Below are 50,281 nucleotides of genomic sequence, written 5' to 3'. Positions count from 1 at the left end.
GGGAATTCACTCTTGCAAAAAACACCCTCTTCTTCCATTAGAAACGAAATCAATCACAGCAGAATCGATGAAATCCTTGAAATATGCAACATATCGGGGATCGTCTATGCTGTTATTGTGCTTCTTATATATCTTCAACTCATCTTCTAAAGAGATTCGATTCTCCGCATCCTTTGAAATGAAGCCACACATGTCGCAATAGTGATATTTAAGATGAAATTTCTGGTGAAGAATCTCCCGAGTGTTGGAACCACATATTCCGCACTTACCCCTCATAACTCGATCATTCCATATACCTCCCGCGTTCATTTTTGATTATACATTTGAAAGTGAACTGATTTCCATGCTTTGAAGTTCAATTCGATTACTAGGCTATCTTCAGGTTCAATTGAATATCAACTCCATATTCTCAAAACACAAAAACAGTATTTCGATTCATTTGGCGGCTTATTGAGACAATATTCTTATCGAATTCTACAGTTTCTTCCCATAAGAACTTCCTGATTCCGTCCAATTCACTATTTAACTGATCAATAAAACAAATACTTATCCCTATAGAAGAAATAATTATAGTAATTGAAGATATTTTTATTTATGTGCTTGACTTTTCATTATTTTATGTGATATATTATGAATGTAGAACCAGAGTTTAATAAAAGGAGGTGTAGAAATGAGAAAAGTTAAGGATCCAGCTTCCATCGAAAGAGCCGTTCGAAAGTTCAAAGAGAAAGTAGCGAGAGAGTCCTTCCCACATTACCTATGAAGGAGGTGAGGAAGATGAAAGGAAGAGAGAAGAAGATTCACTACAGGGAAAGAGAGATCTACTCGAACATTGTTAAAGATTCACTAAGAAAAATTGATGAACATCAGATAAGAGAGGAGGAGATTGGATGAAATTCAGAGAGAAGAGAAACTTGAAGGCCATAGACAGATTGATCGAGAGTGAAAGAGACAGCGTATACAGCAATTTGCTGATCAACCCGAGATTCTAATAAGGGAAAGATAAGAGGAGGAACGAAGATGAAAAAGAGAAGCATGAAGGAAATAGACAGGATGGTTTCACAGTTAAGAGAGAGTACATACAGTTCTTTGATGACAAGCCCCAGGTTTTAACTCCAGAGATAAGGAGGTGAGATCATGAAAAAGAGAAGAGGAAATCTAGCAGATGTGGATAGATATATAGAGAAGATGAAGAGCGACGCTTTGAAGAGATACATGGCCTCTATCCACAACTGAAAAGAAGGAGAGGCGATCAAATTTGTTTTGGCAACTAGGAAATACAGTGCACGCCAAATAGCTGAAGACCCGTTCCATAACTTTCCAAAGGGTCTTCAGTTTTTTATTGCAGACTCTGTGGAAAGTGATGGCCGTTTCTCTGCTACGGCAGATTAGTCTCACTGAGAGCAGGGCTGAAAAACCGTTAGCCGTTACCGGTCCGCCGCTCTCCGAGAAGACCTGGAAGAACGAGATACCATACAGGGCAGTACGGATGACAATGTCAGACGATGCTGCGATTCTTCTGTAGGGGCGAACGGCTGTTCGCCCGAAAAGGAAGCCTTCTCAGAGCCACAAGGCCCGCTTCGCGGGGAACAAAGTATCGGGTGAAAAGAACGGGTTAAGAAGTACGGGTTAATAACACCGGGTGGAAGGAGCGTGTATGGATCCGGGGATGTGGTCTTATCGGCAACGGAGAACAGCTTCTCTGGCTCTTTCCTACCGGTAAGTAGCCTGCAACCCCCTACAACGTTTCTCAAATGCCCAGTTCCCGAAATAAATTCGGGATGATGAAGTAAGGAACTCCGTATGTCTATACCATCTGGCAAGCGTTTGGTTATTCCAAAAATGTCACATCTTGTCATCTGAAGGATAAATCCTCCTTGGTCCTTCGTTGTTTGTTAGAATAAGAGAGGCAGGGGATGCAAGATAAGCCAAGTCCTTCGAAAGATCAAGGACCAGATCCCGGATCGACCGGGATGAGTTCCTCGGGAACGCTGGCAACAGCGAATTGGTCAATCGCGTCTGTTTGCTAAATCCTACACTCTATACACTCATCTTAATCCAGTCATCCGAACTTGATTCAGCATCTCTTTACTTACATAAGACAAGTCGAGAGCTTCGCTACAAGAAAAAGAGAAAGAAGAAGCCAGTCTGCTGACGTAGGCCAGTTCCGACTACGTCGGCCAAAGAAGCAGCTTGCAATTGATCGCTGCTAAAACCACGTTGACGATCAACGATCCGCCGCTGATTTTTCAGAGCCGCTTTTGTTCGCCAGACCCTAGACCCAAGACCCGATCATAATTCCGCTGTCATGCTGAACTTGATTCAGCATCTCGGTCCAAAGAACCGCTGTACGCTTAAAAACAAAAACCCGCTGAACGCTGCTGAGAAACCGTCCTTCGTCTATCTTCCCAAATCATGAACCTGTTCTTCGTTCCAGAGCAAAAATCACTTTTTCTTTCTTGGTCAGACCATTAATTCAGAGAGTAGAGAGAACGGGAAAACAAAGAGGGCAAGTAAGGATCTGGGATCTTGAAAAGCCTTGAAGAGCTCTTTTATCCGCTTTCGAGACGGAATTTTAGTCTTTTTGCCAGAGCTTGCAACTGCTCTTTCGAAGGACGTATTCATGGTTTTGGACGAAGGACCAAGGACGGCTCTTCACAGCGCGCAGCGTTTCCTAAGAAGCGGATCTCCAGCGTTAAGCGTCTCTTAGCAAGCGACCTTCGGATTCTTTTGGAGAACCATCAACGGAGAACCAGTTTCTGTTTGCCCCTGCCAGCTATCACGACCTATTCATTTTGCTCTTAGATTGCCCAGATCACTCCTAATAGATGTAATAATTGAGTCATGAAGGGAGATGAAGTGAATGGAACTGGAAAGGGTTCTTGTTGTTGATCCAGTAGATGGGGAATACACTGCAAATATCAGAATATCTGGAAGCAAAATTGAATCAGTTGCAAAGACGGGCGGAGAATTCAGCTCAATAGCTATGCCTGGCTTTGTCGATACACATTCGCATGGTGCAGTTGGAATTAACTGTATGACAATGAATACAGGAGATCTTGAAAGGTGGGAGGAATTCGTTGAGACTCACGGTGTAACTTCTCTAATTCCCACGACAGTCTCCGCCGACTCAAATGAAATGAAGAGAGTGGCTGACCTTGTCTCAAACTATGTGAGTGAAAGACCCAGAACGGCCGTTCGTGGAGTGCACTACGAGGGACCATATATTAACCCTAAGAAGAAAGGGGCTCAGAATCCCTCAGTAATCAGACCAGCAACAATCAAGGAGCTCAGATCAGTGCTTTCCGATATCGTCGTACTGATAACAATGGCTCCAGAGATCGAGGGCTTTCTAGAGGTCCTTCCCGAAATATTCAAGAATGAGATTTTTGTCTCAATTGGACACACAGATGCTACTTATTCTCAAATCAAAGAAGCTTATGAGTCTGGTTGTGGTAGGATGACTCACTTTCCTAACGGTATGAATGTTCTTCACCACAGAGAGATAGGTTGTGTTGGGGCAGGTTTCTTATTACCTATGAAGCTGGAGATGATAGTAGATGGAATTCACACTGCGCCGGAGTTTGTCCAGATGGCCCACAAAATACGTGGCAGTGAAGCAATTATCTTGGTTACTGACTCTCTTGACGCAACCGGTCTCAATGATGGAATCTATGATCTCGGGGGGCTTAAAGTGAAAGTCAAAGGCAATGTGGCAACACTTGAAGATGGAACTCTTGCAGGAAGCACTCTCACTATGGAAAAGGCCGCCAATAACTTTCACAGTTGGACTGGCTGTAGTCTTCAAGAACTGGCTAAAGTGACCTCATATAACGCTCTTCAAAATCTTGGAATACACAACAGAGGCAGATTCAAAGAGGGATTCGTTGCTGATCTTGTACTACTTAACAGAGAACTGGAAGTAGAGGAAACGATTCTGGCAGGACAGTCAGTCTTTAGAGCAAGAGAAGGTTGAGGATAATTCTGAACTTCTTGATAATAAAAGCGCATTAACAGGCTAAAAAGTCCTGCAAGCAGGTTCACAAGGTGAATTAGCATCTGCAAATTTCCAAAGAGAATCTTTGTTGATTCAGAAAGGAGAGCCAAAATACTTCTCGATGTAGAGACATACTTAACTGACTAAGGATAAGGGCTCGGCGGACTTGAGAAGGAACACTTGAACCGGTGTTTGATGAAGTTGACTTAGTCTAGAAGTAACGACTATTTACCGTCTTAAGAGATGATTCCCCACTATGACTGGAGTAAGGAATTTTCAATTCCTAATGCTATGCTGTAGAATGAAGATTGTGAAGGAGGTGCGTCTATGGAACTTCATTCATCAAGAATTGTTTACTCGCTGAACAGGAAGCTAGACTACTTCCTCTCGCTCCCTAGGCAGTACGCCTCAGAAGAAGCCGACTGGCCTCTGATACTTTTTCTTCATGGCGCTGGCGAGAGAGGCGACAATCTGCAACTGCTTAGAAAACATGGAATCCCCAGGATTGTGAGTGAGATGGCTGATTTTCCATTCATTACGATCTCACCACAATGTCCGGAGAATGACTGGTGGCTTAACAGACTTCAAGATCTGAAATTCCTGCTGGATACTGTCGTAAAACAGTATAGAGTCGACACTTCTAAGATGTACCTCACAGGACTTTCAATGGGAGGGTTTGGAACCTGGCACATGGCTGTGGAGTATCCGGATCTCTTTGCGGCAATAGCACCGGTTTGCGGGGGTGGCCTGGGAATCCTGGGCTTCCCGGAGAGAGTGCTAGAAATCAAGGATTTACCTATTTGGGCCTTCCATGGCGGAAAGGACAACATAGTTTCAGTCGAAGAAAGCAGGACACTTATTAGAACACTGAAAGATGCCGGAGGAAAGCCTATGCTCAAGATATATCCTGAAGCCGGTCACGATTCTTGGACAGAAACTTACTCGGATCCCGAACTGTATGAATGGTTTATGAGCAATCGGAAGTCAGGTTGATTTCATTCTTATGGGACTAACCTGAGATCTATTGAAAATCATTCCCGCTGGCTTCAGGTTTCTGCTTCTGAAACCGCTTTGGTTCTTCCTGATTTGTTTACGAGCCTCCATATAGGCCTTCAGGGAGAGAATCCAAATTGCTCCTACCAGAACCCAGAAGGCTATCAATATTACTAAGAGCCATCCAAAACCGCTAAGTCTGTCTCCAGCACCAAAAAAAGCCGCAATTCCGTAAATCGACGCAGGTGTTACTATTGCAAAGAGAACCGATGCTCTTATGAAGTTGTTTCTAATGTGTCCTATTCTGGGCCTTTTGCTTCTCCTAACAGCAAAACCCATAAAATCACCACCTCAAGTTACTGATGTTCTGTGTACAATAATTATACACTTCTTGTCTTGCCTCGCCTTTAATTGCGCACTGATGGGGTTGAACTTTAATGTAACGCATTTATCAGGACCGGAAAGCATTGCATACGAGATAGCAAAAAATGTTTAGCTCGAAAAGAGGCTCTCAAGTTGAAGTTGAACTAAATTCAAGGAGTCGCAATATGATTCGATTCCTCTGTTTTCTTGTGTAACATTTAGATCCAGGAGATCTCTATTGTGTTTGATTAAGAAGATAGAAAGCTCAGATCTGAGAGAGTTCATTGAGTACTGCCGGGTGTTCGGCCCCTAACACGATGATTCATATCTTGCATCTGCTGAGTTTGTCGCAGATGAGGATCAACCTCCTGTAATACTTTCGAGGGAAGACGGAAGTCTCTCGGAGCAGCTTCACTAATACTTGAAGAGCACTAAAGAAAGGCGAGAAGGGGAAGATTCATGATCTTTCATTCTGTAACTTCACATGTGGAAGCCTACAGATCTCTACTAGGAGCCATGAAAGATATGATATCCGAAATCGATGAGGTCTATCTCTTCGTCTCACCTGAGCAACCTATTCAAAGAATCCTTGAGGAAATCGGTTTCTCTTTAGAATGGTACTCTTTTATCTTGAAGAGAAAACGAGAGAAACTCTCTCTAGAAATTCCCTAGGAAATCCATTTCATAGATTTCGATCCTGAGACTGGGACTCACGGGGAAATCTACTGCAATATAATCAACTCGGCTTTCGCTTAAATAGCCGGTCATCTAGATATCGATCAAGAGTGGTTGAGAAGATTTATCTTGAGAAGTAACATCCCGAGCTCGGGTATACAACTTCTGATCAAAGTTAACAAGCCAATTGGTATGTTCTTCTCGCAAATGAGTGAGGATGGACTTCTCGAGATAGGCCCTTTGGCAGTATAACCTAGTTTTCAGAGGCAGGGCTATGGAAGACTCTTGTTAAGAAAGGTATTACTTCTTTCTCTTGACTTGGGCCTCGAAAGTGTCCTTTCAGTAAACTCAAAAAACGAAAAGGCCCTTTCTCTCTATATTGAAGAGGGATTTGAGAAAGCGCAGACAAAGGTATTCTATGAATTTGCTCTCTAAGTTACTTCAGATTGCTGATGAATTCAAGGACCTCTTCTGCGTGACCTTTCGCCTTGACACCTCTGTACTCTTTGATTAGAATTCCCTTCTCATCAATAATGAATGTGGATCTCTCAGTTCCCAAGTATTCACGGCCATACATCTTTTTCGGCTTAATTACATCGAACATCTGATGAATCTCTCCGTTCTTATCGCTCAGTATAGAAAAGTTCAGATCAAGCTTAAGTGAGAAGCCTGCATGCGATTTCTGAGTATCTTTGCTAACTCCAATGATAACTGTGTTCTTATCTGCAAACTCGTCCTTCAGATCCCTAAAACCTTCTGCCTCAAGAGTGCACCCGGAGGTATTATCCTTGGGATAGAAATACAGCACGACTCGTTTGCCGGAAAACTTTGATAAAGACACTTCTTTCCCATTTTGGTCGAGCAACGAGAAATCCGGAACAGTCTTGTTTAAAGCGACTTCAGCCATCATTGCACCCCCTGAACTAAGAGATTATTGATCAACCCTTCGCACGATCGACCACAAAAAACCATCACCATAACTCAGATTATATGGCAAAGAGTTCATGTTTCTTAGTTTATAATTCTCCTTCATTTCCTACTCCGAATTGATGGTTGAACTGTTATGGTTTTTATGGTCCGGTTTCTGGGTACGGGAAAGGATAATAAATCAAATTTGACATTGGAAATTCTGTGAAGCTTACAATAAGGATTGTACAGAACTGTTCGAAAGGAAAAAAGATACATCAGGTCATTTTGGCATAGATTTGCTCCACACTATTCAATGGAGAAAATTCCACCCCTTATATCTCAAAAGAATAGCGGCCTCGAAGAAGAGGCCGCCTTTTTTCTAAATCTCTCCTGCTGCTATAATCGACTTGAGTCAGATTAGAATGGGCATGGGAGGGGTAGACATGGAGTTTCTGGCAGCACAGCTTCCGGAAAGGATTAGCTATTTCGAATCAACTGGAGACTACAAGGGCGCTTTAGAGGAGATTGAGCATCAACTCGGAGACTATCTTCCCTCATTAGTGGAAAAAAGACTCTTGTGGGAGAAAGAGAGAATTCTCAGGCTTAAAGACAATTACCCGTACACATCAGAGAAGGCTTTTGATGTTCTCTCAGACATTTTCGTAGACTTCTCAAGAGAGGAGTTTGATTCCCTGAGTGATGAGAAGAAGCTTGACTCAATTGTCTTCGATGGTGAAGAACGTTTCGAAAGAAGATTCGACAAAAACCTTCTCTTTGTAATGCACGAATACGAAAACAGATTGAAAAAGAAAGATACTGACAGGGAAGAAACCAGAGCCTCTCTTCACAGAGAGATAGACAGGCTAATAAGCGACAGACGACCCGCTAAGTATAAAATCAATGCAAGGTCGTCGATCGCAGTCCGAAGCTCTGAGGATAGTTCCTTTCGCTGCTGGCTTCCGGTGTCCAGAATTGGTGATCAAGTATCTTCAACCAAAATTATCAGGACAAGCCACAGCTGTTTCTTGTCTCCAGATGCCTATCCCCAAAGAACCGTGTATATGGAAGCAGATTCAAAGCATGACACATTGTTCAGTGTCAATTTCGAATATGAGATTTCAGAAATCTCATCTTCAATTAATCCCTATGAATGTACCGAACCCGACCGCAAGAGATTTCAAAGCTATTTAGGCGAAAAGGCTCCACATATTGTCTTTTCGCCCCTAATGAAAGCTCTGGCAAAGGAGATTGCCGGGGGTGAAACTAATGCCTATTTCATAGCAAAGAGTTTCTACAACTGGATATGCGAAAACGTCAAGTATACTTTCATGAGCGAATATGCGCTTTATCCAAACCTCTCTGAATTCGCCGCCATTAACCTTAGAGGAGACTGTGGAGTGAAAGCCCTCTTATTCATAACGCTTTGCAGAATTAAGGGCATTCCGGCAAGATGGCAGTCTGGATGGTTTGCAGCTCCCAAGGGGGCAAGTCCTCACGATTGGGCCCTGATCTGGCTAGAGCCCTTTGGCTGGATACCTGTGGACTGCTCATTTGGGGGCTCCAGGAAAGACATTCCGGCCTACAAGGAGTTCTATTTTGGCAACCTAGACGCATTCAGAATGATTTCGAATTCTGCTTTCATGTCGCCGCTGATACCAGCGAAGAAATTCTACAGATCCGATCCATTTGACAATCAGGTCGGAGAGATCGAAATGGATTCCAGAGCAATGAGATCGTACGAGAGAGATTACTCTCTTGAGATACTCTCCTTTGAGAGAGTATTCTAGCTGATCCAGTGACTAATTGGCTGTACACAATGACACTTGTAACTTCAGTATTTGTGAGTGATCAACTTTCGTACTATCGGAATAAGTAGATCTCGAATCTTCCCGGATGATTTCGAACCTTAGAAGAACTGTCCTGTAGCGCCATTTAGAAGGAAAAGCATCCTTTATTTTTTGCTGAGCACTGCTGTTACTTCACTTCAGTGCAGTTTCTAGTATCTTCAAAAGATCAAAAAAGCCCATCTAACTGATAGGCTAATTTATATTGATTCCAATTAGGGGGCCTTTGATGAAAAAGTCGGTTATCTTCTTCTCATGATAATAATCTTTGCGGCTTCGACGTTCGCTCTCATCCCAACATTTCTACCGTCTGACGACTTTGTGAATGGTGCATCCTTGTAAGAGACATAGATTTGTCTCAGGTCTTCTACTACATTCTCTCAGAAGGGGAAAGAATTGTGATCACGTTTGAGGGCTCAATCGGGATGCAACTTCATATGCTTTTCGGAGTTCCGAAGGAAATTAAGGGCATGGAAAGTACTAAGGGTTTTCGACCTGAGCTTACTGTATATGATCCCGACGGAAATGTGAACGAAAGCTTCATGCTGGAGAGCATCGAACCCGAGATAATGTACGAGTTTTTTGGAGACACTTACTCATATCTCTACGCCAGACATGACTCGGCCCTCACAAAAGATGGCTTGTATTCCATTGAGATTGAGGCAAAAGATCCAGGAAGAGTCTGGATAACTTTCGGCAAGAAAGAGAAATTCACTGCTTCTCAAATAGCTTCTATTCCAAAATGGATTAGGTAAATTAGTGAATTTCAATATTTGACTGGACTCGCTAAATGGGAAATTTATGAACTTGGTATCGCAGACATTCTAAGTGCGGCCCTGATAGTCTTGATCTTTCTCTGAGTAAGCAAGAAGCACAAGCTCGACTCTGACTAAGAAAAAAGACATCCATTTCGGATGTCTTAATATACATTATATCACGGATATTTGTTAAAGTCAATTGCCTTGCACATTACCATGAAGTAAACTGCCTTTTCAAGGGACCAAGTCAAGCATTACGGCTGGAAAATACTTTCTGGTTCAAACACAACGCTCTCAACCATTTCAAACTGGAGAGCAGTTTTTTCTATCTGAGCTCGCAAGAGATTGACTCTGCATGATCCACCCGAAGTAAATCCCGATGGGTCGGAGAATTTCAGAAAAAGAACCCCGCCTTCAAGTCTCGCCCCGAGAAACTGAAGTTCCCTCCCGGGAAATTCTGTTCTGAATCCTAGATCTTCCTCGGCCTTTGTCAACTCTCCTCTTATTAGCAACCGTATAACATCGTTAATGGGCGACTGGGAATTAGGGATCGTTCGCCCAACAGGTATTACAGCTTCAGTATCGCATAGGACTTCGCCATTCATAAGTCTGTCGAGAAGCTCGTTGTAGTAATAGAGATTTACTCCCATCGTTCGCTGAACACCCGTAACTGCACTAAGTTCCAGCTCAAGTGCAGCTTGATGCCTTTCAAGGTTGGCTATTCTTGTTTCAAGACTCTTCACCTTCCCAGACTGAAAAAAGCAAAAAACAAGAAGAAAAACCGAAAGTCCAAAAAAGGCAACAATGGCTACTCTAATAGTTGGGAAAGATTGCTGCTTTTTAACCCTCAACGAATCTCACCTCTCAATCGATATCCAACCAATTATACATTCTTCCTCCAAGACTCGGCTAAAATACATATATGAGGAGGTCACGTATGAAAATTGGGTATCCTTGCATAAACACGACTCTTGACTGCAGCTCGGCAAGAACCTTCAGATTAGCATCCTACAGCGAAAGAAGACTGATCGAAACCGTTGCGGCTAATCTTGCATGTCTTGAGAAAATAATCGATTACAACAAAACAAAAAAGTATTCTCTTCTTCAGGATTACCTCGGATTTGGTTCCATTGGCTTCCCACCCAATCTGCAAGACAGATTGGGCAGAATTCTTCAGGAGTGACTTTGAAAATATCGGGAAGAAGATAAGAGGATACAACATGAGAGTGTCGATGCATCCTGATCAGTTCGTCTTGCTCAATTCCCCTAAGCGGGAGGTTGTAGATAACAGCATCGTAGAGCTTGAGTATCATGCCAAGGTCTTAAACCTTATGAATCTGGACAGAAGTGCGAAAATCCAGATTCATGTAGGGGGAGTGTACGGAGAGAAAAAGGTGGCTGTCAGCAGATTCATTGATGAGTACAGAGTACTGTCCAGCAACATAAGGGTTAGGCTGGTAATAGAGAATGATGAGAGACTTTACTCACTTTCAGACCGCCTGTCAATTCATTATGTGACAAACATCCCAGTACTTCTTGATGTCTTCCATCATTCGATTCTTGATGGGGGAATAACTTTCTCTGATTCCATTGACTTGTCCCGGTCAACATGGACTGAAGAAGACAGCATCCCGATTGTTGACTACAGCACTCAAGAAAAAGAGGGGCGAAAAGGGAGGCATGCCCAGACTATCGATCTGGACCATTTCAACTCTTTCTTGATGAAGAGTCGTCCTTATGATTTCGACATAATGCTCGAAATAAAGGATAAGGAGAAATCTGCCGAGGCTGCTATTAGTGTCGCCAATCAAGATAATAGATTCATTGTGAACTGATCTTGAAAAACTGGTCCAAAACAGCCTCAGAAAGCTGCTAAGCTTCTAACATAGCACCTTGTGTGCTAGAATCTCCATGAGGTGAGGAGTTTGACAAAACTTAGCGAACTATCCAGCTTCAGAAGAAACCTAATGCTCCTGATTCTTGATTCGGCGATAGTATATTTTGCATACGTATTAGGTATGTACTTCAGATACGGTATCTTCACTCTGGATGAGCCTCAGTTTTTCGTTAACGGAATATATTTCAGCATTTTTATTGTCGCTTCTCTTATTCTAAATGGAGTATACAGAATCGCCTGGAGTTACAGTTACTTCAGAGATTATTTCATTATACTTAGGGCAGTTGCAGTTGGTTATGCGGTCGGATTTACTGCGGGAAGACTTCTAAATCTGTTCAACGTGAAGTTTCTTACAGTGCCCTTCACAGTATCTACTATGGCAGCTATCATCTCGGTATTTCTCATAATATGGTCAAGAATTGTCTGGCTGAGTATCCTGAGTAGGAACCATCAGATTGTCTCTTCCGCAGAGAGAGTCTTAATAGTGGGAGCCGGTGACGCCGGAACTTCTATAGCCGAGGAATTGTCCCGTCATCCTGAACATGGATTTGTTGTTGGTTTCATAGATGACTCGCCTCGAAAGCTTCGAAAGAGAATTCGCGGAATTCCCGTACTCGGCAATACAAATGAAATCATGGATTTGGTTGACAAGATGGGAGTCGGAAAGATAATTATCGCGATCCCCTCTGCCGATGCCGCCACTCTGAGGAGAATCTTTTCGAGAATTGATGTGGAAAAAGTGAAAGTCCAGACTCTACCAAGCATAACAGAGATAATGGACGGCAAGGCCAAACTGGGATATTTGAGAGAGATAAACATTGAAGACCTCCTTGGAAGGGAGACCGTTCAAATAGATTTGGGTTCACTCAAGGACTACATAGTTGGAAGAACCGTGCTAATAACCGGCGCCGGAGGAAGCATTGGGAGCGAATTGTGTCGTCAGATAGCTCCTCTCGAACCCAGGAGACTCCTGCTAGCTGGAAAGGGAGAAAACAGCATCTATGAGATAAGGCGAGAGATAGGCTCATTGTTCCCTGATCTCGACCTATGTCAACTGATCTGTGATGTCGCCGATTCATCAAGAATGAGGTATATCTTTGAGACGATGAAACCCGAAGTTGTCTTCCACGCCGCCGCTCACAAACATGTACCTCTGATGGAGGAAAATCCGACCGAGGCATTCCGGGTGAATTCACTTGGCACTTACAACATTGCAGGTTTGGCGAGCGAATTCGGCGTTAAAACTATGGTCGTTATCTCAACTGATAAGGCAGTGAAGCCAAGTTCGGTTATGGGAGTTTCGAAAAGAATCGCCGAAGAGTTCGTTAGATCGATTTCATCAAGGAGCAAAACGAAATTCGGTATAGTGAGATTCGGAAATGTTTTGGGGAGCCGTGGGAGCGTGATTCCTCTTTTCAAGAAACAAATTCAGTCGGGCGGTCCTGTTACAGTGACTGATCCCAGAATGACTAGATACTTTATGACTATCCCAGAAGCTGTATCGCTTGTGCTTCAGGCAGGAGCTTACTCCGGAGGAGGAGATGTTTTCGTGCTAGATATGGGAGAACCCGTCAAGATCTCTTCTCTTGCAAACGAGATGATCACACTGGCAGGATACGTGCCCCAGCAAGAAATAGAAATAAAGTACACAGGAGTTCGACCAGGCGAGAAATTATTCGAGGAACTTGTCCTTTCAAACGAAGAATTTATTCAGACGAAGCATCCAAAGATTTTCCGCCTCAAGACAAAGGAAGCAATGGATGAAAAGACCTTACTTTCGATAGCCAGTCGCCTTAGGGTAGCCGTTGATAACAACGATTTTGAAGAGCTGAACAAAATAACGGCCGAAATAGTTGACGATGCCACAGTTAAAATAAGTGCCGGGTGTGATTTTCGATGAGATGGTATGTTGAATTCGGCAGGGACTTTCCCTTTATTTCTGCAATGATTCAGTTCTCGATTCTCGGCACTCTAGGCGATTGTGTCAGTGTAAAGATTGCAGGTTCTAAGGCAAACTTCTCTTTTTCCCTAATGGTTTTGAAGGCACTAGAATGGGCTTTCCTGGCGATCTTCATAAAAATTGCGTTCATCGGTTACGAAGGATTCGTATCTTCTTTAGTGATAAACAGAATCCTGCCACGAGTCTTTTTAGAAAACGTACTCCTAAATGCAATCACTCGTTCTCTATCAATGAATCTTCAATTTGGAGTTTTCTTAGTCATTTTCCATAGGTTGCTTGATAATCTTGTTCTTCAGATCAGGAATTGGAAGAACCTTGACAAGGCTCTGTTGTCTTTGGTGTGGTTCTGGATACCGGCCCACACACTTACATTCGTATTGCCGAAGGACTTTCAGGTTGGTTTGGCTGCGCTGTGGTCATTTATGCTAGGTCTTCTACTCTCTCTCTTTTCTAAATCTCCCCAGGAGGTGAAGTAATGTTCATTCCCCTTTCCAAACCCGACGTGACTGAAAAGGAAATCACCGCTGTTACCGATCTCATGAGTAGTGGAATCTTATCTATCGGCCCTAAAGTTGCAGAGTTTGAAGAAAGATTCGCAGAATATATCGGGGTCGAACATGCGGTTGCAGTTAACAGCGGGACCAGCGCCCTTCATCTCATTGTTCGATCTCTCAACTTGAAACAGGGCCAGACGGTAATCACAAGTTCATTCACTTTTGTGTCTTCAGCCAATGTTGCAATATACGAAGGTGCCGTTCCTGTTTTCGCAGATATTGACGAGGCAACATACAACATCTCTCCAGAGACGTTGGAAGACGCTCTAGGTTATTACTCGAAAAACGGTCTGAATACAGGTCAAATCAAGTTAAGACCCTTCATTCCTGATGTTTTCATGGCTGTCGATATTTTTGGTCACCCCCTTGAATGGGACGGGATAGAAGGTGTCTGTAATAGACATGGCGTAAAAATCGTAGAGGATTCTTGTGAGGCGCTGGGAAGCTCCTTTATGGGGCGGAGAACCGGTACTTTCGGTCTCGCAGGTGCATTTGCATTCTATCCAAACAAGCAAATCACAACTGGAGAAGGCGGAATAATTGTTACTGACGACAGCAAAATTGCCGAATTATCGAAAAGCATGAGAAATCAGGGAAGAGGCGCATCAGAGAATTGGCTTGAACATGTGAGGTTGGGCTACAATTATCGGATGGACGAGATGTCGGCAGCACTGGGTATAGAGCAGCTGAAAAGGATTGATGAAATTCTGGCAAAGCGGCAGAGAGTGGCCGACAGATACGAGAAATTGCTTTCAAAGATTGATGGAGTAGAGACTCCCTTTGTGGCAGATTATGCTACAAGTATCGGCTGGTTCGTATATGTCATAAGGCTTGATGAAAAGATAGAGAGAGATAACTTCATGAGACACCTTATTGACAATGGCGTTCAGTGCAGAGACTATTTCAGACCTATCCATCTTCAACCCTTTTATATGACAAAGTTCGGATTCAAGAATGGCATGTTTCCTGTAACTGAAGAGCTTGCAAGAAGAACGGTTGCTATCCCTTTCTTCAATAATCTGTCTGAAGAAGAACAGCAGTTCGTTGCTCACACTATTGAAAAGGCTTTGGAGTACAACTGATGATGGCTTTTGTCTACGCTTTAGTTCTTTCAGCCGTACTATGTTTCCTTTTTCGGAGGGTTGGCTTAGAACTAGATCTAGTAGACAGGCCTTCGGGTACTCTAAAGCCCCACGAAAAACCGATTAGCTATGTGGGTGGAACTGCGATTCTCCTTGCGCTTGTTCCTTGGCTAATTCAGAGTCCTGAATTCTTCCCCGCAATAATCATCATGTGGGCTCTAGGCTTTGCGGACGACATAAGAAGCATATCACCAAAGATCAGACTGACAGTGGAAGTCCTAGTCGGATTCGCCGTGGCATTCATAATCTACGGTTTTTCGACAGTTGATTCGATAATACTCTCCATCATCTTTGCAGGAACGGTTAACGCCTATAATATGGTGGATGGACTTGACGGCATATGCTCAACTAATATGATTGTTTTTGGAGTGTTCGCTTTCTTCACGGGGTTTGTACCTCTTATGTCTCTTGCAGTTGCTGGCGTTTATGCCGGATACTTGATCTTTAATTTTCCTCCCGCAAGGCTTTTTATGGGGGACCAGGGATCATACATCGCTGGAACATTCGTGGGAACGTTACTCATACAGTCTTGGGGAAGTCAGAACTTCGTTCGAATTGCCGCTATTTGCTGGCCCGTAGTTCTTGACCTATTTGTGGGCTTCTTGAGAAGATCTATTGCAAAGAAATCACCTTTCGCAGGCGATAGGGACCATTACTACGACAAGATATTCAAACTCTCAGGAAATAGAAAGAAAGTCACGCTCCTTATTTCAACAGGCATTGCGCTCTCTTACGCATTTGTGGGGGCCTTTATTCCAGTAATATTCATCCCCCCTGTTCTTTTGGCGGCTTCGCTAGTTCAGATTTTTTCCCTAGGATCACTTCATTCTACTACTTGAACCATCTTATCTTGAATAGTACAAAACCAACCAGGAAGGCAGCAAGTCCCGACAAACCCATAGACCAGTAGAAAATCGTACTGCTCTCCATAAAGGGGAGTTTAACATTCATTCCATAGATCGACGCTACCAGCGTCGGAATCTGAAGAGAGAGCGTCACTATCGTTAATATCTTCATAACTACGTTGAGATTATTGGAGATCACAGAAGCAAAGGCATCCATCATTCCTGTCAAAATGTCGCTATAAATGTTCGCCATCTCTATAGCCTGTCTATTCTCGATAGAGATGTCTTCAAATAGCTCTTCATCTTCTTCATAGAGCGTCAGTATGTTTGCTCTCTTGAGCTTCTCAAACATTAGCTCGTTTGATCTAAGAGATGTCGTGAAGAAAACTAAAGATTTTTCGAGATTCAACATCGCCACAAGTTCTTGATTCCTGGTAGATCTGTGTAGTTCGGACTCGATCTCATTTGACAGTCTCCTGATTTCCTTGAGATACCTCAGGTAATAAACAGTTGCTCTGTCAAAAATTCTAAGAAGAAAGCGGTTTCGTTTCTTTGTGGAAATATCCTTAACCCGTCCTTCGACTATGTCCGATACAATTGCGTTTTCCGAACCGCTTATCGTGACAAAATAACCGGATTTCATTGCAATTCCGAGAGTCGTCGTTTTGTATGGAACGGTTTCGTCTGCAGTATCTAAATATGGCAGTTTGGTAATCACGTAGATTAAATCCTCATCCTGCTCGAATCTTGCCCTTTCTTCCTGATCTAAAGCATCGTACACAAAATCCTCGTCGATTTCTAAACTCTTAAGAAAAGCGATGTCTCCACTATCTGGCGATACAACATTGATCCAGCAGCCTTCTACTGGTGAATCTATTGTATTCATTCTTCCATTCTCGGAAATCAAAATCTCGCGCACATCGGTCCCCCCTTTTTAAGTACTTCATCTTTCTTTTGTCACTTAGAAGGAGGTCTCAACGGGCGAATCAAATCAAAGTGGCGGTTCACTCTCACTACTGTATAATTCCATATCACTCACCTCCGCTCTGAGATTATATCATAACGCAGTTGAACACCGTTATTTTGACCGCTAAAAGCTATTCCAACACTTCTCATGTATCTTGTCATCCATCAATGGACGAGATTTCAAAAACCCCCTCAATAAGAATCAAGATTCTTTTTCCGTTATAATCATTATGTGTCCATTTATTCGCAGATCCAACGACACCATAAAGGAGATGAGCGCGTTGAAAAAATACATGCTTCTTCTGTTTCTTCTGATAATTGGTCAGGTTTTTTCAGTCTATTTGAACGATATTTCGCGCGATGGAGTTACCGTAAGCTGGTTCACCGAAGAACCCTCCACTTCTTATTTAATAGTCTACGATGGCTCCAATGAATCTATTCATTCAGATGAGGAAGTGACTCTTCACAGATTCCGGGTATCTGGACTCCTTCCTGGAATGGGCTATGCTTACACTGTTAAGAGTGAAAAGGATGGAGAAGTCATTTACAAAGGCAACGGGATACTGACAACCGCACCTAACAGAAACACACCATTCAGTTTTGCTGCTTACGGGGATAGCAGAAACAACTATGTCGTTCACTCTGAGATAGTCAATGGAATAGCTAGTGAAAACGTTCCTCTAGTAATCCACACGGGTGATATCGTCTCGACCGACGATGCTATTGAAGAATGGATAAACTTTTTCGAAGTCACCGAAATATTATCTGACAGTGTACTCTACAGTGTTATTGGAAACCACGAGTCTGAAGCCATAAACTATTTGAAATTCTTTGCTTTCCCAGGAAATGAAAGATATTATAGCCTATGGTACGGTGATATCTTCTTCATATTTTTGAACACAAATGAAGCCTTCGATAAGTATTCACAGCAATACGTTTGGCTTCTAACACAGCTGGAGGAGGCGGAAGAAGAAGATCCTGCACATATAGTAGTTTGCTTACACCACCCTCCGTACAGTTACGGCTCTCATGGAGACCATCTGTATCTAAAGGAATACCTGGTTCCTGTCTTCGAAGACTACAACGTCGATCTTGTTCTTAGCGGCCATGATCATGGCTATCAGAGAATTGAGAGAAACGGCGTAACCTATGTTATTACGGCTGGCGGCGGTGCTCCGCTTTACGATATCACCCGGGGCGAGAGTCTAGTCGCTTCCGCAAAAGCCTTTCACTATATGTTGTTCAACTATACTCTAGAAGGTCTGTACGGCTATTCAAAAACCCCGGAGGGCCTTATTCTGGACAGTTTCTATATTCCAAAACATAATTAACTGATCTTTATAGCAGTTCATCGAATTTAAAATACTTGATCTTCGGGAAATATTCATTTTCATCCTATAGAATCCTCTCTCAATAAGGATTTTATGTGCTCATCATTTACTGAATACTTCAGCATTTTCATGCCGGCCTTCACCAGTCGTCTGTAATCTTCTTCTGATCAGAATGCCAAAAAGCTGAACTTTTAGCAAACTCAAATAATCTGCCAATAACACCCTCCATGTATAAACTAATCGTGGAAATAAATTCAGGAGGTGTGTGTATGAAGAATTTTGGTGTACTTATCGTAATCCTGTTACTGGCTGGCACTATGTTAGGTTCTACACTGGTCATTAAAGGCTCCAACACTGTCTATCCAGTTGCGCAGCTCTGGGCAGAAGGTTTCAAGGCAATGAACCCTGATGTTGAGATATCTATCGAAGGCGCCGGGTCTTCGACGGGTATCAAGGCCTTATTCAACGGACAGACCGACATTGCAAATTCCAGTAGATGGATCAAGGCCTCGGAAATTGAACAGATGAACAGTGATGGAAAGTACTTCATACCATATGTTGTCGCCTATGACGGGATAGCGATTATCGTAAACGAGTCCCTCGGGATTAGCAACATAACCATTCAACAGCTTTTTGATATCTACTCGGGAAAGATAACTTCGTGGAATCAGATTGACTCTTCTCTGCCAAAGGCTAGAATTGTTCCTCTGTCAAGAGACAATGCATCTGGTACATTCGAGTACTTCGTCGAACACGTAATGAAGGGTGAGAAATTCGCTCCTCAGGTTCAACAGCTGGCGTCAACAAGAGCCGAAGTTGAGCAGGTTATGCAGAATCAGTATGCTATCGGCTACATTGGAATGGGATACATCACGGAAGAGGTTAAGGCCCTGACAGTTGAAGGCGTTGAACCCACTGTAGCAAACGTGAATGCAGGATCATACCCGATATCGAGACCATTGTTCATGTTCGTCGATGCAACCAATGGACTCCCCACAGGAGTTATTGGTGAATTCCTGAGATATGCACTATCACCGGAAGGGCAGGCAGCTGTTCTAAGTGTGGGTTATGTAAACGCTTACGGAACGAAATAGATTGGATGAGGCGAGTTGAGAAGAAGGAGACTTGATCTTTCGTCGAGAGTACTGGTAACGACTGCAGCTTTGATTACATCAGCAATTCTTTTCGGAATATTCTTCTTTCTCATATCAGATGGGGTAAGAGTTTTCGGAAAGATATCATTCGAGGAGTTCTTTTTCAGCGCTCGCTGGTACCCAACTTACGAGGATGCCGAATATGGCATCCTCGCTCTGTTATCAGGCACTCTGGCTGTAACAGGGTTGACCTTAGCAATATCTATCCCGTTGGGATTTGTTTCGGCCACATTTCTTGCCGAGTTCAGCCACAGGAAGGCTCACGACTTTCTAAAACTCATATTTGAACTCATGGCAGGAATTCCATCTGTGGTACTTGGAAGTTTCGGCCTCAAGTATGTCTCAAGGTGGTTAATGGAGTTCTTCCCGATGAAAGTGTGGACGGGACTGAATATTTTCAACGCTTCTCTGATGCTCTCTATACTTGCTATGCCATATTTCGTAACTCTTATCGAAGATGCATTGAAAGCTGTTCCTGTGGATCAAAAAGAGGCTTCATTAGCACTGGGAGCTAACACAACTTCAACCGTATTCCGTATTATTGTTCCACAAGCTAGAAGCGGGATCCTAAATGCGATCATACTTGGAACAAATAGAATAATTGGAGAAACAATGGTTGTTCTGATGGTCGCAGGCGGCGCTTCCATGATTCCCCAGTCGATCTTTGATCCAGTTAGACCTCTAACCGCAGCAATCGCCGGTGAAATGGGAGAAGTTGAACTTGGAAGCACTCATTATTACGCTCTCTTCATGATTGGGGTTGTTCTTTTAGGGATTTCCCTGATCTTCACAGTTATAGCAATGCGTCTTAAGAGGGGAATGAGAAGATGCTGATCGACAGAATAACCAAATTGATTTTCGGAATTATATCGTACACACTGGTTGCAGTTATACTAGCTATAATTGGCTTCCTTGTTGTAAATGGACTTGATGACATTAGCCTGGAATTTCTGGTCTCCTTCCCGAAAAATTCGATGACGGAAGGAGGAATCTGGCCTTCAATACTGGGGACGTTTTATTTTCTATCGATAGCACTGCTCTTTTCGGTGCCGGTTGGTATTCTTTCAGCCGTCTATTTGAGTGAGTACAGCAAAGAGAATCGCTTTCAGCGTCTAGTTTTAACTGCTAACAACATTCTTGCAGGAATTCCTTCGGTTGTTTTTGGAATGTTTGGCCTGTCGCTTTTTTCGATCACTTTTGGATTCGGAACCTCAATCATCTCGGGGGGTCTTACTTTAGGAATAATGTCACTTCCCTACATCATTTCAAATACCCATGAAAGCCTGGCTGCAGTTCCGAAATCTTACAGAGAAGCATCGATGGCACTTGGTGCGAATAAGGCTGAGACAACTTTCAGAATCGTTGTTTCAGCCTCCTTCTCGAGGATACTAACTGGAGTCATGATAGCTGTAGGAAGAATAATTGGGGAGACGGCTCCTTTGCTGTTTACAGGGGCCGCATTCTATATTACTAGAAACCCTTCAGGTCTCTTCGAGCCGGCTATGTCATTGCCGACACACATTTTCGTGCTTTCGGCAATCTATCCCGAGAATGTGACTCCGAAGCTTGAGGGAAGTATTTCCGTTCTGCTGATAATCGTCATAACTTTGTTCGTCAGCGTCGCAATCAGAAGGAGAATAGAATCGAAGAAACTGGAGGAGTGAAATGGACGAACCAATTTTCAAAATAGAAAAGCTCAACGTGTATTATGGTGATAAACATGCACTTAAGGACGTGACCTGTGAAATCCCAAAAAAGAAGGTAACAGCGGTTGTGGGCCCTTCCGGTTGCGGAAAATCTACCTTTCTTAGAGTTCTAAACCGCATGAATGATCTGATACCTTCCTACAGACATACGGGATCAGTAAAACTTCTCGGCAACGAGATTCTCGATATGGACCCGGTCATTCTAAGAAAACACGTGGGAATGGTCTTTCAGAAGCCAAACCCATTTCCGAAAACGATCCAGGAAAACGTCACTTACGGGCCAAGAATTCATGGAATCAAGAACCGCAAGACACTTAGGGAGATAACCGAAAAGTCACTAAAGCAGGCAGCCCTATGGGATGAAGTCAAAGATGAGCTGAAGAAAAACGCAACAAATCTATCGGGAGGTCAACAACAAAGACTTTGCATAGCGAGGGCTCTGTCCGTTGAACCGGATGTTCTGCTTCTCGATGAGCCTACGAGTGCTCTTGATCCAATTGCTACACAGAGAATAGAAACGTTAATAGAAGAGCTCTCGGAAAAGTATACTATTATTATAGTAACCCATAATCTACAGCAGGCACTGAGGATCTCGGATTATGTGATGTTCTTCTACGTGGGTGATCTCGTTGAGTTTGACACTACCGAGAAGATAACCTCTAACCCTAGAGATCAAAGAACAAGCGAGTACCTGAGAGGAATCTTCAGTTAACGGGGGTTGGTTGAAATGACACCAGAAAGGCAGAGGCATCTGGAAGCAGGCTTTAACAGATTGAAATCTATGTTGTCAGATATGATGGAGAACGTGAGATCGAGTCTTTTGAAAGCGATAGACTCTCTTGATCGATTAGATGGCGACCTCGCAAGAGTAGTCATTGAAAATGATGAAGTGATTGACAAGCTTCAAAGAGAAATGGATACAGAAATATGCAACTATATCGGACGATTTCAACCCCTTGCCGAGGATTTAAGGTATGTTCTTACAATGATGAAGCTGGCAACTGATCTAGAAAGAATCGGCGACCTCGCCGTAAACATTGCTGAAGTCGCAGTCAGGTATGAGAATCAGACTCTCGTCAAACCACTTATACATATTAAGAAGATGACAGCGGTTGTCGAAAAGATGTTGGAAGAGGTAATTGCTGCTTATTACAACAAGGATACGGAAACCGCCAAGAGAGTGTGGAATGAAGACAGTAAGGTTGACGAATACTATCTGTATATCAAGAGAGAAGTGAGAGACAAGTTGATAAGCATGTCTGACTCTGGCGCAATTGGCCAGCTTCTTGACCTGCTGCTAGTGTCAAGATTTCTTGAAAGAGCCGGCGATCATGCGACTAACATTGCAGAAGAGATCTATTACATAGAAAAGGGCGAGAGCCTCAAGGAGGAAATGCGACGTTGAAAGTATTGATTGTTGATGACGATCTCGATATCCTGAATATTGTCAGAACTGCATGTGAGAATGAATCGATGCAGACTTCAACTGCCGCAAATGCAGAAGAGTTATGGTCATCCCTGCGTTCAGAGAAGCCCGACGTGATATTACTTGATATCATGCTGCCTGACGCAAATGGTCTCGATCTCGTGAAGAAGATTCGAACAATCTATTCGAGAATTCCGATAATATTTTTGACCGCAAGAAAGTCCGACCTTGACATGATTCTTGGGCTTGAACTTGGCGCAGATGATTACGTCACAAAACCCTTCAATCCAAGGGCTCTTGTGGCAAGAATCAAGGCTGTCATGAGAAGAACAGAGATATCCGGTACTCTGGAAGATAAACTTACGATAGGTGACGCCGTAGTTAACCTCAAATCGTACACAGTAACTAAGAATGGGAAGTCAGAAGAGCTGACAAGAAGAGAATTTGAATTGTTGAAACTGCTCGCGGAAAACCCCGGAAGAGTCTTCACTCGCGAAGAGTTACTGGACAAGGTTTGGGGAATGGATTTCTTCGGCGATTTCAGAACGGTGGATGTTCATATAAGCAAATTGAGGGAGAAGGTTGGAGAAGATTTTATAAAAACAGTGAGAGGCGTTGGCTACAAGTTTGTTCTTGGAGACCTGAAGTGAACAAATTGTTGCTCGATGAGCTCAGCGAGGGGATTATGATAGTCGATGAGGGCCTTGTGGTATCATACGTAAACTCATCTGCGAAAAAGATGCTGGGCGAAATTGAAGGGCTGGCTCTCCCGGACGCTCTTCATGTTCAAGGTATTTCGAAGATCGTCGATAGTCTCATCTCAGGGCTTCATCATAGTACCGATACTGTTTTCGTAAGAGACGAGATCACTCACTACTTAAGAATAAAGGTCTCTCCTCCATACATCATTGTCAGAAACATCACAAGCGAGAAGCTGTTCGAGAATGCCAAGATGGATTTCGTCAATTCAATCGTTCATGAATTCTCAACACCGCTAGCAGTCATAAACGGCTACGTGCAGCTACTTATGGACAGGAACAGTGAACTGCCCACCGATGTCTCTGAGACAATCTATAGAATATCCAGATCAACAGGAAGACTTTCAAGACTTGTCGAAGAGCTTGGTATACTATCTAACCTCGAACTGCAGAACTACAGAGTAAAAGTCGAAACAGTGAATCTAAGAGAGCTTGTAGATGAAGCCATAGGCGACCTTGAAGCCAAATGGAATCGGAAGAGACTCGAGATCATCACATCTGTATCACCGGATACTTACGCCGCCGTAGATTCGCTTCTTCTCTTCAGAGTGATATCGAACCTGATTTCGAATGCGGTTAAGTACTCAAGTGTTGGCGACACAGTTGAAATCGTCTCTAGGGAAGTCGAATCCAGAATATACATCTCCGTGAAAGACAACGGAATAGGTATTAAAAGTGAAGAACTACCGAGAATCTTCGAAAGATTCTACAGAGGAAGCAATGCAAGAACTTCGGGATCTTCTGGATTAGGGCTGGGACTGTCTCTCGTTAAGCACGCTCTAAATCTAATAAATGGAACGATAGACGTCAGGTCAAGATATATGATGGGAACAACTGTAACCATTACTTTCCCCAAGAACATGTAAGCGTATCATCTTCAAGACTTCAAGATGTCTGATCTTCCACGTACAACCGACTAAGACTGCTCGCAGAAGGTCTCTCGGCAATTTTCTCAAACAAGTGTTGCTTAGACGGATTTTGCACATGCTATAATTTGAAGAAAGTGTTCATTCAAACCAAATTCGAACTCTTTTTCGGAGTTGTTGCTCATGAAATTTGGATCACACAGTATTGCTTTATATAACAACAATGAAGCCTTCAGAATTGCACTTGACTCCATTTTGAGCGAAGGTTTGTCGAATAACGTCAAGATCCTATATTTAGGGACCGAATCGGAATTCACAATTTTGAAGAAAATCCTTCTTGACAGAGAAAGCAGTATCGATGAGTTGCTAGAAGCAAAGTCGCTGCAACTTACCGAAACAACTCAATCGTTCCTAAGACAGGGGACTTTCGATCCAAATGAGTCTATCATGTTCCTTGAAAAGGCAGTGTTGAATGCTCTAAAAGAAGGATTTGAAGGCCTCTGCGTAGCAGGAATAGGCACTCCGATCCTCGAATCGGGAGCAAGCCTTGAAAGGCTTCTTGAGTACGAAGCATCCGTGGATGACCTCGTCGAAGAGTTCCCATTGGTAGCAACCTGTCTATACGATACAGCAAGAATGGACCGAAAGAATGTTCTTGAGATCTCTAGGCTTCATCCATATGTTCTTCGAATGGGGGAGTTTTCAATGAATGACGATTACTACAGCGCTCCTGATAGAGCTATAGAGTTCGATATTGCAAGCCGTCTTGATATCTGCAGGGGGACCGCCGATTCACTGCTGCAGATGTTTAAAATCAAGAGCATCTATGTGGAAGCTCATGAGGATAATGTCTCAAGGCTTGCGGTGTCTATAGCCGATAAAATGGGTCTTGACACCTTTACAAAAGCCTGTATAGAAATGGCCGGAAAGATTCACGATATTGGCATGATTTCCCTGTTTCTTGATATGATTAGCAGGCCCGGCCCTCTCCAAAGTTTTGAGTGGAAGCTTCTTCAAGAGCATCCAAGAACCGGATTCGAACTCACCAAAGGCGTTCCATTTCCAGGCAAAGTTTCAAATGCGATTCTTCAACATCACGAAAGAATGGACGGCTCGGGATATCCCAATGGTTTGACTGGCTCGGAAATAAGTCTTGAAGGATGTATTCTTGCAGTCTCAGAGGTAGTTTCGGCAATGAGCTTTTATAGACCCTACAGAGCCACGCACGGAGTGAAGTTTGCTCTTGATGAAATCGTGAAGAACAGTGGATCTCTTTATCATGCCGACGTGGTAGAGTCTTGTCTCGCCGTTTTCAAAAAGGGGTTTGCTTTTGCGCAGAACTCCACAGATTCCTGAAAAGCAGTCTCTTCGACAGCTCGTACAAGACACCTAGTGCCTGCTGCCCAATTCAGATCTCCTTATGATACCCGAAATTCTTAATCTGCATAAACCGATTCTTCACCTACTGCAAGACGACACTCCCTATAACCTCAGATGTATCTCTTCTTGTCAAGTGTTCTATCCACTTTTTCCAGAGTCTGCATTGTTCCGTTTCGAAGCTTTATCGACTTCTCGAGCAAAAGTTGAATCACAGCAAGCTGGCATACTCTTGGTTGAAGAAGTGGTATTCCAGTCTCATGCCCTCCCTGGGCGACATAGACCGTCTCCGTAGAAACACTGACGATTCTTGATCCGATACCACCTGTAATGGCTACAGTATATGCTCCAGAATCAGAGGCTACTTCGATTGACTTCACCGTATCTCTGATATTTCCGCTAGCAGAAATCCCAAAAACAATGTCGCCTTTGTCCAAAGAAACGGCCGTCATTATTTGTAGATGAGGATCAGTATAGAAAGCTGTCGAAAAGCCCGCCCTCATGAAGAGCGTGGCTCCAAATTCTGCCACTATTCCGCTAGAAGCCACTCCGAAGAATATAAGTCTGCTCGCCTTCACAATTCGACTTGCGATTCTGTCAAGCTGGACTTCGTCTATTAGATGATTCTGCTGATTCAGTGCTTCAATAAGATCTGAAATCAACTTGTTCTTGTCAGCAGAAATCGATGGAGTTTCACTCGAAAGCTCTCTTGCCAGCTGGATTTTGAAAGCCTGGTAGCCGTTGAAACCCAGCTTTTTCGATAACCTGAAAATAGTGGTCTCACTGGTCCCGGCGAGCACCGAAAGCTCGCTAATTGAGTGGTGAATCACATCATCCGGAAAATCGATAATGTACTTCGCGGCCTTCTTCTCAGCCGGATTCAATCCCTTTATCATCGCTTTGAGTTTCTCTGTTATTCTGAACTCTTCTCCCATATCGATATCAACTCATCCTTTGCGTTCACAAACTTCTCAAGGAGTCTGTCGGTTTCCTTTTCGGCATCCTCTTGAGTCATTTCCCCCGTTCTCGAAACAAAACTCGCAACTCTCCCAAAATAAAGAGGAACGAGCAACTCTATTAGTCTCTTCCTAAGTGCAACATTTCTGTATCTTGAAGCAATCCTGTATATGATTCTAACCCATAGATCATCATCAATCATCGCATTGGCTTTTCCAAGAAGGAACAGCTCGTGAGAAATTTCCGATCCAAGGATCTCCTTAATAAATCCCTCTTGCTCTTTAATGCCCTCATAACACTTGAGAATCATATTCCCCAAATCGACTTCTACCGATTCTGGAACTCCAGCTGCCACTTCACCATAGATTGGCGATTCAGAGTAAACTGTCACCGCTCTCCAGAAATCTTCATACCTCTGCATAAGGGAAAACAAAGTGCCAACGACTTCTCTGAACATATTTCCAAGCTGCTTGCCTGGATCCTTCACGTCATGAATTTTCGTACCTAAAGCTGCCTGGTATATACTCCCTCTTGCCTCAATGATTGCAGAAGTGGTCATCCAGATATCGATTCCAAACCTGGAAACGTCGGATTTCCAAGTCTCCTCAGATATGGAGACGTAATAGTCAAGCATTTCTCTGCCTACACCGAAATCTCCTCCAATAGGTTGTCTTATCTTCTTTCCGTAAAGGGCCGTTGTGAGAGGGTAGCATATGCTGTTGGTTATCGTTCCGTCATACTTGTGTCGAATATAGTAAGGGGTAACGTACGCGGCGTTCTTTTCAAAGATCGGACGGGCAAGTCTATCTATCCAAAAAGGTTCTACACTTCTTAAATCCGAGTCGAGAAATACAACAGACTGAGCATCGAGAGTAAGGGCTTTCTCCATTATCGATCTCATTGCGCTTCCCTTTCCGGAGATCCCCCGATATCTGAAAGACAACAGATCCGTTCCATTACTGGAAGCCGAATAGAAAACTTCTTCTGTATTGTCCATCGATCCTCCGTCTGAGTTGATGATACAGCCTCTTAACGATGGGAAAAACTGACCAAGACCTTTTGCTGCCGTCTCGACAACGTATTTGATGGTATTCGAGTTGTTATAACTAGGTATTCCGACCACAATGTCATATGATTTGTGATTCAGTCCCGGCATGTTTCCACCTCCTATTCTTTGACACCTCCAGCAGTGAATCCGCTTGTCAGATACTTCTGCATAAGACTGAAGATAATTATGATTGGGATAGCCGAAACTACTGAAGCCGCCATCAGCCTTCCCCAAACCGCATGAGCCGAACCGGAAAACGCGTTCAACCCGATTGGAAGAGTGAAGAGATCCTTATAGGATTTTAGACCAAGGAAGGCAGATGCAAACAAGTATTCGTTCCATCCAATCATAAAGGCATAGATATAAACTGTGACAATCGCTGGAAGAGAGAGCGGAATAACAATCTTGAAGATCGCCTGCACTCTGGAACACCCATCAATGATTGCGGCTTCCTCAATTGAAAACGGTATTGTTCTGAAGTAATTTCCCAGCATGTAAAGGGAGACTGGAAGTGTCTGAATCACATAGACCATAATCAAATACATTCCAGTCCCCAGAGGCGAGGAAAGGATTCCGAGTTTCACCGCCATCTGATAAAGCGGGACCATTATTACGGTGCCACCGAACAGATACACGAAAAGAACCGATCGCTGGACTGCTCCTCTTCCCTTGAATCTAAGTCTTGAAAAGGCGTAAGCCCCCAGAATCGCAACGAAGAGACTTATCAAGGCGGAAGTTCCCGCAAAAGCCAGAGAGTTTCTCAGATACTTCAAAAAGGGGAATTCGCTTGCCCTTTCTTCTAGAATTTTAGTTTTTTGATCTTCGTAAGATTTTAGCTGAGCCTTTGCGTTTTCGAGACCGGAAATCAGTGATTCCTCTGTAAGCGCGTTTTCAACCTCAGTTCTCAGATCTGTAAATCGCTTCAAATCGTTCGCACTGAATATTGATTTCATATTCTCTTCAATGGTCTTGGCCTCTTCTGTGCCGGGAATTAGGGAGTTCTCAATAAACTCTTCCCTATTTTCGACCTCAAGTCCGCTGAACTCAATCACGAGCTCTACGATCTCTCTGAGTTCTTTCTCCTTAGCCTTCAGCTGAACTTCATGAACATATTGAGTGTATGCTTCGAGAGAGGCTGTTCTTTTCTCCAACTCATCTATTCTCTTCAAAACAGGTTCCAGATTCGCTCGTATTATCTCGTCACCGAAAAACTCCGTTTCACTGCTCTGAATGAGCCCAAATATCTCCAGATAGTTCCTTATTGTGAAATCGGAAAATGTTAGCTTATTTGGATCGTAGTCTGCTTTAAGAGATACATGAACCATGAAATAGAAGGGAATTAGAATAAAGAAACAGATTGTGAGAATTCCAAGAGCAAACATTATTCTTCTGAAAGGTGTCTCTTTCTTTACCATTTCAACACCTTCTTGACATATGCGGTTATCAATCCGAACATGATAACCATGAGAATGGTTGCGATTGCAGCCGCAATGCCATACTCAGGTGAAGTTGTGCCTATTACCCTTTCATAAATGAATATCGGAAGAGTACCGGCCCTTTTGCTTATCAAATATACCTCGTCAAACTTGTAGAAGTTCCAGATTCCCCTCATAAGAGCTACAGCTCCCATAACGAAGAAGATCTCGGGAAGAGTGATATTCGTGAACTTCTGCCATGCCGTTGCTCCATCTATCTCCGCTGCCTCGTAGTAGTCCTCAGGAATTGATTGAAGCCTTGACAGAAGCATCAAGTAGACGAAGGGGAAGTTACGCCAAATGTTGAAGATAGATGCAACGAGGAATGCATTGTTTGAGTTGTTAAGAAGATCAAGTTGAGGGGAAACCCATCCGAGAGTCTGACTAAAAAGCTGCATGAAAGGGCCATAGCTGGGATCAAAGATATACTTCCAGGAGAAAACAATCGAGATCAGAGGGGTAATGTATGGGAGCAAGATGATTGTTCTTACTATTGCTCTTCCCTTGAACTCTTTGTTCAGCATGAGGGCAACTCCAAGGCCTAGCAATATGCTCCCAAAAACCGTTATGAGAGTGAACCCAACTGTTATTAAGAACGACTTCCAGAATGCACCATCTTTGAAGACTCTGATGTAGTTCTCCAGTCCCACAAACGTGGAACTCGTAATGCCGTAGTCGAAAAATGAAATGTATATGTTGTACGCAACGGGATACAGTATTAGTATCATCAAGAGAATCACCGTTGGCGACACCAATTTCCAACCTAGACTGTTTTCTTTCCTCAAAATGGAAGAGGTAACTTGCCGCATGAAATCTACCTCCAAAAAAGGAAGGCCCCGGCTCCGGGGCCTTCTCTGTCAGATGCTTATCTGCCTATCAGCTTTCTTATATCCTCTCTCCAGAAAGTCAGAACTTGATCGGGGGTTGCGTTGTTATCGAACATCATAACGATTCCATTTCCAATTGTGAAGGCTCCGGATATCTTTCCCATCTCCGGGAAGACCTTCCCTTCAACGTAACCGAACTTCTCAATATTCTCCATTCCATAAATGATTGCCTTGATCTTCTCTGCACCGTAGCTCCTGTAAATCCCCTTTGGATCATTGAGGAATTCTTCGCTTTCGGCTATGGAAGACCTTGTTGGAAGCATTCCACCGGGAGCCATATGTATGTACTTTATGTAGTTGTCCGGCTCGAACATGAAGTCGAGGAGCTTAAGGACATCAAGCTTGTTCTGGGAAGACTTGACAACAGCGAGTGACAAGACCTGTCCAAAGGAGGAAGGTCTACTATTTGTCATCATTGGAGCAAATTCGGTATTCTTAACGAGATCAGGATCAAAATCGCTTATGTACTGAGTCTGAATTTCGGCCAGAGCCAGGTCATCCATGACGTAGGTTGAGTAGAACATCATAGGTGTCCTACCCGCAAGATAGAGCTCTCTTGCTTGCTGCCAGTAGGTATGTCCTGGAGCCGAGTATGCACCAAGATCCTTGTAGTACTGAAGCACTTCCTTCATCTCTGGGGAATTTACTATAACATTTCCATCCTTATCAAAAATCCTTGCTCCATTTGACAAAGCGAAAATCGTGAATACCTGTTCCGCATATGCGTCGTTTGTTTTTCCAAGAACAATTCCATACATCCCATTCTGTGGATCATGGAAATGCTTAGCAGCCTCCATGATCGCTTCCCATGTGGTCGGCTCGGCCAGTCCGGCTTCTTCAAACCAATCTTTTCTGTACCAGATACCCTGAACCCATCCATGGTATGGGACTGCAAAGTACTCGTCCCCGGCCGGCGTAATAACGAATCTCGTGGCGCCACTGTAGAAATCCCCTGCATTTCTGATGAATCTTGTCGGAATCGCAGTATCCAGAAGACCATCCGCTCCAAGGCCGAGAATAGTTTCAGCGCCAGCTTCAATTAGGTCTGGAAGCGTATCTGCAGCAGAGGCTGCAGCAAGTTTTGAGAACATCTCATTCTCTTCGATCGCTACTACTTCAACTTCGATTCCAGTTTCAATTGTAAACGACTCGATCAACTGAGCAATAATCTGCTGTCTGGATTCTTCTTCCTGAGTGTGCCAGTAAACAAGTTTTCCAGTCATTGTTACCGAAAGCATCATTACCAGAAATACTACAAAGAATATTTTTTTCATTTGCACCACCTCCGAAGGAAATTTTTTTCACATTAATGATACCAAACTTTTTCTTTCGTTCAAAGAGACTATACACCGCATGAGGATCCATTACTGCCATTCTCGTCAATCTAGCATCGATTAGATAGAAATAACTCTAAGAAACTAGCGCTAAGATTATGGTTTGAACCAAGAGATCTTATGCAGTCAGCAGAGAAAACCGATTATAGAAGTTCACTGAATATATCCTAAGCATAATAAAGCTACAAAAATGGGATCGGCCGATGCCGATCCCATCAGTACTAATTGCTTACAGTCTATCTATTACTCTATAAGCTCTTGTGGCAGAACCACCAGTCGTAGCAACCTTCCTTACCCTTTCTTTCCTCGGCCGTCTTCACGTCTGATACAGGAGGAATCATTACGTGATCTCCAATAATTTTGTTGTTAGGCCAACCTGCAGGAATTGCCACTCCATTCTTATCGGCGAACTGGAATCCCTTAATCATTCTCAAAATTTCGTCCATGTTTTTTCCAAGTTCCTGCGGATAATAAAGAATAGCTCTTATCTTTCCCTTGGGATCAACGATGAACACGGCCCTGACTGTGTTTGTACTCATCGCAGGATGGATTAAACCAAGAGTCATTCCAACTTCTCCCGTTTCGTCTGCAATATAGGGAATTCAGTCTTGACACCTAGCTTTTCTTCTAGCCGTTCTGTCCACTTAATACGGGAAAATACCGGGTCAACACTCAAGCCGATAGGCTCACAATTGAGTTCTCAGAACTTCTTATATCTCTTCTAGAATCCTACAAACAAACTCGGTAGTTCAGACTGGTATGAAATCTCCTGGATGACTAATGAGAACGAACCACTTTCCTTTGTATGCTTCCGGCAGAGTCATGACTCCGTGAGCTGTCTTAACTCCATTTCTGGAAAGTCTGCACCGTCAACGAAATTCTCTTTTCCATAAAGCATCTCCATAATTAGAATCATTATTATGCCAAACAATAATTATACTTTTATCTCTTTGATATGTCTAACAAAAAAGAGGGCCACCGGCCCTCTTTTTATGTCTTTAACAGAGTAGATAAGGCGTTTCTTCACCATCAGGATAGATGTATGAACTAACTACTCTGTAATCGGGGAAACTTGTTTCTAGCGCTCTTGAGATCAATGAAAGGTACTCGTTGATCCGTGGCACTACTTCTTCGAAAGAACAAGACCCTTTGAGAGCCATAATTTGAACTGCGACAGTATCTTCCGTCTCGGCTCTCATATTGAGCGTGTCACCTTGGGCTCCCAGAAGCAACTTTTTTGAGAGCGTCTCAAGTATCATTTTCAAAGCCTCCGTGGATCTACTTTCAGACACAGCATACCTCAAATCGCACACAATGTACATGGCGCTCCCTCCTTCGTCTGGTTTCTTAGATTCTGTTCATAACTAACACAGGAAGGTACCAGATGTAGACCCTGATTTCTGGAAAAGCCGTTTGTGAAAGACCGTTCATAGCTACTATTGCAAAGTGATCAGCCCGTTCGATTAATTATACCTCAAACTATTATTACCTACATTAACCGTGAAGAGATGAGAATGCTTAACCAGCTATAACCTTAGTATAAAATCTAATGAACAGGGGTGATTGAGATGATATATAGAACTCTCAGTAATAGAGGAGCAGAAATCCCTGCAGTTGGACTTGGAACTTGGGAAGTAGGAGGAAGAGATGTCCCCGACAAATCCAGAGACAAGGAACATATCGAAACTATATCAAGAGCAATTGAAATGGGGTACACACACATCGATACGGCTGAGCATTATGGTGGAGGCCATACTGAAGAACTAATCGGAGAAGCAATATCCGTCTTCAGTAGAGAGAAACTATTTATTACATCTAAGGTCTGGCCCAGCCATTTGCAGAGAGCCGCACTCCACAAAGCACTTGACGGTACGCTGCAAAGACTCAGAACTGACTACCTGGATCTCTACTTGATACACTGGCCTAATCCCGATGTCCCCCTTGAAGAAACTCTTTCAGCCATGAGTGACGAAGTTCAGAACGGTAGAGTTAGGTTTATTGGTGTATCTAATTTCGATACGCCTTTATTGAAGAAGGCTGTTGCCGTTTCGCGAGAACCGATCGTAAACAATCAGGTTCTTTTCAACATCGACGACAGACTAGCGATGAATGAACTTCTTCCCTACTGCCAGACTCAGGGAATTACAATGACAGCATATTCTCCACTTAGGAGAAATGCTGTAAAGACCTCAACCGAAAAACTGCTCAAGGAACTTCCCAGTAAATACTCAGCATCCATTCAGCAAATAATGCTTGCATGGCTACTGGGAAAAGATGGAGTAGTAGTAATCCCAAAGGCATCAAAGCTGGAACACCTCAGATCCAATCTCGAAGCAGCAAGCATTGTCCTCGATCAAGAGGATGTGAGAATGCTTGATTCGCTTGAATAAGGAGGCTATTTTGAACGACATCAAAAGTAGTTTTGCCGATGCTCTCGATTCCCAGGATAAGGAAAGAGCTGTAGTCCTGTGCTTGGAGGCACTTGAATCGAGAAGTGTTGAAGTGATTAACTTGTATCTGGATATACTTGCGCCAGCCCTAAAAAACTGGGAGTGTGATTATATAGGTGACAGATTATGCATATGGAAGGAACACATTAGGAGCTCGATTGTCAGAACAGTTTTGGAATGTTGCTTCCCCTATATTGTGAAGAAAAGAAGAGATAATGGATCAATCAATAATGATCAAATGGTGGCAGTACTTTGTCCGCCCGAAGAGTATCATGAGATCGGAGCTAGAATGATCTCGGACATCTTCACTATCGCGGGGTACAATTCAATATTCGTCGGAGCAAATACCCCTCTAGACACCTTCCTTGAGGCTTCGAAAAAACTGAGTCCACAGTATATTGCAATTAGCGTTTCAAACTACTACAACCTAATAAACACTCGAAGGATGATTTCACGAATTAAGGAGGTCGGTGGGAAATCGAGGATTGTCGTGGGTGGAAATGCATTCGAAAACAATCCCGACTACTGGAAGGAAGTTGGTGCGGATATCTTCCTGAAAGATCCGAGAGAGATTCTAGCTCTTGGGAAGCGTGATGCGAAATGAGATTGGCTTTTTCGATTGCGATGCGCTTTTTATCTTCTAGCAAGACACAAACCCTTCTCATAGTGATGGGAATTGCTATAGGTGTTTCCGTTCAGGTATTTATAGGCTCGCTTATCCAGGGGCTTCAAAAAGACCTGGTGGATACGACAATCGGAAGCTCTGCGCAGATAACTGTTTCCTCGTCGGAAAACAACGGAGTGGAAGAATGGCAAGGCATAATTTCTGAAATCGCTTCTCTTGATTTGCCAACTGATCTGACGTCTCTTTCTGCAAGCGCAGATGTTCCTGTCTTCATAAGCAGTGGCGACAGGACTTTAGCTGTTCTGCTCCGAGGTCTGCAGTTCCCCGAATCACACGTTATTTACAAGACGGATAGTCGTCTCATTGATGGTAGCCTTCCTGAAGGCGACGGAGAAATCATTATTGGCAAGGGTCTTAAGGATGAGTTCGATGTGAACCTTGGAGAAGAAATTACAATCTTCACTCCCGATAGAACAGTTGAAACCCTGAAGGTAGTTGGTGTTTTCGATCTGGGTGTTGCGAGCCTTAACAAGAACTGGCTGATCTCAACAATTGGCACCGCTCAATCAGTTGGGAAACTTGGTGATACAGTCACATCGATAGAGATGCAGGTGAGTGAGGTTTTCAGAGCTGATGAGAATGCCTCTGTCATTTCAGAACGTCTTTCTGGGTCTGCTTTGCAGGTCACTGACTGGAAATCTCAGAACGAAGATCTCCTCTCAGGACTGAATGGGCAGAGCGTATCCAGCATAATGATTCAGGTGTTCGTTATCATAGCAGTTTCCCTTGGTATCGCAAGCGTCCTTGCAATAACTGTAGTCCAGAAATCAAGGCAGATCGGAATCCTGAAAGCCATGGGCCTTAAAGATTCGACGACTAGTTTTGTCTTCCTGTTCCAGGGACTCGCTCTCGGTATTGTGGGAGCAGTAGTTGGAATCGCATTCGGAATCTTGCTTATAATAATGTTCTCCACATTTGCTGTAGGGACTGACGGAGAACCGATCATCAGAATCTCTCTGAGTTATGGGTTTGTAATGATGTCTGCGCTCATTGCCATTGGCGCTTCAACTATTGCCGCAATGGTCCCAGCCAGAAGATCCTCTAAACTCAGCCCTGTTGAGGTGATACGAAATGGCTAACATAATCGAACTCAAAGATATTAAAAAGGTTTACGGAACGGTTGTGAAGACAGAAGTCCTTCACGGTGTGGATCTTGAAATCGAAGAGTCGTCGTTTCTTTCGATAGTCGGACAGTCAGGAAGCGGTAAATCTACACTCATGAATATTATGGGCACATTAGATCAACCCACGAGCGGCGAAATAACAATCTCAGGCAAACAGACAAACAAAATGAACAAGAATGAACTCGCAAGCGTTAGAAATGAGACTATCGGGTTTATATTCCAGTTTCACTATCTGCTTCCGGAGTTCACCGCTTTCGAAAATGTGATTCTGCCTTACAGAATCAAGGGCCTGAAAGCCTCGAAGGAAATTATGAAAAGGGCTAAGGAACTAATGGATGTCGTCCAAATAAGCAAGGTTAAGGACAATCTGGCTCCCAACATGTCGGGCGGCCAACAGCAGCGGACCGCAATAGCAAGGGCCCTTATCAACAATCCGAAGATTATCCTTGCAGATGAACCTACGGGCAATCTCGACTCCGATACCTCAGCGAAGGTTTTCAGCCTCATGCGTGATCTCAACAAGAAATACGGAACAACGTTCGTCATAATTACTCACGATAGAAGAATCGCAGAAGAGACAGACAGAATAGTTGAAATCAGAGACGGCGATATTGTGAACGACATAAAGAGATGAGGGTAAACCCTCATCTCTTTCTCGTAATAATCCATACAGAGGTCACTTCGATTTTCTTAAAGGCGATTCTCTTCTTATTCGCAATGTATCTCTTGGCAAGAAGACTCCTTCCCTAACCTTCCGGATATCTTCAACAGACATAAATGCCTTTGGTACACATTCGAGAGCAATTCTCTCGAAGTCTTCCACTTCTTTCCTGTTTATGATACTGTAAACAATGTAGGCCTTTCCTCGAGCACCGGTAGCGTCTATCTTTGTCACTCCAAATCCCGCCTGGCACAGTTTTTCTATAAGTTCAGTCGGATCTCTCGAAATTATCAACCTAACCGAAACGGTCCCGATTGCAAGCCTCTCATCGATGAGCATTCCTATGTAGCTGCCGGCTGCGAAGCCGCCTGCATAAGCAAGTATATAAAGTACGTTGTCAACACTCTGGATAACCTTGCTGGCAACGAGCAACCATAGAATAATCTCAAAGAAACCGATTGCACTTGCCATTTCTTTCTTGCCTCTCGAAACCATTATGATTCTCGTGGTTCCAAGAGAAACGTCGATGATCCTTGCGAAAAAGATTATCAGGGGCATAATTACCCATTTGAACAGATCTCCGCTTAAGAACTCTTCCATAGAAAACCCTCCTACCGAATTCTATATAAAAACTCTTCTCTTAAGCCGATTATAAGATACTTCTTTCTGGATAGCATGATGAAGAGATTACCTTGTTTACTGCGAACAAAACAGATTTCTCCGAATGAAATTGCAGGTGAACGTTCAATATATCATTTCTACTGGATTGAGCATTCGCTACTTCTTTCTCTCAGAAATCTTATCGCGCTCTTCCAATTCGCTGCAAAGAAGCGGGGACTTTGGATTGAAGGAATGATAATTTCTACGAATTACTTTCTCACTAAAGCTCGCATAGCAGTATAGACACCGATTAGGACAGGTGTTATATGCGCCAATGTCGACACTCTCGACACAGCGGCATGCAGCTCTCTGATACCTGTCCTTTGGGCGATCGACCCTTCTACCCGTCAGCCTGTCGATTAGCATCCCATCAATGCAGCTTCCGTGACTAATTCCATATTCCGAAAGATCAACGGTCTCTGAACATGTCTTCAGCTTCATTCCTTCAGCCGATGATACTTCTGAATAATGGCTGGCGATCTTTCTTACCTCATTTTCATTAGGAGCCCTTGCGTCGAGTCTTCGTAGGTTTGATGAGATCTTCTGATAGTAATCAACAAAACTAATCACACACTCTTCAGTGAATCCCTTAAGCAAATGCGCCATCTTTTCGAAGGCCCGTAGATGATTGTCGACACTATATTCTTCATTAATCAGAATAGGATCGTATCTCCAAATCACTCTGTCTTCTCCAATCTTTCCGGAAAGCTTTTTAAAGGTCTCGATAATCTCTCTCTTGTCGCGAAGACCAGGCTCTACACTTCTATTATAGGGTGTAATCGTGAACTGAAAATAATAACAGTAATCGACAAAGTGATTCAGTTTATCTATCATATTTTTGGGATCCTTTGTCCAGAATACGAAGCAGTCTACTGCCTCTGGAGTCAAAATGACTTTGCTCACCTGACGAAGATTGAATGGATTTCTAACAAGAGCAAAGCCACTTTTCAATCGTTCTACAATCCACTCAGAATAAAAAGCAGGGATATCCGTCCTTCTGCTTGCACTGATTATCAATGTCGGCTCCTTTCGTACAATTACCTCATTTGGAACTCCCGGGAAACTACCTTTTTATGCCTGCGGCAAAAATAGCCTTCATATTTGTTCAGCACTTCTATGATATAAGAAAGTAGATTACGATGCCAAAGAAGCAGAAAATCTGAGCGAGAAAATGTGAATGATGCCCTGGAAACAATGAGAGCTTTCTTCGATACAAGAGCAGATTCATACGAATCCCACATGAAGAACAATGTCAAGGAATCTGCTGAATTCTACAGAGAAATGGCAAAGCTAGTTCCAATTAAGAACTGGAATCAGGATCCTTGATCTCGGTTGAGGGACGGGCCTGAAACTTGACGAAGTATTCAAATTGAATTCTACGGCCAGGGTAACTGGTATCGATCTATCCAAGAAGATGCTTGAGATTCTTAGAAGTAAAAACAAAGACAAGAAGGGGAGCCTGAATTTGATTGTCGGTTCCTATTTCGAAGTTGAATTGGCTCCGGAGGTATTCGACGTTGCTATTTCAGTTCAATCGATGCACCACTTTGGATACGAACAGAAGTTATCGCTCTACAGGAAGATCTTCCGCACTTTAGTGGGTAATGGAACATATATAGAAGCAGATTACTTTGTCGATACTGTGACTGAGGAAACTGAACTACGCAAGAGATAAGAGACTCTGAGAATCGAGCGTAACGTGCCTGACGGTTTCTACCACTTTGATCTGCCACTTTCATAGATAATCAGCATAAAGTTCTAGAAGAGGCTGGGTTCAGGCCTGTAAGACACCATGCAAGATACTGAAATACAAGCATTTTCGTTTCACGAAAACCCACATCAGAATGAAGATTGATCGATGGAAAACAACGGAGAGCCAGCGGCTATCCTTCTAGATGTTGAGAAGAAACTATTGTTCACTAGGCTCAGACGATTATATTGATTATCTTGTCCTGAACATATATTATCTTTCTTATTGTCCTGCCCTCAAGCATTTTTGAGAGTTTTTCGTCGGCCAAAATCGCTTCCATTGCCTCTTCTTGAGAAGCGTTCTGAGGAAGCACGACCTTTCCCCTCATCTTGCCAGTAATCTGAACAGGCAATTCAGTCTTCGCCAGAGAAGCGTATTTCTCATAGCCAGAAGGAAAACCATCTTCAAGAATAGTCCTCTTCTTACCGCCTTTCATGCTATATATCTCTTCGCAGATGAAAGGGGCGAAAGGCGACAGTAGCTTCGCCATATCAACGACAAGCTGCCTTTCGATGCATGTTTCCTTCGAAGCCTCATTAACGAACTCCATAATCGAGGCAATTGCAGTGTTCGGCTTTATGTTCTTGATTGAATACTCTACCTGTTCCACGGTCTCGGCCATTTTGATCTTCAAGTCCGTCGAGCTCTTTCCCTCAGGCATAGTCGCAATGTCCCAAACACGATTTAGAAATCTTCTCATCGCGTCCATTCCACTGTCTCGGAAATCACCACCCTCGAGAAATGTTCCCATAAACATCAGGTATGTTCTTAGTGAATCTACTCCATGGCTCTCAAAATACTCATTGGGATTGACAATATTCCCCTTCGATTTCGACATCTTCTCGCCGTCTTTTATAATAAGACCGTGACCTCTAAAAGATGCGAACGGTTCTTCAAAGGGAAGGAAGCCCATATCATGAAGTGCCATTGCCAGAAACCTCGAATACATAAGGTGAAGAGTTGCGTGTTCATTTCCACCGATATACATATCGACAGGACACCATTTGTCAACGAGCTCATCATCAAAGGGTGCACTTTCATTATTCGGCGAAAGATACCTCAGGTAATACCAAGCTGAATCGAGGAAGTTGTCGGAAACATCGGTCTCTCTTCTAGCCGGTCCACCGCAAACAGGACAGGTTGTGTTAACAAACTCGAGATTCTTGGCAAGAGGTGATTTCCCGCTGCCGTCAGGTATATAGTCATCAGTATTTGGCAGCATTACGGGCAGTTCGTCTTCAGGGACATGAACCGTTCCGCACTTCTCACAGTAGACAATAGGAATCGGAGGACCCCAGTAGCGTTGTCTCGAGATACACCAATCATGAAGGTGGTAATTCACCGTACCCTTTATACTCTCGCTCACTTCATCTATCCTCTCGATGAAGTCAACACTGAGCATGTTCGAATACTTTCCGCTGTTGATCATCTTTCCCTTCTCAGTATAGGGCAATTGTGAGGGATCACAGTCGATAACCTGTCTTATCTCCAGTCCATACTTCTTCGCAAAGACATAATCTCTCTCATCGTGCGCCGGGACGGCCATAACAGCACCAGTTCCGTATTCTGCCAGAACGTAATCTCCTATCCAGATTGGAAGCTCCTCACCAGTGAGAGGATGAACGGCGTAAGAACCGGTGAATATTCCATTCTTGGGGCGCGAAATAGATGTTCTCGTGGCAAGATCCATGTTCTTGACTTCTTCTTTAAAGTTTTCAAAGGTCTCCAGTATCGAGGGCGTGATTAGCTTGCTGACCAGACCATATTCAGGAGCAACAACTATGTAAGTTACTCCAAATATCGTATCTGGACGAGTTGTGAATACATCTATCTTCTCATTCATTCCAGATACTTCAAAAGAGATCGTAGCTCCGGAGGATTTGCCTATCCAGGCCCGCTGAAGATTCTTGGTCGTATCCGTCCAGTCAAGCTTCTCCAGGTTAGACAGCAGCTTCTCTGCGTACTCTGTGATTTTGAAGAACCACTGACTCATCTCACGCTTCTCAACTTCGTTGCTACACCTTTCACAGCGACCATCTATAACCTGTTCATCGGCAAGCACCGTTTTGCACGATGGACACCAGTTCACATTTGATGAGCGTTTTTCCGCAAGACCGTTCTTGAACAACTGGATGAATATCCACTGCGTCCACTTGTAGTACTCAGGAGAAGAAGTTATCGCCTCACTGTTCCAGTCGAAAATATTACCAATCATTTTGAGCTGCTCTTCTCTGAAGTACTCTATGCTTTTCGGAGTGAGTTCCGCAGGATGTCTCCCAACTCTCAAGGCATAGTTTTCGCTATGTATACCGAAAGCATCGAAACCGATCGGTTCGAAGACGTCATAGCCCTTCAGTTTCATGAACCTTCCATATACATCCGAACCTATGAAGGAAAACATATTTCCTATGTGAAGCCCGGCTGCGGAGGGATATGGAAACATCATGAGATTGTAGAAAGGCTTCTCCGCTTTCTCAAGATCTATGTTAAACGGCTTCTCCCTTGCATAGTAATCCTGCCATTTCTTTTCAATCACCCTGAAATCGTACATATGCTACCTCCCGAAGCGATGATGAAGCTTAACTAAAGCAATTTAGATGCATTATAACACGGTAATGTTAAGGGAGTCCTGACTTTGAAAATGCAACCGCTGTGCGCAGAACCCCGACTAATCGCTCGGTAAAAAGTCAGGAGAATCGTGCTCATTGGCAAGCTGCTTTGAATCTCTCACATACCCATCAACACTATAATTACTTGGGAATAAGCGATCCTAAATGTATAATTGATTCTGAACACGAAATCTCGAAAAAGGGGGTTAAGAGAATGAAGAAAGCATTGTTCGTAACTCTGTTGCTTGTATTCCTGTTCTTTGTCTCTGGCTGCTTCAAGATCAACAATCCGCCAGTAGTATCGTTGACAGGCTCAGTAACAGAAGGAGAGGAAATTGCTCGGATGACGCTTGTCACTTTCGAGTGGGAAGTAACGGACTTCGATGACACAGAAGTTACCGCTGAATTCAAGCTATACAAGGATGGGGCTGAAGTTCTGTCTGTAGTCGATACTGGTGAAGCGGTGTACGCTCTCGACGAACAGGGAAAGTACGTCGCAGAGGTTGTTGCGACCGATTCGATGGGTGCTCAGTCAAAGGAGACGATTTCTTTCAAAGCCACGAATTTCAAGAGAGAACTCTTCCAGTCAGGAGCAGGATTGATGTACTTTGACTACAGCGACTATTTCCAGTACATCGAAGATGAAGAGTTCGGTATCAGGTTCTATAAAACTGCATCGGAAGAGATTGTTCCTGCAGAAGAAGTTACAGTCAGAAAGCGACTAAACCTGCTCGACACCGATGATGATGGCATGTATGACACATGGGAAGAAATACCAAATGACAGACCCGATCTCCAGACATATGTGTATCTTCCAGGTTATTTGATGGCTTATGAGACCATATGGGTGCCTTACGGATTCGAGTATGGCGAGAAATCTATAAGAGCATATTACGCCGGTGTTGAAGGTCCTTACAGTGGATATGTCTTGTTCTACCCGTTTGCTGAAGTCGGATTTGATCTCAACACAGTCTATGCTCGCTGGGTAGAAGCTCACGTTTTTGGAAACCCACTTAATGCTTACGGAGAAGCTTACAAGGCCTTTGCCTTACGGGAGAGGTATGACTCTGATGAAAAACCTGTGATTAGCCTTTCTACTCCCAACAGTGATATTGGACCTGGCGATTCATTTACCGTTAGTGTCTTGACAGAAAATGTCGCGAGTTTTGCCGATCTGTATGATGTCAGATATATTCAACTTTCTCTGTGGAACAGCGAAGGTTTGGTTCTTGAAAGCGTTGAGTTCGGGAATTTCACGGCGGGTTTGAAGGATGTCGGAACATTCAAGAGTAGTGATGAGGCCGTTACTCTTTACAAAGCCTTCCTAAACGGGGCAGATGAAGCCGAAGCGGCCGACGATGTCTTCGCAACTCTAACTTTCTCGGTTCCTGAAGATTTCGAAGGTGAACTCATTGCCGTGGGACTGGCGTACGAACGTTACTGGGATACGTACGGCACTTATCCCGATTTACCAAATCCCGCTTTCAGAGATGTAGACAATGGTTCGGTTGACGGTTTCATAGTTGATCACGAACCGATTGTCTTCTTGGAGTAAAGGGGGGATGACCATGAAGAAAATATTGGTAGTATTACTTTCGGTTTTGTTCTTATACTCGTTTGCAACTGCTAACGTTGCAACTCAGGTAGCATCCATAGAGACGGAAATCAACTCGGCGATATCAAGAATGAATCTCAGCTGGAATGCAGGTCTGGAAGACAGCTTTGTAGCAAAGCTTGAAACCGCAAATATCTCAGATGTCGGTGCGATATTTGAGCGGCTTAATGGTTACATTGACCTTCCAAAGGATGTTTCCGATCGGTTAGTTGAATACCTTAGAATGGCATATATAGAAGAAGTAGAGGACTTTTCCATTCAGGGGATGACCACAACAGACGATCTTATGATGTCGACTTTCGTGCTTCTGGAACCTCGCGTAGTAGCCGAGAGCAGTTTTGTAAGGCTTGAACCCATAAGAGATCAGTTCATTCATGGAAGCTGCTGGTCTTTTGCCACTGTGGGCTCTTTTGAGAGCGCTTTGGCGGTGCAGTCTTTCGGAATGAACGGCAACGTTGATAACACCTTCGATTATTCGGAACGATGGGGAACTTACCACAATATAGACTGGGACATCTACAGTTTTTCCCCTGACAGTTATGTTCAGGATAAGAACAGCCTTGAGGGCGGAAACAGCTACTTTGCAATGTACAATCTCATAAGATATGGAATGATGGAGGAACAGTATGCCCCTTACTCTGAGGTATATCTTGATCCTAGAGAGGAAGTCCCACTACCACCATCCGCTTACAATGCCCCGCTGCTTAAGTCCTCGAGAAGTGTGATGATACCTCCTGCAACGGCAGCAGCTCGCTTAGGATACAGCTACGAGGATTATCTGAATATGATTAAGACGGCCCTTGCAGATTACGGATCTCTAGCTGTCTCTTTCTCAGTTCCGTACAGTTTCAATTTCTATTCCAAGGGAATCTATTCTCCCATAGAGGGAGACTATAGTACGGGCGGACATGCTGTCACTCTGGTGGGCTGGGCAAGTGCCACAGATCTTGACGATGTTATTCTGGCTGGCAAGACAAATCCAGATGCTACTCCTATTCTGGACGAGGAGATTGAAAGCTATACATATGTAGATCCGACTCAATCGGGTTCTCCTGTCTTCACCACGACAACTTTCTGGATAATTAAGAACTCGTGGGCATATGATTGGGGAGATGGGGGCTATTATGTAATTCCAGCTATTAGCGAGGAGCAATATGAGAGTGGACAGATAGGTTTCTGGGAAATTGAGGGACGAGAGATGTATCTGCCGATTTTCGATGATCTTGCACATCACGAAGAAGACAGTCTTGATGTTAACGGTGATGGCATTGTCGACGAGAAGGATTTCGAGGCTTTGGTCGAAAAGATAGGTTCGACAGAAGCTGAGGATATCGCAACATGTGACATTTCTTTTCCCAAGGACGGGAAGATCAACGGCGAAGACGCTGCTGCCTGGGTATTCTTATTCAACAACAGGTAAGATTATTTTGAAATAGCTTAAGAAGAACCCCTTAAGGGGTTCTTCTTTTATGACAATCATGAGGCTGTGGTCTTTCTGGCATAATTGATGAGGAGGTGAGAGCTTTGCAGGAAGAAATAGTACTGGACATCATGATAGAGATTCCGAAGGGAAGTAGAAACAAGTATGAATACGATAAAAAACTAAAGAGAATAAGGTTCGACAGGACTCTGTTTTCTGCGGTCCACTACCCTATGGATTACGGCTTCATTCTCAATACACTTGCAGAAGACGAAGATCCGCTTGATGCAATGGTTTTGCTCTGGGAGCCAACTTTTCCGGGCTGTCTCATAGAGGCAAAGCCAATCGGCGCATTCAAAATGTGGGACGAGAAAGGTTCAGACGAAAAGGTTCTCTGTGTTCCGATTCATGATCCGGTCTGGAATTATTTAGAAAGCCTGGACGATGTCCCTCCTCATCTCCTTAAAGAGATCGAGCATTTCTTCTCCATCTATAAAGACCTTGAAGAAAAGAAGACAGGCGTAGAAGGCTGGGTGGGGAGCGAGGAGACTTTAAGGATAATTGCTGAGTCGAAGCTACGATTTCTCAAAGAAGGTGGAGATTCTTAAGAAAGCTGACAGGACGAAATTCCCAAAAACGTTTATCATTGAACTAGACATCAGAAAGGGGATTTGTTATGTTTGAATATGTGATCTGGGATTTCGGCGGCACTCTTTTCGATACATACCCCGCAGCAGCGGAGGTATTCTTGAGGGTTCTTGAGAAGTATGAGGTAAGAGCTTCAGTCAAAGAAATTCTCGAAAAGCTGAAAGAATCAACATCGAAAGCTGCCAGATATTTCGTGGATAAGTACAAACTACACAATGGATTTCTGGAGGATTTCTACAGTATAGAGAATCATCTTGAACCGGAGAGACAACCTCCTTTTGAAGGGGCAAAGGATATCTGTATCCAGATTAATAAGAACGGAGGAAGTAATTTCCTCTTTAGTCATAGGAGTAATTACTCCATGACTAAGTTGCTTAACTACTACAATATGTTGGATCTCTTCTCCGAAATAGTATCCGCAGACAGTGGTTTCGCCAGAAAGCCCGATCCACAGGCAATTATGTATATTATCGACAAGTATGGACTCGAAAGAGAAAAAGTGATTACGATCGGTGATCGAGAGATCGATATAGAGGCTGGGAAACGAGCCGGAATAGCTACCTGCCTCTTCAACCCAGATTCGGCATCAGCAAGTACAAAGGCTGATTTCGTAGTTACTTCCTTGAAACAGGTGCCTTCTGTTTTGCAGGTCTGCAACAGATACAGTGGTTGTGAAAGCTGATGATTGAGAATCTTATATGGGATTTCGACGGGTCGCTTTTCAATACCTATCCCGCCATGGTAAGACTATTCAGGAAGACTCTGGCGATTCACGGATACGATGCTTCTGAAGATGAGATACTCTCACTGATGAAAGAGACGCTGGGAAAGGCGGTTGATTTCTATTTGGATAGAGGAGTTGATTATGAATTCTACAAAGACTTCAAGAAATCTGAAGAAGAGCTCGCCCCGGCCGAGCAACCTCCTTTTGAAGGTGCTCGCGAGGTATGCTCATTAGTGGTGAGGAATGGGGGTAAGAATTTGATCATAACCCATAGATCGCGAAAGACTGCTTTCAAGCTGCTGAACCACTTTGAAATGACCTCACTGTTCAGCGACATAATCACCAGAGAAAGCGGATTCAAGAGGAAACCAGACCCCGATGCTTTCATCTACGCGATTAGAAATTATAGACTGAACCCCAAATCGACTCTCTCCATCGGTGACAGAGACCTTGACGTTATAGCTGCAAGGGATGCAGGAACAAAGACGTGTTTCTTCTCGCAAAACGGAGCTAGACCATCTATTGATGTAGATTTCATAATAGATGATCTCCCCCAGCTTGAGGAAATAATTCTGAAAGACAGTCATTCCAAATAATTCATAGCGCATTAAGAAAGTGCATACTCAGGAAGATGCGTATGCACTTTCTTCATTTCGAAACGAAACTCTACTGGAGATATACCATTTTCGAATCTGCTTCAGAAGGATCTTTGAAGTAGAATCCCAATCCGTTTTCGACAATGTCCGCATGTTTTGGAGCTGAGACCTTAAATCCGCGATCTGGATTCTTCTTTGTCCACTGCACCATTATCTCCTGTATGACCGAAGAGTGCTGTCCAACTCTTCTGTCAATGGAGAATCCATTCTCATCATAAGGAACGTATAGAAGCCCCTTTTCGCCAGCTTTAAGAACGAATGGATCTATACCATCAATAATCAGCTCAGGAGTTTTTGCAGCCGTAATCTGGTCCAGGTGGACTCCAGGAGATTCCAGCAAGAATGGATAGGCATCAGACCAGTCTCCAATCTCCCTGTGAGAAAGTCCTCTGTAGCCTGTCGGAGAAGACTCAACATGGTTTTCGAATTTCTCCCTTCCCTTTACGTAGAAAGCAGCTCCTACTGCATAAGGCATTGACTTCTCAGGAGCGACTATACAGTTTGTTACTGGATACATTGCCTCTGCCTCATGAAGATCGATAACCACATCAATTCCTTCATTACGGATCATTTCCATTGCAGCAAAGGAGACCTTTTCGGCAAGAAAGCCATCGGGTCTTCCCGGCCAGGATCGATTCGTATTCCTTGCATCTATGTACGACAAAAGCTGTCCATCAGGATAGTGGACATATACATCAGGGTCAGGCCACTGGTCAAGTGCCTGGAACCCTCTGTCACCCATTCTGAATTTCTTTTCTCCCCAGGGTGTCTCAAGGAAGTAATAGAGAGGGAACCCTCCACCAGGCTGTGTCCCCAGAGAACCACTCAGGTTGAAATGCGGAATAATATATACGGTTCCCTTTTCCACTTCAAGATTCTCAATGAAGAAATAAGCTAGCAAGGCGGCAGATGGTTCATTAGCATGGGTTCCGGCGATTATGAGTGTCTTTCCACCTTCTTCTGCTCCTTTAAGCTCAAAGATGTCAGTGTCAGCTATTGTTCCTTCAATTCCATCGAAGTACTTGCTGAGTTTGAAGACATTTGTCACACTTGGTCCGGCAACAACTTCCTCCTTGAAGTACCTCTGAACATACAGAGGTATTCCTCCTGCCAGTACTATAAGTGTGAGTACGCCAGCTATTATCAGTTTTCTCATCATAATACCACTCCTACTTCATTCTCAGTAGTCTGAGAATGAAAGGCAGAAGAGCCAAAGTATAGAGTATCTCGCTCTTGATATCTTTAGTCTTAATGAAGTTCCATATTAGCATGCCTACGACATAAGCTGTCATCACATAATACAGAAACATTATCAAAGTCATGACGACACCCCCTCCTCAACCTACCATCATCAGGAAGTTGAATTTATTTGCAAAGATAACAAGTATCATTGCAACGACAGTTATGGCTACCCAGGGTACCACGCACTCTTTTAAGAACGAGCCATATGAGCCTTTGTACCCGACAGTGCTAACTGTCAAGCGTCCGATAAGTGCAGTTGGAGGCAAGCCGTCCCCAAGAGGCCACAAAAGACTCAATCCTGCCAAAACAATTACAGGGTTAATCCCGTTTGAATTCAACATCCAGATAAGCGGTATTCCTATTACCATAGCGCCACCATATGTAAGGAGACCTTCCGATATCGGTATTATGAAGGGAAGGAGCATCCAGACTATGGCCAGAGGAGCCGTTACAATCCACATAGAAATGAGGCCCTTGACGCCGTTAAAACTCATTACCTGTATCAGCATGCCGACAACTGCAATAGTTGCTATTAGCGGTGTCAATTGCGCCACAGTCTCCTTGCTGACCTTCAGAATATTCACTCTCTTGAAATTCATCAGCCACGCAACCAAAGCACAGATTGCAAAGACAAGAGGCAATCCAAGAACCGGAAATCCGAACGGCCAGATTCTGGGGGCCCCAAGCAAGAATACGAGTACAACAAAAGGAACAGCAACACTCCAACCTGACAGCCCTTTAGGATCAGGAATCTCACTGAGAGCCTTCTCCTTGTCAATGTTCTTTGCACCACGCCCAAAGTATATGACAGAAAACAATCCAAGAATCAATATTGGTACAAGAAGCGGCATTGTAAATCCAACATATGGAATGGCCGTCCCGGCACAGGTCATCATCGCCCAGATGTTAACTGGCGGAGCAGCGGCGCTCAAACCGGCGACAATGAAAATCAACGCAGAAATTCTTACCTTCGAAAGTCCCATTGCGTTTAGGGCTGCAGCGACAGTCCCTCCGACAACCAGAACAGAGATGCTTCCCGCTCCAGTGAGTGCTCCTGGAACCAGTATTACCAGCATAAGAAGTATTAGCATCAGGATTCTTTTGTTATGGAAAGCTCCAATTATCTTCCTGACGATATAATTCGTTCCGCCCGACTCTTTAATAATATTCATGAATATTGTTGCGAATACGAAGATAAGTCCAATGTCGAGGTATGTAACGGATCCTTCCGCAATATGCCTGAAAGTATCGAATCCTGCTCCCCCGGCAATTGCCCCGCCGATTACCGCAACAAACATACAGAGTTCTGTTGAGAATTTCAAGAACTTCCCGACGGCATAAGCTCCGACCATAACCAGACCGGCTATGATCGTTTGCATATATATTGCATCAGCTGACAACGTGATTACCCCCTTTAATTGGGGCCGGAACGGCAGTTCATTCTATCGTACCGGCCACCAAGAAACTACAAACCGAATACCTGTATAAAAGTATCGAGAAGATCAAAAGCAGAATCAATTTCTACTATTGGAACGTTCCTCTCTTCCGCTGCCTTTGTGAACTTCCCGTCGCGGTTTGAATCCTTTGTAACTATGAAAACGTCAGCGTGAGGCGCAACTGTATCGATCATTGTCTCAACTGGACTTCCTGGAAGACCCCTCTGAACCTCTCCTCCAATAGCAATTGCAACAATCTTTATTTCGTTTGCCTTCGCGTATTCTATAAGGTCCTTGAGTCTGTCCACTTCTGTCTCAACAGAAAGACCGGAAGCACCCATGCCTTTCAGGCTGGCACCAAGAACGAGTACCAAGGACTGGAACTTAGTACCTTCGGGATCAGGAGAAAGCGTGGTGACGTGCTTTCCTATTGCTGACTTGGCTCCACCAAGCCCTACTCCGGCCGCAAGCTCATACTTGGAAAGAACATCACAGTAGTCGTACTTCAGGCCAACTTCATCGGCAACATAGTTGACTGTTTCAACCTCTGCGCTCTGACCGGCAGAAGTTATTACGACAGGCAATCCGAGCTGCACCTCGGGTTCGGCAAACACAAAAACACTGACAAGAGAAACTACAATCAGAACTAACAGAAATCTTCTCATGTAAGTAACCTCCTCATTCGAAATCTTCAACACTATATATGAATCAAAAATCGTCTACAAGGTTTGAAATAAAAAAAGAGCAAAACCCGCCCCGCTTTGGGGGCGGGCAACTTGATTACTTGGCTTTGTAGCCGTCGTCACCGAAAATGTGGCCTTCGTCGTATCCTACTGCATCAAGCCACCAGTCGGGGTATCCAGCTGAAGAACCAACGTTCGGTATGTTTATGTATCCGTCTCTGTACTTGGTTATTAGATATTCGTTGAAATCCCATACTTCCGCCATTACTCTGTCAGTGACGTCAGCAACGTAATCAGTAAGGAATTCCTTACACAGTTCTGGATCTGTTTCGTAAAGCTGTGCAGCTGCCGATTCGATTGCTGGCTGTACTGCAAAGAGCTTTCCTTCGATCTTCTTCTGAAGTTCCTGAATCTCCGGATACATGTAGCTCCACTTCAGTTCCGCCCAGTTGCCCATGAAGTTGAATGCCCAAGATGCGACATTATAGTCGAATTCCTGAAGGCTACCACTGTCATAAGCATAAGGGACGTCCGTTATTCCACAGTACATCGGCACAAGAATCGTTTCGTGAGGCGCAGCTGCTCCCCACCATACTACTCCACCGACAGGATCAGGAAGCCAATCTCTTGACTGAGTAACGAAAACGTATTCACATCTGAAGATGGAAAGGGCTCTTTCCCAGCTTCCCTTTATTA

At 43.7% G+C, this 50,281-nt stretch carries 50 protein-coding genes and 2 pseudogenes (1 of these 52 only partly in view); 33 read left to right on the top strand and 19 right to left on the bottom strand.

What is annotated here, in order from left to right:
• Nucleotides 1-1,363: 1,363 nt before the first annotated feature.
• From B3K42_RS06595 to B3K42_RS06585, 3 genes are all read left to right on the top strand, one after another.
• Nucleotides 1,364-1,525: a hypothetical protein gene (locus B3K42_RS06595; protein WP_292597656.1), complete on the top strand. Its 162-nt coding sequence runs from the start codon at nt 1,364-1,366 to the stop codon at nt 1,523-1,525.
• A 1,338-nt stretch (nt 1,526-2,863) separates the two neighbouring features.
• Nucleotides 2,864-3,976 carry an N-acetylglucosamine-6-phosphate deacetylase gene (nagA, locus tag B3K42_RS06590; RefSeq protein ID WP_110990802.1) on the top strand — a complete coding sequence of 371 codons (1,113 nt, stop codon included), beginning with the start codon at nt 2,864-2,866 and terminating at the stop codon, nt 3,974-3,976.
• A 348-nt stretch (nt 3,977-4,324) separates the two neighbouring features.
• Complete coding sequence (locus B3K42_RS06585) at nt 4,325-4,990, top strand: prolyl oligopeptidase family serine peptidase (protein WP_110990801.1); 666 nt, start codon at nt 4,325-4,327, stop codon at nt 4,988-4,990.
• Here the strand turns inward: B3K42_RS06585 and B3K42_RS06580 are convergent.
• A complete protein-coding gene (locus B3K42_RS06580) occupies nt 4,982-5,329 on the bottom strand; it encodes a hypothetical protein (protein WP_110990800.1) in 348 nt (115 codons plus the stop codon). The two genes, B3K42_RS06585 and B3K42_RS06580, sit on opposite strands and share 9 nt — an antisense overlap.
• Before the next feature lie 483 nt (nt 5,330-5,812).
• Here B3K42_RS06580 and B3K42_RS06575 point away from each other — a divergent pair, with 483 nt between their 5' ends.
• Together B3K42_RS06575 and B3K42_RS13860 are read left to right on the top strand one after the other, a co-directional pair.
• Complete coding sequence (locus B3K42_RS06575) at nt 5,813-6,025, top strand: hypothetical protein (protein ID WP_110990799.1); 213 nt, start codon at nt 5,813-5,815, stop codon at nt 6,023-6,025.
• Between the two features lie 267 nt (nt 6,026-6,292).
• Nucleotides 6,293-6,463 (top strand): annotated as a pseudogene (locus B3K42_RS13860) (ribosomal-protein-alanine N-acetyltransferase RimI); the annotation flags it as partial.
• Nucleotide 6,464: 1 nt separating this feature from the next.
• Here the strand turns inward: B3K42_RS13860 and B3K42_RS06570 are convergent.
• Complete coding sequence (locus B3K42_RS06570) at nt 6,465-6,935, bottom strand: peroxiredoxin (RefSeq protein ID WP_110990797.1); 471 nt, start codon at nt 6,933-6,935, stop codon at nt 6,465-6,467.
• A gap of 445 nt (nt 6,936-7,380) precedes the next feature.
• On the opposite strand from B3K42_RS06570, the gene B3K42_RS06565 reads away from it, so the two are divergent.
• Together B3K42_RS06565 and B3K42_RS06560 are read left to right on the top strand one after the other, a co-directional pair.
• Nucleotides 7,381-8,724 (top strand): transglutaminase-like domain-containing protein, encoded by a 1,344-nt coding sequence (locus tag B3K42_RS06565; RefSeq protein ID WP_110990796.1) that lies wholly within the window; start codon nt 7,381-7,383, stop codon nt 8,722-8,724.
• Between the two features lie 494 nt (nt 8,725-9,218).
• Nucleotides 9,219-9,536, top strand: a complete 318-nt coding sequence (locus B3K42_RS06560) for a hypothetical protein (protein WP_258367349.1) — start codon at nt 9,219-9,221, stop codon at nt 9,534-9,536.
• A 257-nt stretch (nt 9,537-9,793) separates the two neighbouring features.
• Here the strand turns inward: B3K42_RS06560 and B3K42_RS06555 are convergent, their stop codons facing one another.
• Nucleotides 9,794-10,390, bottom strand: a complete 597-nt coding sequence (locus B3K42_RS06555) for a GerMN domain-containing protein (RefSeq protein WP_110990795.1) — start codon at nt 10,388-10,390, stop codon at nt 9,794-9,796.
• 86 nt (nt 10,391-10,476) lie between these two features.
• Here B3K42_RS06555 and B3K42_RS06550 point away from each other — a divergent pair, with 86 nt between their 5' ends.
• The 6 genes from B3K42_RS06550 (at nt 10,477) to B3K42_RS06525 (ending at nt 15,931) form a co-directional block, all read left to right on the top strand.
• On the top strand, nt 10,477-10,722 hold the full coding sequence (locus tag B3K42_RS06550; RefSeq protein ID WP_258367348.1) for a hypothetical protein: 246 nt from the start codon (nt 10,477-10,479) through the stop codon (nt 10,720-10,722).
• On the top strand, nt 10,661-11,374 hold the full coding sequence (gene uvsE / locus B3K42_RS06545) for a UV DNA damage repair endonuclease UvsE (RefSeq protein WP_309146834.1): 714 nt from the start codon (nt 10,661-10,663) through the stop codon (nt 11,372-11,374). Before B3K42_RS06550 ends, uvsE begins: the two co-directional genes overlap by 62 nt.
• Nucleotides 11,375-11,464: 90 nt before the next feature.
• Nucleotides 11,465-13,336, top strand: a complete 1,872-nt coding sequence (locus B3K42_RS06540) for a nucleoside-diphosphate sugar epimerase/dehydratase (protein WP_110990794.1) — start codon at nt 11,465-11,467, stop codon at nt 13,334-13,336.
• Nucleotides 13,333-13,872 carry a hypothetical protein gene (locus B3K42_RS06535; protein WP_110990793.1) on the top strand — a complete coding sequence of 180 codons (540 nt, stop codon included), beginning with the start codon at nt 13,333-13,335 and terminating at the stop codon, nt 13,870-13,872. The genes B3K42_RS06540 and B3K42_RS06535 overlap by 4 nt, the downstream gene beginning before the upstream one ends.
• The gene (locus B3K42_RS06530; RefSeq protein ID WP_110990792.1) at nt 13,872-15,032 is read left to right on the top strand and encodes a DegT/DnrJ/EryC1/StrS family aminotransferase; all 1,161 of its coding nucleotides are present in this window, start codon (nt 13,872-13,874) and stop codon (nt 15,030-15,032) included. Before B3K42_RS06535 ends, B3K42_RS06530 begins: the two co-directional genes overlap by 1 nt.
• A complete protein-coding gene (locus B3K42_RS06525) occupies nt 15,032-15,931 on the top strand; it encodes a glycosyltransferase family 4 protein (protein ID WP_110990791.1) in 900 nt (299 codons plus the stop codon). Before B3K42_RS06530 ends, B3K42_RS06525 begins: the two co-directional genes overlap by 1 nt.
• Here B3K42_RS06525 and B3K42_RS06520 read toward each other — a convergent pair.
• Nucleotides 15,924-16,856 carry a magnesium transporter CorA family protein gene (locus B3K42_RS06520; protein WP_006488037.1) on the bottom strand — a complete coding sequence of 311 codons (933 nt, stop codon included), beginning with the start codon at nt 16,854-16,856 and terminating at the stop codon, nt 15,924-15,926. The two genes, B3K42_RS06525 and B3K42_RS06520, sit on opposite strands and share 8 nt — an antisense overlap.
• A 328-nt stretch (nt 16,857-17,184) precedes the next feature.
• Here B3K42_RS06520 and B3K42_RS06515 point away from each other — a divergent pair, with 328 nt between their 5' ends.
• From B3K42_RS06515 to B3K42_RS06475, 9 genes are all read left to right on the top strand, one after another.
• The gene (locus tag B3K42_RS06515; protein WP_110990790.1) at nt 17,185-18,234 is read left to right on the top strand and encodes a metallophosphoesterase; all 1,050 of its coding nucleotides are present in this window, start codon (nt 17,185-17,187) and stop codon (nt 18,232-18,234) included.
• A gap of 269 nt (nt 18,235-18,503) precedes the next feature.
• Nucleotides 18,504-19,328, top strand: a complete 825-nt coding sequence (locus B3K42_RS06510) for a PstS family phosphate ABC transporter substrate-binding protein (protein ID WP_110990789.1) — start codon at nt 18,504-18,506, stop codon at nt 19,326-19,328.
• Between the two features lie 15 nt (nt 19,329-19,343).
• Nucleotides 19,344-20,222, top strand: a complete 879-nt coding sequence (gene pstC, locus B3K42_RS06505) for a phosphate ABC transporter permease subunit PstC (protein WP_110990788.1) — start codon at nt 19,344-19,346, stop codon at nt 20,220-20,222.
• Nucleotides 20,216-21,052: a phosphate ABC transporter permease PstA gene (gene pstA, locus B3K42_RS06500; RefSeq protein ID WP_110990787.1), complete on the top strand. Its 837-nt coding sequence runs from the start codon at nt 20,216-20,218 to the stop codon at nt 21,050-21,052. The genes pstC and pstA overlap by 7 nt, the downstream gene beginning before the upstream one ends.
• Nucleotide 21,053: 1 nt before the next feature.
• Nucleotides 21,054-21,806, top strand: a complete 753-nt coding sequence (pstB, locus tag B3K42_RS06495) for a phosphate ABC transporter ATP-binding protein PstB (protein WP_110990786.1) — start codon at nt 21,054-21,056, stop codon at nt 21,804-21,806.
• A 15-nt stretch (nt 21,807-21,821) separates the two neighbouring features.
• Nucleotides 21,822-22,499: a phosphate signaling complex protein PhoU gene (gene phoU, locus B3K42_RS06490; RefSeq protein ID WP_110990785.1), complete on the top strand. Its 678-nt coding sequence runs from the start codon at nt 21,822-21,824 to the stop codon at nt 22,497-22,499.
• Nucleotides 22,496-23,170 carry a response regulator transcription factor gene (locus B3K42_RS06485; RefSeq protein WP_110990784.1) on the top strand — a complete coding sequence of 225 codons (675 nt, stop codon included), beginning with the start codon at nt 22,496-22,498 and terminating at the stop codon, nt 23,168-23,170. The genes phoU and B3K42_RS06485 overlap by 4 nt, the downstream gene beginning before the upstream one ends.
• The gene (locus B3K42_RS06480) at nt 23,167-24,144 is read left to right on the top strand and encodes a sensor histidine kinase (RefSeq protein WP_110990783.1); all 978 of its coding nucleotides are present in this window, start codon (nt 23,167-23,169) and stop codon (nt 24,142-24,144) included. The genes B3K42_RS06485 and B3K42_RS06480 overlap by 4 nt, the downstream gene beginning before the upstream one ends.
• A gap of 183 nt (nt 24,145-24,327) precedes the next feature.
• A complete protein-coding gene (locus B3K42_RS06475; protein WP_110990782.1) occupies nt 24,328-25,500 on the top strand; it encodes an MEDS domain-containing protein in 1,173 nt (390 codons plus the stop codon).
• A 134-nt stretch (nt 25,501-25,634) separates the two neighbouring features.
• Here the strand turns inward: B3K42_RS06475 and B3K42_RS06470 are convergent, their stop codons facing one another.
• The 7 genes and pseudogenes from B3K42_RS06470 to B3K42_RS06440 form a co-directional block, all read right to left on the bottom strand.
• A complete protein-coding gene (locus B3K42_RS06470; protein ID WP_110990781.1) occupies nt 25,635-26,456 on the bottom strand; it encodes a MurR/RpiR family transcriptional regulator in 822 nt (273 codons plus the stop codon).
• The gene (locus B3K42_RS06465) at nt 26,435-27,634 is read right to left on the bottom strand and encodes a glycosyltransferase (protein ID WP_110990780.1); all 1,200 of its coding nucleotides are present in this window, start codon (nt 27,632-27,634) and stop codon (nt 26,435-26,437) included. The genes B3K42_RS06470 and B3K42_RS06465 overlap by 22 nt, the downstream gene beginning before the upstream one ends.
• 11 nt (nt 27,635-27,645) lie before the next feature.
• Nucleotides 27,646-28,941, bottom strand: coding sequence for a carbohydrate ABC transporter permease (locus tag B3K42_RS06460; RefSeq protein WP_110990779.1), 1,296 nt, complete (start codon nt 28,939-28,941; stop codon nt 27,646-27,648).
• A complete protein-coding gene (locus B3K42_RS06455) occupies nt 28,935-29,810 on the bottom strand; it encodes a carbohydrate ABC transporter permease (protein ID WP_110990778.1) in 876 nt (291 codons plus the stop codon). The genes B3K42_RS06460 and B3K42_RS06455 overlap by 7 nt, the downstream gene beginning before the upstream one ends.
• A gap of 56 nt (nt 29,811-29,866) precedes the next feature.
• A complete protein-coding gene (locus tag B3K42_RS06450; protein ID WP_110990777.1) occupies nt 29,867-31,162 on the bottom strand; it encodes an ABC transporter substrate-binding protein in 1,296 nt (431 codons plus the stop codon).
• Nucleotides 31,163-31,470: 308 nt separating this feature from the next.
• A pseudogene (locus B3K42_RS13755) lies at nt 31,471-32,120 on the bottom strand (peroxiredoxin).
• Between the two features lie 100 nt (nt 32,121-32,220).
• Nucleotides 32,221-32,544, bottom strand: a complete 324-nt coding sequence (locus B3K42_RS06440; RefSeq protein WP_110990776.1) for a hypothetical protein — start codon at nt 32,542-32,544, stop codon at nt 32,221-32,223.
• Nucleotides 32,545-32,790: 246 nt separating this feature from the next.
• Between B3K42_RS06440 and B3K42_RS06435 the strand changes: the two genes are divergently transcribed.
• Genes B3K42_RS06435 through B3K42_RS06420 form a run of 4 tightly spaced genes read left to right on the top strand, consistent with a single transcriptional unit; the run spans nt 32,791 to nt 36,115 of the window.
• Nucleotides 32,791-33,612 carry an aldo/keto reductase gene (locus B3K42_RS06435; protein ID WP_110990775.1) on the top strand — a complete coding sequence of 274 codons (822 nt, stop codon included), beginning with the start codon at nt 32,791-32,793 and terminating at the stop codon, nt 33,610-33,612.
• 10 nt (nt 33,613-33,622) lie between these two features.
• The gene (locus B3K42_RS06430; RefSeq protein WP_110990774.1) at nt 33,623-34,276 is read left to right on the top strand and encodes a cobalamin B12-binding domain-containing protein; all 654 of its coding nucleotides are present in this window, start codon (nt 33,623-33,625) and stop codon (nt 34,274-34,276) included.
• The gene (locus B3K42_RS06425; RefSeq protein WP_110990773.1) at nt 34,273-35,436 is read left to right on the top strand and encodes an ABC transporter permease; all 1,164 of its coding nucleotides are present in this window, start codon (nt 34,273-34,275) and stop codon (nt 35,434-35,436) included. The genes B3K42_RS06430 and B3K42_RS06425 overlap by 4 nt, the downstream gene beginning before the upstream one ends.
• Nucleotides 35,429-36,115 carry an ABC transporter ATP-binding protein gene (locus B3K42_RS06420; protein ID WP_110990772.1) on the top strand — a complete coding sequence of 229 codons (687 nt, stop codon included), beginning with the start codon at nt 35,429-35,431 and terminating at the stop codon, nt 36,113-36,115. The genes B3K42_RS06425 and B3K42_RS06420 overlap by 8 nt, the downstream gene beginning before the upstream one ends.
• A gap of 42 nt (nt 36,116-36,157) precedes the next feature.
• Here B3K42_RS06420 and B3K42_RS06415 read toward each other — a convergent pair whose 3' ends face one another.
• Both B3K42_RS06415 and B3K42_RS06410 read right to left on the bottom strand, forming a co-directional pair.
• Nucleotides 36,158-36,742, bottom strand: a complete 585-nt coding sequence (locus tag B3K42_RS06415; RefSeq protein WP_110990771.1) for a DUF2179 domain-containing protein — start codon at nt 36,740-36,742, stop codon at nt 36,158-36,160.
• Nucleotides 36,743-36,919: 177 nt separating this feature from the next.
• Nucleotides 36,920-37,819, bottom strand: coding sequence for a DUF1848 domain-containing protein (locus B3K42_RS06410; RefSeq protein WP_110990770.1), 900 nt, complete (start codon nt 37,817-37,819; stop codon nt 36,920-36,922).
• Between the two features lie 156 nt (nt 37,820-37,975).
• Between B3K42_RS06410 and B3K42_RS06405 the strand changes: the two genes are divergently transcribed.
• Both B3K42_RS06405 and B3K42_RS06400 read left to right on the top strand, forming a co-directional pair.
• Nucleotides 37,976-38,128, top strand: coding sequence for a hypothetical protein (locus B3K42_RS06405; protein WP_181419095.1), 153 nt, complete (start codon nt 37,976-37,978; stop codon nt 38,126-38,128).
• Nucleotides 38,129-38,147: 19 nt separating this feature from the next.
• Nucleotides 38,148-38,477, top strand: a complete 330-nt coding sequence (locus B3K42_RS06400; RefSeq protein WP_110990769.1) for a class I SAM-dependent methyltransferase — start codon at nt 38,148-38,150, stop codon at nt 38,475-38,477.
• A gap of 250 nt (nt 38,478-38,727) precedes the next feature.
• Here B3K42_RS06400 and leuS read toward each other — a convergent pair whose 3' ends face one another.
• The gene (leuS, locus tag B3K42_RS06395; protein WP_110990768.1) at nt 38,728-41,103 is read right to left on the bottom strand and encodes a leucine--tRNA ligase; all 2,376 of its coding nucleotides are present in this window, start codon (nt 41,101-41,103) and stop codon (nt 38,728-38,730) included.
• 272 nt (nt 41,104-41,375) lie between these two features.
• Here leuS and B3K42_RS06390 point away from each other — a divergent pair, with 272 nt between their 5' ends.
• The 5 genes from B3K42_RS06390 to B3K42_RS06370 all read left to right on the top strand — a co-directional run bounded on the left by B3K42_RS06390 (nt 41,376) and on the right by B3K42_RS06370 (nt 46,164).
• Nucleotides 41,376-42,716, top strand: coding sequence for a hypothetical protein (locus B3K42_RS06390; RefSeq protein WP_110990767.1), 1,341 nt, complete (start codon nt 41,376-41,378; stop codon nt 42,714-42,716).
• A 13-nt stretch (nt 42,717-42,729) separates the two neighbouring features.
• The gene (locus B3K42_RS06385; protein ID WP_110990766.1) at nt 42,730-44,196 is read left to right on the top strand and encodes a C1 family peptidase; all 1,467 of its coding nucleotides are present in this window, start codon (nt 42,730-42,732) and stop codon (nt 44,194-44,196) included.
• 104 nt (nt 44,197-44,300) lie between these two features.
• The gene (locus B3K42_RS06380) at nt 44,301-44,804 is read left to right on the top strand and encodes an inorganic diphosphatase (RefSeq protein WP_220026615.1); all 504 of its coding nucleotides are present in this window, start codon (nt 44,301-44,303) and stop codon (nt 44,802-44,804) included.
• A gap of 68 nt (nt 44,805-44,872) precedes the next feature.
• Nucleotides 44,873-45,526 (top strand): HAD-IA family hydrolase, encoded by a 654-nt coding sequence (locus B3K42_RS06375; protein WP_110990765.1) that lies wholly within the window; start codon nt 44,873-44,875, stop codon nt 45,524-45,526.
• The gene (locus B3K42_RS06370) at nt 45,526-46,164 is read left to right on the top strand and encodes an HAD-IA family hydrolase (protein WP_110990764.1); all 639 of its coding nucleotides are present in this window, start codon (nt 45,526-45,528) and stop codon (nt 46,162-46,164) included. The genes B3K42_RS06375 and B3K42_RS06370 overlap by 1 nt, the downstream gene beginning before the upstream one ends.
• A gap of 70 nt (nt 46,165-46,234) precedes the next feature.
• On the opposite strand, the gene B3K42_RS06365 is transcribed toward B3K42_RS06370, so the two are convergent.
• The 5 genes from B3K42_RS06365 to B3K42_RS06345 form a co-directional block, all read right to left on the bottom strand.
• On the bottom strand, nt 46,235-47,380 hold the full coding sequence (locus B3K42_RS06365; protein ID WP_292597621.1) for a succinylglutamate desuccinylase: 1,146 nt from the start codon (nt 47,378-47,380) through the stop codon (nt 46,235-46,237).
• A 13-nt stretch (nt 47,381-47,393) separates the two neighbouring features.
• Entirely contained in the window at nt 47,394-47,546 is a 153-nt protein-coding gene (locus tag B3K42_RS06360; protein WP_181419093.1) for a hypothetical protein, read from the bottom strand.
• Between the two features lie 15 nt (nt 47,547-47,561).
• Nucleotides 47,562-48,866 (bottom strand): C4-dicarboxylate ABC transporter, encoded by a 1,305-nt coding sequence (locus tag B3K42_RS06355; RefSeq protein ID WP_110990762.1) that lies wholly within the window; start codon nt 48,864-48,866, stop codon nt 47,562-47,564.
• A gap of 65 nt (nt 48,867-48,931) precedes the next feature.
• Nucleotides 48,932-49,567 carry a DUF6305 family protein gene (locus B3K42_RS06350; RefSeq protein ID WP_110990761.1) on the bottom strand — a complete coding sequence of 212 codons (636 nt, stop codon included), beginning with the start codon at nt 49,565-49,567 and terminating at the stop codon, nt 48,932-48,934.
• A gap of 115 nt (nt 49,568-49,682) precedes the next feature.
• A protein-coding gene (locus B3K42_RS06345) for a dipeptidase (protein WP_110990760.1) crosses the window boundary here: on the bottom strand, nt 49,683-50,281 show its 3' portion. Its footprint extends 1,063 nt past the window's final position; 599 of the gene's 1,662 nt are visible here — the last part of the coding sequence; the start codon falls outside the window, past its right edge — the gene reads right to left on this strand; it ends in the stop codon at nt 49,683-49,685.

This window comes from Mesotoga sp. UBA6090 (assembly GCF_002435945.1).
In the GTDB taxonomy this organism is placed as follows: Bacteria; Thermotogota; Thermotogae; order Petrotogales; family Kosmotogaceae; genus Mesotoga.
The sequence above is the reverse complement of the archived record's forward strand: the minus strand, read 5'-3'. Positions and strand labels throughout refer to the sequence as shown.

Coding starts and splice junctions, on each gene's coding strand:
- B3K42_RS06570 (WP_110990797.1), bottom strand. CDS start 6,935: ATGGCTGAAGTCGCTTTAAACAAGACTGTTCCGGATTTCTCGTTGCTC.
- leuS (WP_110990768.1), bottom strand. CDS start 41,103: ATGTACGATTTCAGGGTGATTGAAAAGAAATGGCAGGATTACTATGCA.
- B3K42_RS06420 (WP_110990772.1), top strand. CDS start 35,429: ATGGCTAACATAATCGAACTCAAAGATATTAAAAAGGTTTACGGAACG.
- B3K42_RS06360 (WP_181419093.1), bottom strand. CDS start 47,546: ATGACTTTGATAATGTTTCTGTATTATGTGATGACAGCTTATGTCGTA.
- B3K42_RS06425 (WP_110990773.1), top strand. CDS start 34,273: ATGAGATTGGCTTTTTCGATTGCGATGCGCTTTTTATCTTCTAGCAAG.
- B3K42_RS06350 (WP_110990761.1), bottom strand. CDS start 49,567: ATGAGAAGATTTCTGTTAGTTCTGATTGTAGTTTCTCTTGTCAGTGTT.
- B3K42_RS06435 (WP_110990775.1), top strand. CDS start 32,791: ATGATATATAGAACTCTCAGTAATAGAGGAGCAGAAATCCCTGCAGTT.
- B3K42_RS06470 (WP_110990781.1), bottom strand. CDS start 26,456: ATGGGAGAAGAGTTCAGAATAACAGAGAAACTCAAAGCGATGATAAAG.
- B3K42_RS06465 (WP_110990780.1), bottom strand. CDS start 27,634: ATGCCGGGACTGAATCACAAATCATATGACATTGTGGTCGGAATACCT.
- B3K42_RS06530 (WP_110990792.1), top strand. CDS start 13,872: ATGTTCATTCCCCTTTCCAAACCCGACGTGACTGAAAAGGAAATCACC.
- B3K42_RS06565 (WP_110990796.1), top strand. CDS start 7,381: ATGGAGTTTCTGGCAGCACAGCTTCCGGAAAGGATTAGCTATTTCGAA.
- B3K42_RS06575 (WP_110990799.1), top strand. CDS start 5,813: ATGATCTTTCATTCTGTAACTTCACATGTGGAAGCCTACAGATCTCTA.
- B3K42_RS06550 (WP_258367348.1), top strand. CDS start 10,477: ATGAAAATTGGGTATCCTTGCATAAACACGACTCTTGACTGCAGCTCG.
- B3K42_RS06585 (WP_110990801.1), top strand. CDS start 4,325: ATGGAACTTCATTCATCAAGAATTGTTTACTCGCTGAACAGGAAGCTA.
- B3K42_RS06460 (WP_110990779.1), bottom strand. CDS start 28,941: ATGGTAAAGAAAGAGACACCTTTCAGAAGAATAATGTTTGCTCTTGGA.
- B3K42_RS06415 (WP_110990771.1), bottom strand. CDS start 36,742: ATGGAAGAGTTCTTAAGCGGAGATCTGTTCAAATGGGTAATTATGCCC.
- phoU (WP_110990785.1), top strand. CDS start 21,822: ATGACACCAGAAAGGCAGAGGCATCTGGAAGCAGGCTTTAACAGATTG.
- B3K42_RS06535 (WP_110990793.1), top strand. CDS start 13,333: ATGAGATGGTATGTTGAATTCGGCAGGGACTTTCCCTTTATTTCTGCA.
- B3K42_RS06365 (WP_292597621.1), bottom strand. CDS start 47,380: ATGAGAAAACTGATAATAGCTGGCGTACTCACACTTATAGTACTGGCA.
- B3K42_RS06455 (WP_110990778.1), bottom strand. CDS start 29,810: ATGCGGCAAGTTACCTCTTCCATTTTGAGGAAAGAAAACAGTCTAGGT.
- B3K42_RS06370 (WP_110990764.1), top strand. CDS start 45,526: ATGATTGAGAATCTTATATGGGATTTCGACGGGTCGCTTTTCAATACC.
- pstB (WP_110990786.1), top strand. CDS start 21,054: ATGGACGAACCAATTTTCAAAATAGAAAAGCTCAACGTGTATTATGGT.
- B3K42_RS06595 (WP_292597656.1), top strand. CDS start 1,364: ATGGCCGTTTCTCTGCTACGGCAGATTAGTCTCACTGAGAGCAGGGCT.
- B3K42_RS06510 (WP_110990789.1), top strand. CDS start 18,504: ATGAAGAATTTTGGTGTACTTATCGTAATCCTGTTACTGGCTGGCACT.
- B3K42_RS06560 (WP_258367349.1), top strand. CDS start 9,219: ATGCTTTTCGGAGTTCCGAAGGAAATTAAGGGCATGGAAAGTACTAAG.
- B3K42_RS06525 (WP_110990791.1), top strand. CDS start 15,032: ATGATGGCTTTTGTCTACGCTTTAGTTCTTTCAGCCGTACTATGTTTC.
- B3K42_RS06390 (WP_110990767.1), top strand. CDS start 41,376: ATGAAGAAAGCATTGTTCGTAACTCTGTTGCTTGTATTCCTGTTCTTT.
- B3K42_RS06440 (WP_110990776.1), bottom strand. CDS start 32,544: ATGTACATTGTGTGCGATTTGAGGTATGCTGTGTCTGAAAGTAGATCC.
- B3K42_RS06580 (WP_110990800.1), bottom strand. CDS start 5,329: ATGGGTTTTGCTGTTAGGAGAAGCAAAAGGCCCAGAATAGGACACATT.
- B3K42_RS06375 (WP_110990765.1), top strand. CDS start 44,873: ATGTTTGAATATGTGATCTGGGATTTCGGCGGCACTCTTTTCGATACA.
- B3K42_RS06450 (WP_110990777.1), bottom strand. CDS start 31,162: ATGAAAAAAATATTCTTTGTAGTATTTCTGGTAATGATGCTTTCGGTA.
- B3K42_RS06475 (WP_110990782.1), top strand. CDS start 24,328: ATGAAATTTGGATCACACAGTATTGCTTTATATAACAACAATGAAGCC.
- B3K42_RS06385 (WP_110990766.1), top strand. CDS start 42,730: ATGAAGAAAATATTGGTAGTATTACTTTCGGTTTTGTTCTTATACTCG.
- pstA (WP_110990787.1), top strand. CDS start 20,216: ATGCTGATCGACAGAATAACCAAATTGATTTTCGGAATTATATCGTAC.
- nagA (WP_110990802.1), top strand. CDS start 2,864: ATGGAACTGGAAAGGGTTCTTGTTGTTGATCCAGTAGATGGGGAATAC.